This window comes from Paucibacter sp. B2R-40 (genome assembly GCF_025717555.1).
In the GTDB taxonomy this organism is placed as follows: domain Bacteria; phylum Pseudomonadota; class Gammaproteobacteria; order Burkholderiales; family Burkholderiaceae_C; genus Paucibacter_A.
On sequence record NZ_JAJIRP010000009.1, the window covers coordinates 57,672 to 115,342 of the forward strand.

43 protein-coding genes (1 of these 43 only partly in view) are annotated in these 57,671 nt (G+C 62.3%); 22 read left to right on the plus strand and 21 right to left on the minus strand.

Features of this window, described 5'->3' with window-relative positions; translation table 11 throughout:
* The 10 genes in view from LNV09_RS17900 to LNV09_RS17945 are tightly spaced (at most 23 nt apart) and all read left to right on the plus strand, a layout consistent with a single transcriptional unit that may run on beyond the window.
* On the plus strand, window positions 1-734 hold the 3' portion of the coding sequence (locus LNV09_RS17900) for a GH1 family beta-glucosidase (protein ID WP_263558433.1). Its footprint begins 637 nt before the window's first position; only the last 734 of its 1,371 coding nucleotides appear in the window; its start codon lies beyond the left edge, outside the window; it ends in the stop codon at window positions 732-734.
* Window positions 731-1,996, plus strand: a complete 1,266-nt coding sequence (locus LNV09_RS17905) for an ABC transporter substrate-binding protein (protein WP_263558434.1) — start codon at window positions 731-733, stop codon at window positions 1,994-1,996. The genes LNV09_RS17900 and LNV09_RS17905 overlap by 4 nt, the downstream gene beginning before the upstream one ends.
* Before the next feature lie 13 nt (window positions 1,997-2,009).
* Window positions 2,010-2,900 (plus strand): carbohydrate ABC transporter permease, encoded by an 891-nt coding sequence (locus tag LNV09_RS17910; RefSeq protein ID WP_263558435.1) that lies wholly within the window; start codon window positions 2,010-2,012, stop codon window positions 2,898-2,900.
* Window positions 2,897-3,778 carry a carbohydrate ABC transporter permease gene (locus LNV09_RS17915; RefSeq protein ID WP_263558436.1) on the plus strand — a complete coding sequence of 294 codons (882 nt, stop codon included), beginning with the start codon at window positions 2,897-2,899 and terminating at the stop codon, window positions 3,776-3,778. Before LNV09_RS17910 ends, LNV09_RS17915 begins: the two co-directional genes overlap by 4 nt.
* A gap of 7 nt (window positions 3,779-3,785) precedes the next feature.
* The gene (locus LNV09_RS17920) at window positions 3,786-4,874 is read left to right on the plus strand and encodes an ABC transporter ATP-binding protein (RefSeq protein WP_263558437.1); all 1,089 of its coding nucleotides are present in this window, start codon (window positions 3,786-3,788) and stop codon (window positions 4,872-4,874) included.
* 23 nt (window positions 4,875-4,897) lie between these two features.
* A complete protein-coding gene (locus tag LNV09_RS17925) occupies window positions 4,898-6,409 on the plus strand; it encodes a tryptophan halogenase family protein (RefSeq protein WP_263558438.1) in 1,512 nt (503 codons plus the stop codon).
* Entirely contained in the window at window positions 6,406-7,245 is an 840-nt protein-coding gene (locus LNV09_RS17930; RefSeq protein ID WP_263558439.1) for an endonuclease/exonuclease/phosphatase family protein, read from the plus strand. The genes LNV09_RS17925 and LNV09_RS17930 overlap by 4 nt, the downstream gene beginning before the upstream one ends.
* A gap of 22 nt (window positions 7,246-7,267) precedes the next feature.
* On the plus strand, window positions 7,268-8,722 hold the full coding sequence (locus LNV09_RS17935) for a glycoside hydrolase family 30 protein (protein ID WP_263558440.1): 1,455 nt from the start codon (window positions 7,268-7,270) through the stop codon (window positions 8,720-8,722).
* Window positions 8,719-10,701 carry a sialate O-acetylesterase gene (locus LNV09_RS17940; protein ID WP_263558441.1) on the plus strand — a complete coding sequence of 661 codons (1,983 nt, stop codon included), beginning with the start codon at window positions 8,719-8,721 and terminating at the stop codon, window positions 10,699-10,701. The genes LNV09_RS17935 and LNV09_RS17940 overlap by 4 nt, the downstream gene beginning before the upstream one ends.
* Window positions 10,691-12,325: a beta-N-acetylhexosaminidase gene (locus tag LNV09_RS17945; RefSeq protein WP_263558442.1), complete on the plus strand. Its 1,635-nt coding sequence runs from the start codon at window positions 10,691-10,693 to the stop codon at window positions 12,323-12,325. The genes LNV09_RS17940 and LNV09_RS17945 overlap by 11 nt, the downstream gene beginning before the upstream one ends.
* 48 nt (window positions 12,326-12,373) lie before the next feature.
* On the opposite strand, the gene LNV09_RS17950 is transcribed toward LNV09_RS17945, so the two are convergent.
* Window positions 12,374-13,003, minus strand: a complete 630-nt coding sequence (locus LNV09_RS17950; RefSeq protein WP_263558443.1) for a PEP-CTERM sorting domain-containing protein — start codon at window positions 13,001-13,003, stop codon at window positions 12,374-12,376.
* A 374-nt stretch (window positions 13,004-13,377) separates the two neighbouring features.
* Between LNV09_RS17950 and LNV09_RS17955 the strand changes: the two genes are divergently transcribed.
* Both LNV09_RS17955 and LNV09_RS17960 read left to right on the plus strand, forming a co-directional pair.
* Window positions 13,378-15,996, plus strand: coding sequence for a cellulase family glycosylhydrolase (locus tag LNV09_RS17955; RefSeq protein ID WP_263558444.1), 2,619 nt, complete (start codon window positions 13,378-13,380; stop codon window positions 15,994-15,996).
* A gap of 31 nt (window positions 15,997-16,027) precedes the next feature.
* On the plus strand, window positions 16,028-16,645 hold the full coding sequence (locus LNV09_RS17960) for a PEP-CTERM sorting domain-containing protein (RefSeq protein ID WP_263558445.1): 618 nt from the start codon (window positions 16,028-16,030) through the stop codon (window positions 16,643-16,645).
* 506 nt (window positions 16,646-17,151) lie between these two features.
* On the opposite strand, the gene LNV09_RS17965 is transcribed toward LNV09_RS17960, so the two are convergent.
* Window positions 17,152-18,306, minus strand: coding sequence for an SGNH/GDSL hydrolase family protein (locus LNV09_RS17965; RefSeq protein WP_263558446.1), 1,155 nt, complete (start codon window positions 18,304-18,306; stop codon window positions 17,152-17,154).
* A gap of 1,130 nt (window positions 18,307-19,436) precedes the next feature.
* On the opposite strand from LNV09_RS17965, the gene LNV09_RS17970 reads away from it, so the two are divergent.
* Window positions 19,437-20,087, plus strand: coding sequence for a PEP-CTERM sorting domain-containing protein (locus tag LNV09_RS17970; RefSeq protein ID WP_263558447.1), 651 nt, complete (start codon window positions 19,437-19,439; stop codon window positions 20,085-20,087).
* 160 nt (window positions 20,088-20,247) lie between these two features.
* Here LNV09_RS17970 and LNV09_RS17975 read toward each other — a convergent pair whose 3' ends face one another.
* Window positions 20,248-20,760 carry a TlpA disulfide reductase family protein gene (locus tag LNV09_RS17975; RefSeq protein ID WP_263558448.1) on the minus strand — a complete coding sequence of 171 codons (513 nt, stop codon included), beginning with the start codon at window positions 20,758-20,760 and terminating at the stop codon, window positions 20,248-20,250.
* 1,105 nt (window positions 20,761-21,865) lie between these two features.
* Between LNV09_RS17975 and LNV09_RS17980 the strand changes: the two genes are divergently transcribed.
* Window positions 21,866-23,158: a M28 family metallopeptidase gene (locus tag LNV09_RS17980; RefSeq protein ID WP_263558449.1), complete on the plus strand. Its 1,293-nt coding sequence runs from the start codon at window positions 21,866-21,868 to the stop codon at window positions 23,156-23,158.
* A gap of 137 nt (window positions 23,159-23,295) precedes the next feature.
* Here the strand turns inward: LNV09_RS17980 and LNV09_RS17985 are convergent, their stop codons facing one another.
* The 4 genes from LNV09_RS17985 to LNV09_RS18000 form a co-directional block, all read right to left on the minus strand.
* Window positions 23,296-23,661, minus strand: a complete 366-nt coding sequence (locus LNV09_RS17985; RefSeq protein WP_263558450.1) for a ribbon-helix-helix domain-containing protein — start codon at window positions 23,659-23,661, stop codon at window positions 23,296-23,298.
* A gap of 86 nt (window positions 23,662-23,747) precedes the next feature.
* On the minus strand, window positions 23,748-24,329 hold the full coding sequence (locus LNV09_RS17990; RefSeq protein ID WP_263558451.1) for a DJ-1/PfpI family protein: 582 nt from the start codon (window positions 24,327-24,329) through the stop codon (window positions 23,748-23,750).
* Window positions 24,330-24,453: 124 nt separating this feature from the next.
* Window positions 24,454-26,853, minus strand: coding sequence for an alpha/beta hydrolase family protein (locus tag LNV09_RS17995; RefSeq protein WP_263558452.1), 2,400 nt, complete (start codon window positions 26,851-26,853; stop codon window positions 24,454-24,456).
* Window positions 26,854-26,945: 92 nt separating this feature from the next.
* Window positions 26,946-27,980, minus strand: coding sequence for an AEC family transporter (locus tag LNV09_RS18000; RefSeq protein WP_263558453.1), 1,035 nt, complete (start codon window positions 27,978-27,980; stop codon window positions 26,946-26,948).
* A 235-nt stretch (window positions 27,981-28,215) separates the two neighbouring features.
* Between LNV09_RS18000 and LNV09_RS18005 the strand changes: the two genes are divergently transcribed.
* Window positions 28,216-29,610 (plus strand): serine/threonine-protein kinase, encoded by a 1,395-nt coding sequence (locus LNV09_RS18005; RefSeq protein ID WP_263558454.1) that lies wholly within the window; start codon window positions 28,216-28,218, stop codon window positions 29,608-29,610.
* A gap of 49 nt (window positions 29,611-29,659) precedes the next feature.
* Here LNV09_RS18005 and LNV09_RS18010 read toward each other — a convergent pair whose 3' ends face one another.
* A complete protein-coding gene (locus LNV09_RS18010; RefSeq protein ID WP_263558455.1) occupies window positions 29,660-31,225 on the minus strand; it encodes an alkaline phosphatase D family protein in 1,566 nt (521 codons plus the stop codon).
* A 59-nt stretch (window positions 31,226-31,284) separates the two neighbouring features.
* Between LNV09_RS18010 and LNV09_RS18015 the strand changes: the two genes are divergently transcribed.
* The 3 genes from LNV09_RS18015 to LNV09_RS18025 all read left to right on the plus strand — a co-directional run bounded on the left by LNV09_RS18015 (window position 31,285) and on the right by LNV09_RS18025 (window position 36,384).
* A complete protein-coding gene (locus LNV09_RS18015) occupies window positions 31,285-33,363 on the plus strand; it encodes an ATP-dependent helicase (RefSeq protein ID WP_263558456.1) in 2,079 nt (692 codons plus the stop codon).
* 202 nt (window positions 33,364-33,565) lie between these two features.
* Window positions 33,566-35,857, plus strand: a complete 2,292-nt coding sequence (locus tag LNV09_RS18020) for a SulP family inorganic anion transporter (RefSeq protein WP_263558457.1) — start codon at window positions 33,566-33,568, stop codon at window positions 35,855-35,857.
* A 44-nt stretch (window positions 35,858-35,901) separates the two neighbouring features.
* Window positions 35,902-36,384 (plus strand): FKBP-type peptidyl-prolyl cis-trans isomerase, encoded by a 483-nt coding sequence (locus LNV09_RS18025; protein ID WP_263558458.1) that lies wholly within the window; start codon window positions 35,902-35,904, stop codon window positions 36,382-36,384.
* A gap of 73 nt (window positions 36,385-36,457) precedes the next feature.
* Here the strand turns inward: LNV09_RS18025 and LNV09_RS18030 are convergent, their stop codons facing one another.
* The 5 genes from LNV09_RS18030 to LNV09_RS18050 all read right to left on the minus strand — a co-directional run bounded on the left by LNV09_RS18030 (window position 36,458) and on the right by LNV09_RS18050 (window position 43,890).
* Window positions 36,458-40,054, minus strand: a complete 3,597-nt coding sequence (locus LNV09_RS18030) for an ABC transporter permease/M1 family aminopeptidase (RefSeq protein WP_263558459.1) — start codon at window positions 40,052-40,054, stop codon at window positions 36,458-36,460.
* 11 nt (window positions 40,055-40,065) lie between these two features.
* On the minus strand, window positions 40,066-40,971 hold the full coding sequence (locus LNV09_RS18035) for an ABC transporter ATP-binding protein (protein WP_263558460.1): 906 nt from the start codon (window positions 40,969-40,971) through the stop codon (window positions 40,066-40,068).
* 164 nt (window positions 40,972-41,135) lie between these two features.
* Window positions 41,136-42,020, minus strand: a complete 885-nt coding sequence (locus LNV09_RS18040; RefSeq protein WP_263558461.1) for a LytR/AlgR family response regulator transcription factor — start codon at window positions 42,018-42,020, stop codon at window positions 41,136-41,138.
* Window positions 42,017-42,448, minus strand: coding sequence for a hypothetical protein (locus LNV09_RS18045; protein WP_263558462.1), 432 nt, complete (start codon window positions 42,446-42,448; stop codon window positions 42,017-42,019). Before LNV09_RS18045 ends, LNV09_RS18040 begins: the two co-directional genes overlap by 4 nt.
* The gene (locus tag LNV09_RS18050) at window positions 42,445-43,890 is read right to left on the minus strand and encodes a sensor histidine kinase (RefSeq protein WP_263558463.1); all 1,446 of its coding nucleotides are present in this window, start codon (window positions 43,888-43,890) and stop codon (window positions 42,445-42,447) included. The genes LNV09_RS18045 and LNV09_RS18050 overlap by 4 nt, the downstream gene beginning before the upstream one ends.
* Window positions 43,891-44,237: 347 nt before the next feature.
* Here LNV09_RS18050 and LNV09_RS18055 point away from each other — a divergent pair, with 347 nt between their 5' ends.
* On the plus strand, window positions 44,238-44,954 hold the full coding sequence (locus LNV09_RS18055; RefSeq protein WP_263558464.1) for a PEP-CTERM sorting domain-containing protein: 717 nt from the start codon (window positions 44,238-44,240) through the stop codon (window positions 44,952-44,954).
* A gap of 72 nt (window positions 44,955-45,026) precedes the next feature.
* Here the strand turns inward: LNV09_RS18055 and LNV09_RS18060 are convergent, their stop codons facing one another.
* Genes LNV09_RS18060 through LNV09_RS18070 form a run of 3 tightly spaced genes read right to left on the minus strand, consistent with a single transcriptional unit; the run spans window position 45,027 to window position 46,783 of the window.
* Entirely contained in the window at window positions 45,027-45,596 is a 570-nt protein-coding gene (locus tag LNV09_RS18060; protein WP_263558465.1) for a YceI family protein, read from the minus strand.
* 45 nt (window positions 45,597-45,641) lie between these two features.
* A complete protein-coding gene (locus tag LNV09_RS18065; RefSeq protein ID WP_263558466.1) occupies window positions 45,642-46,202 on the minus strand; it encodes a YceI family protein in 561 nt (186 codons plus the stop codon).
* On the minus strand, window positions 46,199-46,783 hold the full coding sequence (locus LNV09_RS18070; RefSeq protein WP_263558630.1) for a cytochrome b: 585 nt from the start codon (window positions 46,781-46,783) through the stop codon (window positions 46,199-46,201). The genes LNV09_RS18065 and LNV09_RS18070 overlap by 4 nt, the downstream gene beginning before the upstream one ends.
* 180 nt (window positions 46,784-46,963) lie before the next feature.
* Between LNV09_RS18070 and LNV09_RS18075 the strand changes: the two genes are divergently transcribed.
* Window positions 46,964-47,551, plus strand: a complete 588-nt coding sequence (locus LNV09_RS18075; RefSeq protein WP_263558467.1) for an HD domain-containing protein — start codon at window positions 46,964-46,966, stop codon at window positions 47,549-47,551.
* Window positions 47,552-47,822: 271 nt separating this feature from the next.
* Here LNV09_RS18075 and LNV09_RS18080 read toward each other — a convergent pair whose 3' ends face one another.
* The 5 genes from LNV09_RS18080 to LNV09_RS18100 form a co-directional block, all read right to left on the minus strand.
* Complete coding sequence (locus LNV09_RS18080; RefSeq protein WP_263558468.1) at window positions 47,823-48,806, minus strand: MBL fold metallo-hydrolase; 984 nt, start codon at window positions 48,804-48,806, stop codon at window positions 47,823-47,825.
* A 125-nt stretch (window positions 48,807-48,931) separates the two neighbouring features.
* Complete coding sequence (locus LNV09_RS18085; RefSeq protein ID WP_263558469.1) at window positions 48,932-49,966, minus strand: TAXI family TRAP transporter solute-binding subunit; 1,035 nt, start codon at window positions 49,964-49,966, stop codon at window positions 48,932-48,934.
* Window positions 49,967-50,815, minus strand: coding sequence for a double zinc ribbon domain-containing protein (locus LNV09_RS18090; RefSeq protein WP_263558470.1), 849 nt, complete (start codon window positions 50,813-50,815; stop codon window positions 49,967-49,969). It abuts the gene before it with no gap.
* Window positions 50,816-50,920: 105 nt separating this feature from the next.
* The gene (locus LNV09_RS18095; RefSeq protein ID WP_263558471.1) at window positions 50,921-53,632 is read right to left on the minus strand and encodes a M16 family metallopeptidase; all 2,712 of its coding nucleotides are present in this window, start codon (window positions 53,630-53,632) and stop codon (window positions 50,921-50,923) included.
* A gap of 45 nt (window positions 53,633-53,677) precedes the next feature.
* Window positions 53,678-54,613, minus strand: a complete 936-nt coding sequence (locus tag LNV09_RS18100) for a fused MFS/spermidine synthase (RefSeq protein ID WP_263558472.1) — start codon at window positions 54,611-54,613, stop codon at window positions 53,678-53,680.
* A 162-nt stretch (window positions 54,614-54,775) separates the two neighbouring features.
* Here LNV09_RS18100 and LNV09_RS18105 point away from each other — a divergent pair, with 162 nt between their 5' ends.
* Window positions 54,776-56,245 carry a patatin-like phospholipase family protein gene (locus tag LNV09_RS18105; protein ID WP_263558473.1) on the plus strand — a complete coding sequence of 490 codons (1,470 nt, stop codon included), beginning with the start codon at window positions 54,776-54,778 and terminating at the stop codon, window positions 56,243-56,245.
* A gap of 24 nt (window positions 56,246-56,269) precedes the next feature.
* Window positions 56,270-57,667, plus strand: coding sequence for a TolC family protein (locus LNV09_RS18110; RefSeq protein ID WP_263558474.1), 1,398 nt, complete (start codon window positions 56,270-56,272; stop codon window positions 57,665-57,667).
* Window positions 57,668-57,671 lie beyond the last annotated feature (4 nt).

Below are 57,671 nucleotides of genomic sequence, written 5' to 3' on the forward strand. Positions count from 1 at the left end.
CGGTGCCGCTGATCCACCGTCAGGTTGCCGATGCCAAGGTCGGCATCACCCTGAGCCTGCATCCGATCTCGCCCGCCAGCGATAGCGAGGAAGACGCCGCCGCCGCCCTGCGCCACGATGGTTTGCGCAACCGCTGGTTTCTCGATCCTCTGCATGGTCGCGGCTACCCGGCCGACATTCTTGCCTTGCTCGGTACCGATGCGCCGCAACTCTTGGCCAGCGACCTGCATGACATCGCGACGACTACCGATTTCTTGGGCGTCAATTACTACTTCCCCGAGCGGGTTGAAAATGCCCCCGGCCACGGCCCGATCGCCACCCGCGTGGTCGAGACGGCCGGCGTGGAGCGCACCGCCTTTGGCTGGGAAGTTGACCCCGAAGGCATGGTGACGCTGCTGACCCGCATCCAGCGCGACTATGCACCGGCCTGCGTTTATCTGACCGAGAACGGCTCGACCTTTGATGATGTGGTGGAGCCCGACGGCAGCATCAACGACGAGCAGCGCCGCAGTTATCTGGAGCGCCATCTGGCCGCCACGGCCCGCGCGATCGCTGCGGGCGTGCCGGTCAAGGGCTATTTCGCCTGGAGCCTGTTGGATAACTTTGAATGGGCCGAGGGATATGTGCGACGCTTCGGCCTCGCCTATGTCGACTTCCAGACTCAGCAACGTACCCTCAAGGCCAGCGGCCATTGGTACGCGAATTTCTTGCAGCCCGGAGATGCAGAAAAATGAACAAAAAAAGCAAAAAAGTTTTGGGCTTGACGGCCGTGGCCGTGGCGGCTTTTGGGGTCTCATGCGGCGCCCAGGCTCAGCCCAAGCCGGCCGCTGCGCCGCTGAAGGCCGAGGTTATCCATTGGTGGACCTCGGGCGGTGAGTCGGCCGCTGTCAAGGCCATGGCCGATGCCTACCGGGCCGCTGGCGGGGTCTGGGTGGACACGGCGGTGGCGCTGGGCGAGCAGGCCCGCTCGGTGGCGATCAACCGCATCGTCGGCGGCAACCCGCCGACCGCCGCTCAGTTCAATACCTCCAAGCAGTTTCTCGATGTGGTTGAGCAGGGTCTGCTGAACAATGTCGACGAAGCGGCGGCGCAGGGCGGCTGGGACAAGGTCCTGCCCGAGACCGTGCTCAATGTGATCAAGGTCAAGGGCCATTTCTACGCCGCGCCTATCAATATCCATATGCCGGCCTGGATCTGGACCTCCAAGGCAGCTTTCAAGAAGGCCGGTATAACTAGCGAGCCCAAGAGCATGGACGAGCTCTTTGCCGCACTCGACAAGCTCAAGGCCGCCGGTCTGATCGGCCTGGCCCATGGCGGTCAGCCTTGGCAAGACAACACCGTCTTCGCCGCCGTGCTCAGCAATGTCGGCGGCCGTGACTTGTACTTGAAGGTGATGCGTGACCGCGACGCCAAGGCGATCAATTCGGCCGAGTTCAAGAACGTCTTGCTGACCTTCAAGCGCCTGCAAAGCTATGTGGACAAGGGCTCGCCGGGTCGCAACTGGAACGACGCCACCGCCTTGCTGATCAGCGGCAAGGCCGGCGTGCAATTCATGGGCGACTGGGCCAAGGGCGAGTTCGCTTTGGCCAAGCAAGAGGCCGGGCGCGACTACGGTTGCATCGCCGGCTTCGGGCCCAACTCGCCCTACATCATTCAGGGCGATGTCTTGGTCTTCCCCAAGACGACGCAACCGGAAGCCGTCAAGGCGCAGAAGCTTTTGGCCAATGTTGCCACCGCGCCGGCGACGCAAATTGCCTTCAGCATCAAGAAGGGCTCGATCCCGGCGCGCAGCGATATCGACGCCAGCCAGTTGGACATCTGCGGCCAGCAAGGTGTGGCAATCATGAAGGACAAGACCCGTCAACTGGGCAACGGCGAGGTCTACCTGACGCCGGATCAGAACGGTGCGATGCAGGACATCTTGACCGCCTATTGGAACCGCGCGATGCCGGTCGAAAAGGTGCAAAAAGACCTGGCTGCGGCCTTGAACAATTGATGCTGACCGGGCTATGAAGATGCTTTCCATCTTTCGACGCGTCACACCTTGGGCCGCTTTGCTGCCCATGGCCTTGACCGTTTTGCTGGGCTATCTGGGTACGGTGCTGTGGTCGCTGCGGGTGTCGCTGAGCAGTGCACGCACCTTTCCCAAGGACGACTTCGTCGGCCTGGCGCAGTACGAGCGCTTGTTCGGCAACGAACGCTGGCTGCTGTCGCTGAACAACCTGGCTGTTTACGGCCTGCTCTTCATCGTGGCTTGCATGGTGATCGGCTTCTTGTTGGCGGTCTTCATCGACCAGAAGGTCAAGGGCGAGGGTTTGTTGCGCACGATTTTTCTCTACCCCTACGCGATGTCATTCGTCGCCACCGGCTTGGTCTGGCAATGGGTGCTCAACCCCACTGACGGCATCCAGCAGGCGGTGCGACAAATGGGTTTTGCCGACTTCAGCTTTGACTGGATCATCGATCAAGACAAGGTCATCTACACCGTGGTCATTGCCTCGGTCTGGCAGGCCTCGGGCCTGGTGATGGCCTTGCTGCTGGCGGGGCTGCGCGGCATTGACGAGGATATCTGGAAGGCCGCACGCATCGACGGCATCAAGCCCTGGCGGGTCTATCTCTTCATCGTGCTGCCGATGCTGGGAGCCTCGTTTGCCACCGTCTTCGTGCTGCTCTTCACCGCCGCCGTCAAGGTCTTCGACGCGGTGGCCGCAATGACGCAAGGCGGCCCCGGCACGGCCAGCGATGTGCCGGCCAAATTCATCATGGACCATCTGTTTGGCCGCGCCAATATCGCGCTGGCCTCGGCCGGCGCCGTCGTGCTGCTGTTGACCGTGTTGGCGCTGGTGGCGCCGTTCTTCTATGCGCGTAGCCGCAAGACGGGGCAGGGTGGCCACGCATGAGCGCCGTTGTCTTGAAACGCCGCCAACAGCGTTGGACGCCGGCGCGCTTTGGCATCTATGCCTTCTTGATCACGGCGGCGCTGTTCTTCCTGGCACCGCTCTACATCATGCTGGTGACCTCCTTCAAATCGATGGAGGAAATCCGCCTTGGGGCTTTGTTCGCCTTGCCGCTGCAGGCGACGCTGGAGCCCTGGCGCGCAGCCTGGAGCGAGGTCTGCACGGGGGTGTCTTGCGAAGGTGTCAGCGCGGGCTTCTGGAACTCGGTCGCCATCGTCGTGCCGAGCACCATCCTGCCGGTCTTGCTCGGTGCCTTGAATGGCTATGCCTTGAGCTTCTGGCGGCCGCGCGGCGCCAATTTGCTGTTTGGCATCTTGATGCTGGGCGCCTTCATCCCCGTGCAAGTGATGATTTACCCGCTGGTCAAGGTGTTGGCGGCGGTCGGCCTGTTCAGCTCGCTGGCCGGCATTGTGCTGGTCCATGTGATCTTCAGTATGCCGGTGATGACGCTCTTGTTCCGCAACTATTTCAGCGCCATTCCGCAGGAGTTGTTCAAGGCGGCACGCATCGACGGCGGCGGCTTCTGGCGCATCTTCGTGCAGCTGATGCTGCCGATGGCGACGCCCATCATCGTGGTGGCGGCCATCATGCAGGTGACCGGGGTCTGGAATGACTACATCCTCGGTCTGGTGTTTGCGGGAAGAGAGAACTTGCCGATGACGGTGCAGCTCAATAACGTCATCAACACCACCACCGGCGAGCGGCTCTACAACGTCAATATGGCGGCCACCATCCTCACTTCGCTGGTGCCTCTTTTGGTCTATTTCGTCTCCGGACGCTGGTTTGTGCGCGGCATTGCGGCCGGCGCCGTCAAGGGTTGATTGAAGAATGAATACAAGTGGCGTTAGTGTTAAAAATCTGTCCATCCGTTTTGATGGGCACGAGGTCATCAAGGACCTCAGCCTGGACATCAAAGCCGGTGAATTTCTGGTCCTCTTGGGCCCTTCGGGCTGCGGCAAGTCGACCTTGCTGCACAGCATCGCCGGCCTGACGGCGCTGGAAAGCATCCACCAGGGTGTGGTGGAGATCGGCGGCCAGGACATGACCTATGCCGACCCCAGCGAGCGCGGCATTGGCATGGTGTTCCAGTCCTACGCGCTTTATCCGACCATGACGGTGGAGGGCAATATGTCCTTCGGCCTGCGCGTCAGCGGCTGCCCCAAGGCCGAGCTGCAGCGGCGTGTGCAGCGGGTGGCGGCGATGTTGCAGCTGGAGCCGCTGCTGGCGCGCAAGCCCGCGCAACTGTCGGGCGGCCAGCGTCAGCGCGTCGCGATCGGCCGGGCTTTGGTGCGCGAGGCCGCGGTGCTCTTGTTTGACGAGCCGCTGTCCAATCTGGATGCCAAGCTGCGCGCCGAGCTGCGCCGTGAGCTGAAGCTGCTGCACAAGACGCTGGGCTCGACGATGATTTACGTCACCCATGATCAGGTCGAGGCGATGACGCTGGCCAGCCGCATCGTCGTCATGCGCAGCGGCAATATCCAGCAGATCGGCGCACCGACCGAGGTTTACGAGCGCCCGGCCAATCTCTTTGTGGCGGGCTTCCTGGGCGCGCCGGGCATGAATTTCCTGCCCGGTCAATTGCGCACCTCAGCAGACGGAGCCATCAGCCTGAACGGCGCCTTGCCCGTCGACCTGAGCAGTTACCCCTTCATGCAGCCAGCGGCGGCGGGGAAGCCGGTGCTGCTGGGTGTGCGCCCCGAGCATGTGCATATCGAGCCCCAAGGGGCGTGGCGGGCCAAGGTCCATTTAATCGAGCCCATGGGCAACCATCAAGTCGTCTGGTTGAAGGCCGCTGACCAGCTCTTGGCCGCCATCGCCGATGACAGCGTCGATCTGAGCCTCGACCAGGAAGTCTGTTTCAGCCTCGACCTCAAGCGGGTGTCGCTGTTCGATCAAGCCAGCGAGCAGCGCCTGTAAAAACCATTGCCCGGAGCGAACTCATGAGCCTCAATCATGTGCGTCAAATCGTCATCGTCGGCGGCGGCACTGCCGGTTGGATGAGCGCCGCAGCGCTCTCCAAGCTGCTGCCCTCCGACTGCCGAATTCATCTGGTCGAGTCGGATGAGATCGGCTCCATCGGGGTCGGTGAAGCGACCATTCCCAATATCAAGAACTTCAACGCGGCGCTGGAGATCGATGAAGACGAGTTCGTACGCGCCACCCAGGGCACCTTCAAGTTAGGCATTGAATTCGTCAACTGGGGCGCGCTGGGCGACCGCTATATCCACGGCTTCGGCAAGGTCGGCCAAGAGCTTGACGCCGTCGCCTTTCACCATTACTGGCTGCGTCTGCAACGCGAAGGTTTGGCCAGCGACCTGGGCGACTACTCGATCAACACCGTCGCTCCGCAGCACGCCAAGTTCATGCGGGCGCGCCCCGATATGGCGGGCTCGCCGCTGGCCGACATCGCCAGCGCCTTCCAGTTCGATGCCAGCCTCTACGCCCGCTTTTTGCGCGGCTATGCCGAAAAACGAGGCGTTCTGCGCAGCCAAGGCAAGGTGGTCGAGGTCTTGCAGCGGGAACCTGATGGCCACATTACGGCAGTGCGACTGGACAGCGGCGAGCTGATCGAAGGCGATTTTTTCGTCGATTGTTCGGGCATGCATGCGTTGCTGATTGCCAAGACCCTGCAAGTCGGCTTCGAGGATTGGTCGCATTGGCTGCCCTGCGACCGCGCGATTGCCGTGCCCTGCGAGTCAGCCGGCCCACTGCTGCCCCTGACGCGCGCCACCGCACACGGCGCCGGCTGGCAATGGCGTATCCCGCTGCAGCACCGCACCGGCAATGGCCATGTCTACGCCAGCCGCTTCATGGGCGACGCCGAGGCCAGCGATATCCTGATGCGCAATCTGGACGGCAAGCCCCTGGCCGAGCCTCGTTTGATCAAGTTCCAGCCCGGCCGGCGCGAACGCAGCTGGGAGCGAAACTGCGTGGCAGTCGGTCTGTCCAGTGGCTTTCTGGAGCCGCTGGAGTCGACCAGTATCCATTTGATCCAGACCGCGCTGGCGCGCCTGGTGAGCTTGTTTCCGCACCGCGGCTTTGATGCGGCCGATATCGATGAATACAACCGCCAGACACAGTTCGAATACGAGCGCATTCGAGACTTCATCATCCTGCACTACAAGGCCACCGAACGCGACGACTCGGCGTTCTGGAACCATTGTCGGCTGATGGATGTGCCGGCTACCCTGCAGCGCAAGATCGACTTGTACCGCAGCAACGCCCGCATTTACCGTGAGGGCGGCGAGCTGTTTGCCGAACTCAGCTGGTTGCAGGTGATGAATGGGCAAGGCATACGGCCTAGCGGCTACCACCCGTTTGCAGATCAGCTACCCAAGGAAGAGGCGGTTGCCTTCATGGCGAATGTGAAGGAGGTGATCGCGCGCTGCGTCAAGGTGATGCCGACGCAGGCCGACTTCATCGCCCAGCATTGCGCTGCGATAAAGGTATGAAGTGGCTACTTTGGCTTGCGCTGCTGGTCGCGGCCGCACCTGCGTTGGCCGCCGCGCCTGCCGGCAGCTTCAATATCGCCACCTACAACCTGCGCCTGAACCTCGCCTCCGACGGACCTAACGCCTGGCCACAGCGCAGTGCGGCGGTCAAGGCCTTGATCCGCTATCACGAGTTTGATGTGTTCGGCACCCAGGAGGGTCTGCCCGAGCAAATCGATGAACTCGGCGCTATGCCTGAATTCGACCATGTTGGCGTGGGGCGTGATGACGGCAAACGGTCCGGTGAGCATGCGGCGATCTTTTTTCGCAAAGCACGCTTTGAGGCGCTGAAGAACGGCGACTTCTGGCTCAGCCAGACACCGGATCTGCCGTCCAAGGGCTGGGACGCGCGCTGCTGCAATCGGCTTGCGAGCTGGGTGCTGTTGCGCGACCACGAAACCGGCAAGCGCTTTTATGTGTTCTCGGTTCACTTTGACCACGAGGGGGTGGTGGCGCGCAAGGAGTCGGCCAAGCTGCTGCTGAGCAAGATCGCCGAGATCGCCGGTGAGTTGCCGGTGTTCTGTGTCGGCGACTTCAACTCAACGCCCGACACCGAACAGATCCAGCGTATGCAGGCCGCACTCGGTGATGCCTTTGTTGTCAGCCGCAGCCCGCCCTATGGCCCGGTTGGCACCTTCAACGCTTTCAAGATCGATGCGCCCATGCAGGACCGGATTGACTATATGTTTGTGAGCGCCGGTATACAGATTCTCAAATACGGCGTGCTGAGCGACTCTGTCGCCGGCCGCTTTCCTTCCGACCACCATCCCGTGCTGGTGCGCGCTCGGCTGGACTGATTCCATTAAGCGAAGCCAATTCATGAACCCCAAGAATCGTAGTTTGACCCTGCTGGCTGCTCTCATGGCCCTGGCCAGCGTCGGTGCCGCCGCGCCCGCAAAGCCCCAAACAGTCTCGGCCTGGGTCACCAGCGCCGATCAAAGCCGTTTGCTGGCCCGCCAGGACGATGTGGCCTTCAAGGCCAAACAGCAAGCGCTGGACGTCCATATTGACGTCGATCCGGCGCAGCGCTTTCAGACCATGGTCGGCTTTGGCGCCTCCATCACCGATGCCTCGGCCTGGTTGATACAGCAGCGCATGAGCGAAGCTCAGCGCAAGGCCTTGTTGAGCGAGCTGTTCGGGCGTGGGCCCGGTGGCATTGGTTTCGATTTCGCCCGCTTGACCATAGGGGCGTCGGATTTTTCACGCGCGCATTACAGCTTCAACGATCTGCCGGCGGGCCAAACGGACATTGCTTTGAAGGGTTTCTCGATAGAGCCCAACCGACTTGATGTGCTGCCTGTCATCAAGGCGGCCCTGGCCATCAACCCTGGCCTGCAAGTGATGGCCTCACCGTGGAGCGCGCCCGGTTGGATGAAAAGCGGCGACAGCCTTGTCAAGGGCAGCTTGAAACCTGAGATGTATGGCGTGTTCTCCGACTACCTGCTGCGTTACGTCGACGCCTACGCGGCCGAGGGCGTGCCTATCTTTGCGCTCACGCTGCAAAACGAACCCCATTTCGAGCCGGACGACTACCCCGGCATGCGCGTGGATCCGGCGGCACGCGCGGCCGTAATCGGCCAGCATCTGGGCCCCTTGCTGGCCAAGCGGGAGAACGAGCAAAAACGCAAGACCAAGCTGTTCGACTGGGATCACAACTGGGACCAGGCCGAGTCGCCACTGGCCGTTCTGGCCGACCCGGTGGCACGCCCCTTTGTAGCCGGGGTGGCCTGGCATTGCTATGCCGGCGACGTGGCGGCCCAAACCCTGGTGCATGACGCTCACCCGGACAAAGAGGTCTGGTTCACCGAATGTTCGGGTGGCGAATGGGCGCCGGAATGGCGCAAGACCTTGCCCTGGATGATGAGCAACTTGGTCATCGGCGGCACGCGCGGCTGGGCCAAGGGCGTACTGATGTGGAACTTAGCACTTGACGAAAACTACGGCCCTCATCTGGGCGGCTGCAAGGACTGCCGCGGCGTGGTGACCATCAATTCCAAGACCGGCGCCGTGACCCGCAATATCGAGTATTACGCCTTGGCCCATGCCAGCAAGTTCGTGCGCGCAGGAGCACAGCGGATTGCCTCGACCGCGGCTGTCGCGGGACTCGAGACGGTAGCCTTTCGCAATGCCGACGACGGCTCGGTGGCGCTGATCGTCAGCAATGGCAGCGCACAGGCCAAGCGCTTTTCGGTCGCTGCGGGCGGGCAGAAGAATTTTGTCTACGTCTTGCCGCGCGAGAGCGTGGCTACCTTCACCTGGCCAGGCCGACCATGAGGCGACTGTGGCCGCTGCTGGCCTTGCTCTTGGCTTGCGCCGCGCCTCACGCCCATGCCGAACTGCGCCTGCACGGCATCTTTGGCGACCATATGGTGCTGCAGCGCAATGCGCCGATACGGGTCTGGGGCTGGGCGGCGCCGGGCGAGCGCATCACCGTGGCCATGCACAGGCAAAAGCAGCAGACGCAGGCCGACGCGCAGGGCGCTTGGACCTTGCAGTTGGCGCCCGAGGCTGCGGGCGGGCCGCACCAATTGCTGGTCAGCGGCCAAGTCGGCAGCGAGCAGCGGCTCTTGAGTGATGTGCTGATCGGTGAGGTCTGGCTCAGCTCGGGCCAGTCCAATATGGAGATGAGCCTGAGCCAGGCGCTGAACGGCCTGGCCGATGCTGCTGCCGCCAATGATCCCTTGATCCGCCATGTCAAGATTGCGCATCGCACCGCCTTGAGGCCCACGTCCGATATCGAACCGGCAGCCTGGCAGCCGGCGAACGCCGAAAACGCTGGCGAATTCAGTGCGGTGGCCTATCACTTTGCGCGCCGCTTGCGCCGGGAGCTGGGCGTGCCGGTCGGGCTGGTCAACCTGTCTTGGGGCGGCACGGTGATCGAGACCTGGATGAGCCCGGCGGCGCTGCAAACGCAGGCCGATATTCGATCGCTGCTGGCGAATTTTGCAAATACGGCAGCGCCCACGGCTGAGACCTTTGAGGCGAGCTATCGCGCTCGCATGACGGCCTTGGTACGTGGCTGGCAAGGCATGGACGCAGTGACTGAGCAAGGGCTGACCAAAGAATGGTCAGCCCTTTCTTACGACGATAGCGGTTGGGCGAGCCTGCAGGCGCCGGGTGTTTGGGAGGCGCAGGGCCTGCCGGATTTTGATGGCCGGCTTTGGTATCGAAAGACTATTTCGCTCAGCGAAGCGCAGGCGAGCCGGTCAGATGCTGTGCTGCATTTGGCCCGGATCGATGACTGTGATGAGAGCTACGTCAATGGACAAGCGGTCGGCGGCTTGTGTGGCTGGGATACGCCGCGCCGCTACGCGCTGGCGCCGGCGGTGTTGAGGGCGGGGCCTAATGTGATTGCCGTACGGGTCACCGACAACGGCGGCGGCGGCGGTCTCCACGGCCAAGACGAAAGCCTGCGTTTGCAGCTTGGCGGTGAGGCGATTGCCTTGGCCGGGCCTTGGAAAGCCAGGGTGGAGTCTTTCATGAACAAGACCGAGCCGGGCGTCAATGACCTGCCTTCGCTGCTCTTCAATGGCATGTTGAATGCTGTCGTCGGTTTCAGTATGCGCGGCATGCTTTGGTACCAGGGCGAGAGCAATGTCGAGCGCGCCGCGCAGTACGAGCAACTGTTGCCGGCCTTCACCAAAGACTTGCGCGAGCGCTGGGGGCAGGGCGAGTTTCCCTTCTACCTGGTGCAGTTGGCTGCCGACAAACCCTCGCAGAGCAATAACTTGGGGGGCAGCCGTTGGGCTGAGCTGCGCGAGGCGCAAGCGCGCAGCTTGAGCGCGGTCGCCAAAACCGGCATGGTGGTGACCACCGACATTTGCGACGGGGGCGATCTGCATCCGCGTCCCAAGCGCGAGGTCGGCGAGCGACTGGCGGCCTTGGCGCTGAGTCAGGACTATGGCCGTGCCGTGCCGACCATTGGACCGACGCTGCGCAAGATGACGGTGAGGGGCAGCAAGGCCGAGTTGCAGTTCGACAACGCTGCTCATGGGCTGCTCGCCCGTGACGGACGCTTGCGGGGCTTCGCGATCGCCGACGCCTCCAGGGTGTTCTATCCCGCTGAGGCGTACATTGTCGGCGACAAGGTCATCGTGCATAACGCGCAAGTCACCCGGCCCGTGGCGGTTCGCTTCGGCTGGGTCGACAACCCAGACCAGAACAATCTATTCAATCGCGCTGGTCTGCCTGCTGCGCCTTTCCGCACCGACGACTGGCCACGACTGACGGAGAAGGCAAGTTATGCGTTTTAAGAAAAAAAGCAAAATTTTCAAAGCGAGCTGGGCGTTTGGCTTGGCGCTGCTGCTATCGGCTGCCGCTGCCGCTGCGGCTGGGCTTGCTCCGGCAATTCCTGCTGCGGCTGTTCTGCCCCAGCCGACAGCCGTCACGATGCAGCCGGATCAAGCACCGTTTGCGCTTGATCCCAAGCCGCTTGTGACGGCGCCCGCCGCGCTCGTCGGGCCGGCGCAGGCCTTGGCAAGTCGGCTCGGGCTGAGCTTGACTGAGACCGCGCCGAAATCAGGCCGGCTGATTCGCTTTGAGCTTGATCCGTCCGTGGGACCTGTGGTCGGCGCCTATCGCCTGCAAGTGCGTGAAGCGCAGATCACCATCAGCGCTGCCGAGCCAGCCGGAGCGTTTTATGCTGTGCAAACGCTGCTCCAAATGCTGCCCAAAGCAAGCGCGGCTGGCAAGCTAAGCCAATTCAGCATTCCGGCGCTGGACATCACCGACGCGCCGCGCTTTGTTTGGCGTGGCCTCATGCTGGACGTAGCGCGTCACTTCCACGGCGTCGAACGGGTCAAGCGCATGCTCGATCAAATGGCCGTCTACAAACTCAACCGCCTGCATCTGCATCTCAGCGATGACAGTGGCTGGCGGGTAGCGATCAAGGCCTACCCCTTGCTGACGACGATAGGCGCGCGCGGTGACTATTCGAACCCCAAACGTGGCGCGCAGTTCTACAGCGCGGCCGATATTCGCGCCATCGTCGCCTATGCGGCAGAACGCTATATCGAGGTGGTGCCCGAGATCGATATGCCGGGCCACAGCGGCGCCGCTGCACGCGCCTACCCGGAGTTCTTCGACGGGCGGGTGAGCTTCAATCCGGCCCATCCCGGCACCTACAGGTTCATCGACACGGTGCTGGGTGAATTGGCGAGCCTGTTCCCCGGCCGCTACATCCACTTTGGTGGCGACGAGGTGTGGATTGACAAGACGCGTTGGGGTGAAATGCCCGATGTGTTGGCGATGGCGCGTGACCTGAGCCCAGCGGGCGGGAACTCGGTGGGGGAAGCGCCGCAGATCAAGCGCGTCGAAGCCGAGTTTGCCAGGCGCATGGTTCAAATGATCAAAAAGCATGGCCGCATCGCGATTGGTTGGGACGAAGTGATCGCCGCCGGCCTGACCGACGACATGGTCGTGCAATGGTGGCGGATGGACCATCCCGAGGCCGTACACACGGCGCTGAAGCAGGGCCAGGCTGTCGTGCTGTCGCCGGTTGACCGCCTGTATCTGGACTACCCGGCCGGTCTGGGCGAGCCCGGCGCGCCCTGGGAAGGCAACACCGGCGGGCCAATCTCGGTCGAGAAAATTGTCGCCTGGGAGCCTATGCCGGTCGGCCTGCAGGCCGAGCAGCAGGCGCGGGTCTTGGGCCTTGAGGCGCCCCTGTGGACCGAAAACGTTCGCAGCGAAAGCTATCTCGAATACATGCTCTACCCCAGGCTGGCGGCGGTGGCTGAGGTGGCTTGGCGCGAGCAGGCGAATTCAGCGCCGGAGACCTTTGTCAAACGGCTGGAGCCTCATATTGCGCGCTGGAAGGCCCAGGGCCTGAATGTGCGCGGCAGCCGTGACGACGCCAATCAGTACAGGGTGCATTGAGCCCATCACTTTCTGAGACCGGCAAGTGCTTGACTGGCCGGTCTGGCATTAGTCGCGCGGTTTTTGTTGGCGAAGGCCAACCCCAAGCAACAGCGCCGCGCCCAAAGCCAGCAAGGCCGCCGAGCTGGGTTCGGGCACCGCGCTGACCGTCAGTGAAGCATCCTCGAACCAGATGCTGCCGGTCGCGTTATTGGCCGCGAACTCAACTCGAATTTCGGTCGTACCCGCAGGCGCCGTGCCTTTCAGCGCGTAGGCCGCCCATGGGTGTGGAATGTCGTAGTTAGTGCCGTACTCGGCCGGGTCGACGGTGTTTCTTGAGGCGCTGCCCAATAGCGTCGCGTTGTTCAAGAAGTACATGGTCATGCTGCCGGTGGGTAGCCACCAGGCATCGGCACCGCTGAAGACCGACAGCGTGTAGTTCTGGCCCGCCGTCGCCAGCACCGTCTGCGAGAAGCTGCCGCCGCCGCCATTGCCGGCGGCACCGGTGACCAAGTATTGCGAGCCGTTCAGGCTGACGGCTGGCGCGTTCTCGAAGTTGGCCCAGCCTCCGGCGACGCTGGCTTGGGTCCAGTTGGCCTTGCTGTTGAAGTCGCCGTCCAGCAGCAGTGAGGAAGCGTCGGCATTCGCGGAACCGACCGCATAGCAAGCCGCCGCGATGAGCGTGAGGACCATTTTCATAGGATTTCCTTCTGGTTGGGTTGAGCAAAAGTAGCTTGCTTTTTCAAGCACGGGGATACGGCGCTGGCGCTCGAGCGGCGCACCGAGCGGCCAAAATCGTTGCCGTCATTAATCTTAGTTACGTTAACAAAAAATTAATTTAACGTTAACCCTTGTGTGGGCCGACTTGCGGGTGGCGGTGCCACTTTTCGGCAGTTGAATTGGGGGTTCTGGCCATCAAGCGCGGTGCTGAGATACGCTGTCTTGAGTCTTGATCGCGCCACAGGGTTAATACGAGTTTAATAAAACATTACTCAAATTAATATTCTGCCGATGCGAACTTGACCCCGCCTTTCATTCGCAGAGGCAAGAGAAGACAAACCGGAGACCCCAAGATGTATTCATTCCGACATTTCATGACGTCCCTGAGTCGCGGACTACCGAGCTCGTTCGCTGGACTGGCTCTGTTGGGCTTGGCCGCTTGTGGCGGATCTTCCAGCGAGGAGCAGCAGGCTGATGCAGCGCAGACCACGAAGCGCGCGCTTGCGGCTGGCTGGGGCAAGATCACCCCACCCACGCCGGCACCTGCGGTGGACCTCAGCTTCTTGCGTGCCGAGGGCGCCAAGTGGGTGAGGGCGAGTGGTGCTCCGCTTGAATTGAAGGGCACAAATCTGGGCAATTGGCTGGTCCAGGAATTCTGGATGATGGGTCAGGGCGGCAATGGCGTCATCGACCAATGCACGCTGGAGAGCAAGTTGAGCCAACGCTTTGGCTATGCCGAGAAGGAGCGCTTGATTGCGCTGTTTCGCGACAACTGGATGAAGGAGCGCGACTGGGATCAGCACAAGGCCTTCGGCTTCAATCTCGTGCGCCTGCCGATTCTGTGGAGCGTGATTGAGGACGAGAACAAGCCCTATACGCTGCGGGCGGACGCCTGGAAATATCTGGACTGGTCCATCGCCGAGGCCAAGAAGCGCGGCATTTACGTGATTCTTGATCTGCACGGCGCGGTCGGGGGCCAGACCCCTAACGACCACACCGGCTGCTCTGGCCAGAACAAATACTGGACGAGCAGCGAGTATCAGAATCGCACCAAATGGCTGTGGGAGCAGATCGCCACGCGCTACAAGGACGAGCCAGTCGTCGCGGCTTTCGACCCACTCAACGAGCCCTGGGGATCGACCGCAGCGGACATGGCCACTCGCGTGACCGAGTTGTACCAGACCATACGCAAGATCGACAGCAAGCACATCGTGATGCTGCCCTCCCATTACGGCGATATCGACGCCTACGGCGATCCGGCCGCCAAGGGGATGAGCAACGTGGCGTTTGAAATGCACCCTTACCCCGGCTTGTTCGGCGACCGCCCTAACGACAGCGCCTACGACATTCACCGCGACTGGTTGCGCTGCGGCCCGCAGGGCAATGGCGGTGTTTGTGACGTGCGCAACAAGCTGGCCGGCCTGAAGACGCCGCTGCTGATGGGTGAGTTTCAGCCCTGGCAATCGGCCGGCCTGGAGCTCGGCGGCAAGATCGGCCGCGCCACTTACGATACTTATGCGGGCTATGGGTGGGCGTCGACCAGCTGGGCCTACAAGGTGGTCAGCCCGGCGGGTGGGCAGGGCAAGGGAGTCTGGGGCATGGTGACCAATGCGGTCGACACCGGCCAGGACAGCGGCCTGGGACTGCTGGTCAAGGCCAGCACCTGGGACTGCGCCGGCTGGAACAGCAACTTTGCCGACGCCTGCGCCAAGAAGCCCAGCCCCATCAAGATTGGCGGTACAGGCCCCAAGACCTATTACCTGGTGCTCAAGACCGGCGCCACCGGCGGCGGCAGCCCGGACCTCACTTACGACAAGATCAGCCTGATCAATGACGCTAGCAAGTCCGAAATGCTTGTCAATGGTGGCTTCGGCAATGCCAACGGCTGGACTACGCTGAGCATCAGCGGCAGTGAGAACGTCAACTTCAACTACTTGGGCGGCGACAAGACCCCCGTCGGCGGCGATGGTGCGGTGCTGCGCGTCACGCGGCCGGCCGGCGTCAGCGGCCTGATCAACGGCGGCGTCTACCAAGCTGTCACGCTGCAGGGCGGGCAGAGCTATAGCTTGAGCGGCAGCTTCAGGAGCAACGGCAGCACCGAAACCTGGGCCGAGGTGTATCTGGTTCCGCAAGCGCCGGTGCCCGGTGTGGATGTGGTCGATCAGGCCGGCAAAGTTGATTTCGCCAGCGCCTCGGTGGCCGAGATTGAGCGCCTCTTCAAGAGCTACGGCAGCCAGGCCTATGAGGTCAACAAGGGCCTGGCCAAATTCCTGGTCGGGCCAGCGACGACGCTGTTCACGTTGCCTGCTCGTCCAAATGACTTGAAAGCCAACCAGACCAGCGGCGCAGTGGCCTTGACTTGGGGCGCCAATAGCGAGGCTGACTTGACGGGCTACAAGGTCTATCGCAACCGAGTCCGGGGCGACGCCAGCGGCGCCACTTTACTGGCCAGCGGCGTCAAGACCAATGCCTTCGTCGACAGCACGGCCGAGGCCGGCGCCAGGTATTACTACACGGTGAGCTCTACCGACGCCGAAGACGAGAGCTATCGCAGCGAGGAGGCCAGCAATGCCGAGAACTTCAGCTTTGCCTTGCCCGCCAAGATCGAGGCCGAGGACTATGCGGCGATGGGCGGCATTCAGCTGGAAGACTGCTCAGACAGCGGCGGGGGCAAGGATGTGGGGCATTTCGAAGCCGGGCGCTTTATCGAGTTCAAAGTTTCGGTCGCCACGGCGGGCAAGTTCGCGATCGACTACCGCCTGGCCAGCGCCGGTGGGAGCAGCGGCTTCGAGGTCTTGGTCGATGAGATCAAGGTGGATGCGATAGCCGTTCCCAATACCGGCGGCTGGCAGACCTGGAAGACCTATGGCGGCGCCAGCTTCAACCTACCCGCAGGTCAGCACAAATTGCGAATCATGGCGGTCGGCGGTGCTTGGAATATCAACTACTTCGTCGTCAAGACGGCCATTTGAAGCTTTATTCGCTCACACAAGGAAGACCAAAATGATGATGACTAACGCAAACTTCACACGCAGTCTGAGGGCCGTGGCCCTGGCGGCCGCTGCGCTGATCAGCATGGGCAGCAGTTCGGCCAACACAAGCAGCCTGCTCATTGATGTAGCCGGCGCCCAAAGCGTCGACCTGGCTGGAGCGCCGGGCAACACGGTGATGAGCTTCAATGTCGGCGCCAATGCGCTGATTCAGTCGGTGGACTGGCGCGTTACCTTGACGGCTTTTGGGGCCAGTTGGCTGAGCGATATGGAGCTCAGGTTCGGCAGCTCGGCCGGCAATGACGGTGTCTGGTTCACGCCCGGCAGCGAGAACCATAACGGCAGCATGAGCTACACCGGCGCGGCAAATCTGGCCGAGTTGGGGCTGGCCTTTCGGGTACAGGCGGACGGCATCTTGCGGCTGGAATTTTCTGAGTTGATGAAAGATCAAGCCGCGGGCATCGCTGACGGACAGTGGGACATCGGCCAGGTCACGGTTGGCTTCACTTCAGCCGTGCCGGAGCCGGCCAGCTATGGCTTGATGGCGGTCGGTTTGCTGGCTGTAGCTGGCTTGGCCTCACTCAAATCCAGGCGCGAGGGTTCAAATTCGGGGTGCAGCCAACGGCTCTGAAGTCAGCCCGCGCTGAACCTCGGTTCCAGCGCATTCATTCGGCCCGGGGCGCTTGATCAGCGCCCCGGCTTGTTTTTACATGGCATTTACTTGAAACTTCGAAAATTGATACCGGCTGTGCTGCTGTTTTGTATCTGGAGCGCGACTGCGTTTTCTTCTGAGAAGGTCTATAAATTCCTAGCAGATTGCAGGTATTTCAGCAGCCTGTTAAGCCCGCTGCTGCAATCCAACTTGGTGAGGCTTATTTCTGCCATGGGCACTGAGTTGCCGCGCAGTCAGTGCCCCTTGAAATGTCCCGGCCTGCGCCAGGCCGGCAGTTCGAACAATCGCCGCATAGCTGACGTTCGATTCGCCGACCGTTGTTTTGGTCAACGGCAGCTTACTGGCGATGATGGGGGCTCACGCTCCCGGCCATAAGCCGCCATAGTTAACAACTGATGGCCTGAACCTCATTGCCTCGAGCAGATCAGCTCTTAGGCCTCATTCGCTGCCCACATTCGAGCCTGTTAGGGCGCAAGGGCCAGTGCCTTCTTCAAACTTGGGCTGATGGCTTCGGCCATGCGCAAAAAACCCAAGTCGGTGGGGTGGGTGCCATCGACCGTGGCCTCACCGTCTTGACCCAGCAAGGACTCTCCAGGCACGAAGAAAATGCGTTCATCCTTGGCCATCAAAGCCGCGACGATGGGAGCCAAGACGGCGTTCTTTAGGGCATGGCCCGTTTGGTTCATTGGCCCCAGGCCCGCGTGCTGATAGCTGATATTGCCGAGCAAGATGATGGGCGTGCGTGGGTGCCGGGCACGCAGACGGGCCACAAAAGGCTCGATGCGCTCGGCAATTTGCTGCGGCGTCATGTTCGGCAAGGGGTCCAGGATGAACACGCTCGGGTTCAATTCTGAGATCAAGTCCGCCGCAACCATCTCGGCATTGCCATTGCCCGAGAAGCCCAGGTTGATGACGGGCAGATCGAATTTGCGCCCCAGAATAGCGGTGTAGGCCATGCCAGGGCGAGAAGCGCAACCACCCTGCGTGATCGACGTGCCGTACACCACCACCGTTTGAGTACTGAGTGGCGCCATGGGCGCTAGCTTGGCGCCCGCGGGCACGCCAATCTGCAGGTCTTCAATGCCGTTATACAGCGGCAGATACAAGCGATAGTCACGCATGCCGCCACCGGCAGGCACGCTGGCCAGTTTGACGAGATTGATCGGGCTCTCGGTCGGGCGGCCCACGCCCAACCACTGCCAGCGCCCCTCGTGGCGCACATATAGGTCCAGCCCGCTCATCCCCGTGGCGGGCATGTGATCCATCGCCAAGCCGGGGTTGAGCAGGGTCCAGCGCGCGCCGATTTCGCTGGCATCGGTGGAGAAGTTGATTTCGATACCGGCGCTGTGGCGGCTCAAGCTCCAGACTTCGGGCCGCACGATTCTCTCTGCCCGCGCCGGCAGGCGATCCCAGGGCTTGGCCAGTTCTTTGACGGGCCAACCGGCGCTGCTGCGCCTGAGTTGTAGGGCCGAGTACCAACTCAAGTCACTGCCAGGCTGGCTGATCGAAAAATTCGGGTCCAACTTCTCTGGGGCAAGCGCCGAGCTGCCGGTGCTGCTGATGGCGTAGGTCGGAACGAAGACACAGACCAAACCAGTGATCAAAGAGTGAAGCTTCATGCAAACGAGCCCATGTATTGCGAGGTGGGATGAGGGAGAGGTGAATAGAGACAAGCCCCTGATTCTGGCGCCCCGCCTTGCCAAGGCTGGGCCTGCGTGCAAACTTTTTCTCGGGCGGGGCGTCAAGGAGTGAATACGACTCAAGGCTTGGCCTGATCGAGGTGGCAAGACTTGACCCTCATTCCTCTTTCAGGCTGCGTGTGACGAGGCGGATATAAGCACGGAACTGCCTCGCCGCCCCCTCACAGCGCCATGATTGCACCTCGCAATTGCCGGTTTGCGCTGAACTCAAAACTTGAAACAGGCGTTGATCAACCACGTGGTGCCGACCGAGTCATCTGGCTTTGAACCGGTGTTTCTCTCAAATTTGAACGATCGTTTTTCGTTGCGCTCATTGGTGAATTTTCGGGCATTGGAACATGCGTCACCTCGAAACGCCGGCCGTTGTACCGACGGCCGGCGGCCGCGCAGTGGAGCCGCAGGCGCTTTCATAGACGAAAGCTGCTTCGTGCCCAAAGGCGAAGTTCATCGACTGCGGCGCGCGGGCGGCCATCTGCAAACTCCCTGATGCCCGACGCGCTGTACGTTCGGAAAAGGCACTGCCGAGCAGAGCCCCTCAATTGGCCCGAGGACGGTGATGCCGCGCAAAGCCCGAGCTAAAAGTAACTGAGCACGCAGCCTTGTTTTCATGGCCCCACATTCAAGTGCTAGTTGATATCAGCGATGAGATTGGCAGTTCGTGCCTTGATGATCGAGGTGTCGGGGCTGCCATCTTCCCAGTCGTACTTAGCGCCCCAACTCCAGACTGTGTCTGCCAGTTCGACAAAGCGCACCGCACTGGCTGCTCCGAATAGTGCTCTCTCGCGCCACCGTGACCTTGCCGTTTCTCCACCGCGCAGGCGCGATCAAGCCATCTGCCAAACTTTGGGCAATAAGTCACGATCGACCATTCGCGGCTTATGCCCTGAGCTGTGAGGTATCGCACGATCCGCTGCAAAACGGCCCTTTGCACCCTTCAATCGCGGGGAGTGCATCCGCCATGTGACGCAACACAATGGCGACACACCCGGCAAGAGCCCTTCTAGAGGCCTGGCGGCACAACGTCAAACCCAACCCGAAAGGTCTCCCTCATGAAGTCATTCCAAATCATCGCTCTTGCCACTGCCTTGCTGTCCGGCGGAGCGCAGGCCGCCACCAACTTGATCGTGAACGGTGACTTCGCAGCGGTGGACTACAACAGCTTTGCTTCCGACTACATGAAGCAGCACGACGCCTATGACGAAAGCACCGTCAACATTGGCACCGACGCGCACAATGTGCACGGTTCATGGGCCAGCTTTGCCGACCTGGGCGGTAACAACATGCTGATCGTCAACGGCAGCAACAGCGTCAGCAATGTGGTCTGGGCGCAGACCCTGACGCTGGGCGCCGGCACTTACGACTTCAGTGGCTCTGCAGCCAGTACCTATTTCGCCAACCCGTCGTTGCTGCAAGCGGTTGTGACGGTGGGAGCCTACACGTTCAACGTCGGGTCGTCGGTGCAATTGGACAGCAGCACGGGCACCTGGAAGACACTCAGCGGCAGCTTCACGTTGAATGGCCCGGTTACCGGCACCGTCAAGCTGTTGAACCTAACCACCGACTACAACGGCAATGATTTCGTGGTCGACAACCTCACGCTGACCGCAGCAGTTCCCGAGCCAGAAACCTATGCCTTGATGTTGGCCGGCCTGGGCGCTATCGGCTTCGTGGCACGTCGTCGCCGCAGCACCAACGCTTGAGCCAAGTTGGTGGCGCTCTGCGCGCCGCGCGAAGCAAAGGGGCCCCTGGCCCCTTTTTCCATGCGCGCTCACAACGGGCGCACTCTTGGACGTGCAAGGTAAACGGCCGGTAGCCAAAAGCAAGCGAAACTTGCTTGCGGCCACTCACTCGATGGAAGGTTTAGCCCCCGTCGGCGAGTACCTTCTTGAGGTCGGGTTCAAGACCGTCCAGCCACCCGCCAGTGATGACTTCGCGGCCGACGATGACCTTGCGAATGACCCCGGTTTTGTCAATGAGCATCCAAGTAGGGGTGCCCTGCAGCGAGGGGTAGTCACTCCGCCAATCGTCATTGATTGAACCGACCGGAAAGGAGATGGGCTTGACCGATTCGATCATGGCCTTGGCATTTTCAATTTTGTCCCGGAAGTTCACAGCGACGATAGTGAAGCCTTTCTCCTTGTACAACTGATAGTGCCGCTCCAGCGACCGCATCTCGTTGCGGCAACGTGGACACCAGCTTGCCCAGAAATAGACCAAGGTCGGCTTTCCTTCGATGGTCTTGGGATCGAACCGTGTGCCGTCAAACAACTCGATGCTGCTGAGCTTCGCCTTCTCACCGACAACCTGTGCCGCGACAGGAGCTGCTGCCGAGGCAAGAATGCATAGAACCAGTGCGGCGCTGCGGACAAACATGGAGTACTCCTATCGGTGGTTGAGAGGCTACCGTTTAAGCTGAGCGGATCGTTGCGGCCTGAGACTAAGAGCCCAGGATGAAATGGCGGCCATTTTGCCGCATGCCGCTATGGATCCGGTTGAGCGAATGGTTAGGCGGTATCGTTCCATCAGGCGCTATTTGATCCGTAGCTAAACATGATTTGCAATGAAATCTCTCAATATGAATATTGCCATGGATGCAACAGCGGAAACAGACCCTAGAAGAAAGAATCGACGGGCCTGTTCAACTGATTTCCCCAATGCCTCTTTCGCTTGAGGCTTGGTGGCCAACCAGGGAACAAATGCGAGAGTGATTGCGGAGATGAGGCCGAGGACCAAATGTATGACATCGCCGGAGTTCCAAGGCGTTCCGGCGCCTTTGCTGTTGAAGCCGGTGTAACCAATGAATGCAATTAGCAGGGCCAACAAACCGATTGCGCCCGAGCATATGCCCGGGACGGACCCTGTTGGATGCTCTAGTTCACTTACTGAAGGCATTTTCGCGATGTTCTTTCAAAAATTGGTTGGTCTTAAAGTGCTCCGAATAGAACGCCTTGGTGCGTGTGATTCCTAACGTCGAAGCTGAGGAGGCGTAGCCAGCTGGCCGCGCGGAGCTGAAAATATACAGGCAGCGAAGCGCGGCCTGCTGGCGGAGGTCCACTCGAACGATGGCTTGCCTCGCACGATGACGCGGCCTTTGGCGAAACTCCCTGTTCTCGCACCTGTTCTCGCCTCTGTCACAGGATGCCCTTGCCTGCCTTGGTAACGGCGGGTGCGATGAACTTGGGGTGTGAGTCGCGCTCGGACCGCAGTGTTCTATTCAGGTCGACATGATTTCCCTGCTCGGCACGCCGTCGGCAATGCGGCTGACCTTTGGGTGCGCCTGGGGCTACTTTTGCAGCTCCGAGGGCCGATTTTGCAAGCAGTCCTTGCGGCCGAGCCTGCCAGGCAGCGCAAGGAGTACCCACGCTGAGAGACCTCTGCCGGGGCTCGGCGCAACAGTTTCAGCGCAACAGCCCAGAAATAGCCGGTATAAACCTAACCAAGTGGCCAAATGTCTTGGCCTCAACCAGCCCGAGCTCCTATGAACATCCAAGCCATTGCTGCTGTCGCCACGCCTCGCTATCGGGGCGCTGGCCTCGCCGGGCTGGTCTTTTTTGTACTCGCTGGCGCCGGCTCACTGGCCCTCGCACAAAATCAGCCGGCGGCTCAGCCTGCCCCGCAGTCAGCCCAGGTGGACCCGGTTGCCGCGCTGGTCAGCCAACTCGATCTGGAGAAGTACAAGGCCACCATCAAGGGACTCACGCAGTTTGGCGACCGCCGCCAGGGCACCGAGCGCAACCGCAAGGCCTTGGACTGGATCGAGGCCCAGCTCAAGTCTTATGGCTGCAGCAATACGGAGCGGCTGCAATATCAGTACACCGAGCCCGCTAGGCGCACGCCCGCCGCACCCCAACCCGCGCGTGCCGGCGGCCCCGCAGGGCAGGGCGGCAGCACCTTGTTCGGGCAGCGCGCCCCTACCGGCGTGAATACCGATCCCATGGCACAGCCCGATGAGCGCCTGCGCGCACTCAATGCGGAACCCACGCCGGTGGGCACCTCGCTGCGCGAGAACGTCTATTGCACCAAGGTCGGCGCCACCCGCCCCGACGAGATGTACATCGTTGGCGCGCATATGGACGGCATTGGCTGGGGCGAAGCGGCCAATGATGATGGTTCGGGCACCGCCTTGGTGATGGAGTTGGCGCGCATCTTCAGCCAACCCGGCGTAGCGACCGAGCGCTCGATCCGCTTTGTGCTGTGGAACAACGAAGAGACCGGCCTGCAAGGTGCATCGGCCTATGTGGCTCAGCGAAAGGAGCTGCAAGGCATCGAGTCGCCCAAGGGCTCGGGCCGGTATCCGGAACCGAAATGGCTGGGCATGATCCAGCACGACATGATGTTGTTCGACCATGGCATGCCGGTGGCCCAAGTGGATGCCAAGGGCAAGACGGTGTTTGCGCCGCCCAAGGATCAGCGCGCCGAAGCGGATGTCAATATCGAGTACCAATCGGCCTCAAAGTATGCGGACGGTGCCGCCGCGCTGGCCTGGGCCTTCCGCGCGGCCAACGACAAGTACGCCAGCCATTACCCGGCCGCTGTCGGCTTTCACATGACCAATACCGATTCAACCCCGTTCATGGACTGGGTGCCGGCGATCTCGCTGCGCGAGAACGAGCGCGGCATGCAGATCGGCGCGGGCTGGAACCCGCATTGGCACCAGCCGACCGACCTCTACTCGGCCTTTTCGGACAAGGATTTTTTGCTGGGGCTCAATGCAGCCCAAACCACCTTGGCGGCGGTCGCGCAGTTGAGTGGCGCCAAGCTGCAGCAATGAAAGTTCCTGCCGGCTGAGGCAGCGGGGAGCTCGGCTCGAAGCCATGCGGCCTAGGCCAAGCCCCGGTCGATGGCCGGCAGCTGGCCAGCCGGCGCTTCGGCCCTAGGTATTAAGCACTAGGCATTAGGCACTAGGCATCAGGCAGCGTTGACCCATGGACGGCTCTGGCTGCCCGCCGCCAGCACTTGTTGAGTGTTCAGGCTGGCGATTGAAATTGCCGCGTCGCGGGGAATAGCGCCGCAGAGCTGCAGCGCCAGATAGCGCCCGCAACAGACGCGCAAGAAGGAGGCAAAGTTGTCGACCGTGCCGCGCTCGGCCACCAACTCGTCATACAGCTTGGCGCACAGCTGCGGCACGCCCATACCGTCGCGCTGCGCGATCTCGCCCAGCACCTGCCAGAACAGGTTTTCCAACTTGATGCTGGTCGTGACGCCATGCAAGCGCACCGAGCGGGCGCGGCTGGCATAGAGCGCCGGGTCGGCACTGATAAAAACCTGGCACATCTTGACTCCCAATAAAGCGGCCCTGCATCATCGGGGCCGCTCGGGGCAGCGTCAACTGGCTTCAGCTGGCGACCACAGGCCGCAGCTCAGAGGCTGATTTGGGTGCCCAGCAGCGTCAAGAACTGCGCCATCCAAGCGGGATGGGCGGGCCAGGCCGGCGCCGTGACCAAGTTGCCGTCGGTAATGGCGGCGTCGATGGCGATCTCGGCAAAATGGCCGCCCGCGATCTCGACTTCCATCCGGCAGGCGGGGTAGGCCGAACAAGTGCGACCCTTGAGTACGCCGGCGCCGGCCAGCAGTTGCGCGCCGTGGCAGACGGCGGCGACCGGCTTGTTGGCCTCAAAGAAATGTTTCACCATCGAGATCACGGCGGGAAAGGTGCGCAGGTACTCGGGGCCGCGGCCGCCGGGGATCAGCAAGGCGTCATAGCTGCTGATATCGATGTCGGCAAAGCTGGCGTTGAGCGTGAAATTGTGGCCGGGCTTTTCGCTATAGGTTTGCGCGCCTTCGAAATCATGGATCGCTGTCTTGATCTGCTCGCCGGCTTTTTTGTCCGGGCAGACGGCGTGCACGCTGTGGCCGACGGCCAGCAGGGTCTGGAACGGCACCATGGTTTCGTAGTCTTCGCAATAGTCGCCGCAAATCATCAAGATCTTCTTCGCCGCCATGGTTCACTCCTCGGGTTGCATGAGGAGTGGATTGTTGGCAAGGAAACTCAGCCCGGGGTGTTAGCCGGCTACTACATGCGGATGCCAGCGCTTGGGAAGCAGCGCGAGCCGAGCCGAGCAAACTTCAGCGCATGTCCTTGGGGTCGCCCAGATGGGCGCGCAGCCATTGGCGCATTTCCCACTGCACATGGCCGACCGACTCGCGGGCGGTGTAGCCATGCGCCTCCAAGGGCAGCAGTACGTAACGTGCGGTGCCGCCGGTGCCGGAGAGCGCTTGGTAGAGCCGCTCGGACTGCATCGGCATGGTGCCGGCGCGGTCATCGACATCGCCGTGAATCAACAGCAGAGGCTCCTTGATCTGGTTGACATACAAGAAGGGTGATAGCTTCAGGTAGATGTCACGAGCCTCCCAGAGCGAGCGCCGCTCGCTTTGAAAGCCGAACGGTGTCAGCGTGCGGTTGTAGGCGCCGCTGCGCGCGATGCCGGCCTTGAAGAGGTCGGTATGGGCGAGCAGATTGACGGCCATGAAGGCGCCATAGCTGTGGCCACCGATGGCCACTCGCTTGGGGTCGGTGACGCCCAGATCCTCGGCCTTGTCGATGATGGCCTTTGCGCTCAAGGTGATTTGTTCGATGAAATCGTCATTGACGGATTTGGCATCGCCGACGATGGGCATGGTGGCGTCCATCAGCACCACATAGCCGTCCAGCACCAGCATCAAGGGGCTGAGTCCGCTGAAATTCGGGTAGCGATTGGTGGAGCCGCTGAGTTGGCCGGCCAGCGCCGCATCATTGAACTCAAGCGGGTAGGCCCAGACCAAGGTGGCCCGGGCTTCGCCCTCCTTGTAGTCGGGCGGCAGATACATCCAGAAGGACATATCGACACCATCGGCACGTTTGAAGCTGATCAGTTCGCGGCGGATCTTGCGCATCAGCGGGTGCGGTGGGCGGGCCTTGGTCAAGGCCAGCGAAGTTGCCCCCGGTTGATTCAGTACTTGCACATGCAAGCTGGGCGGCTGGTTGGTGCTTTCTTGCAGGCTCAGCAGGCGACCGTCACCCAGTATCTCAAGCGGTTGGGCGTAGACGGCTTCGCCGGACTGGAACAGGCGCTGCACGCTGCCGTCCTGCAGCGAGAGGCGGTCCAAGAACGGGCGGTCGCCCTTGGGGCTGGCGCCGGCGCCTTGCAGCAGCAAGCCGCCGCCATAGGTTTGCGCCAGCAGGTGGCCGCCTGCGGACATGCGCATCATCGGGCTGCCGGGGTGGCGGTAGCGCTCGCGCTGGGAATGGTCAAACACGGTGCGTATGCTGCCGCCGCGCAGCGCCAGCAGGTAGCTGCGGGTCCAGGCGCGCAAGCCATCGTCCTCGCTGACCAAGGCATGTTGGCCGTCGTCTACAAAGCGCAGGCTGTTGAAACGTTGCGGCAGGCGTAGCAACTCTTGCGCCTCGCCCGTGTAGGGCGCGTCCAGGCGCATCAAGCGGTCGCGGTGGGCGGCCCGGTTGTTGGGGTTGCCGCCGTCCAGCGCCTCGACCCAGTAGACGGCCGCATCCTTGTTCGGCGAGGCGTAAAACAGCCGCGGCCCCGGCAGCACCCCGTTGATTGCCACGCCGCGTTTGAGCGGCAGGCGGGCCACCTCGCGCAGCACCACGCCATCAGGTCGGCGCACTTCCACGACCTGGGGGAAGTCCTCCCAGGTCAGGCTGTAGCTGAAAGGGCGGGTGATGCGCTCGGTCAACAAGGCCTCATCTTCGCCCAGGCTTGAAACGCTGAAGAACATGGCGGGCGCGCCGAGCCGCTTGATTTGCAAGCTGCGCAGATCGACGCGGGTCAGTTGCGACAAGGCGTGATGTTCAAGCAGGCGCTCGTCATGTGGAGTCTGCAGCAGGTCGGCATGGGTGCGCTCTGGCGAAGCTCGGCCTGCGGTCTCGCGAATCAAGGGTGCATTCGGCACGCTGGGCTGCTTTGGAGCGGCTGCGCGCCGCTCGACCTGGGCCAGCAGCACCAACTCAGACGCATTCAACCAGGCGATTTCACCTTGCGCCAGGGCGTTGTTCAATCGCAGCCCATTGACTTGGCGCAGCTCGCCGCTGACAGCATTGCCGACCCACAACTCGTTGGCTTTGTCGGTGCGGCGCTCAAGCAAAAACCGCTGGCCATCTGGCGCCCAACTGAAGCTGTGGAAGAAGCTTTTTCCTCCTGCGCTGAGAGCGCTCAAATCAATGTTTTGCTCCGGGGCTTGCGGATTGAGCAGTGGGCGCAGGCGCAGGCGAGCGATGGCGCCAGTCGCGGCGGTCTGGCTGGGCAGGCCACTGGCTTCGTCAAAGCGCAGGCCGGCCAGCTTGAGGGTCGGGCGGGCCAGCTCGGCCAGGCTGCTGAAACGGCGCAACTCCAACAGCGCCAAATGCTGCTTGTTTGGAGAGACCAGATGTTTGGGCAATGCCGGTGCGTCCAGCAACTCGCGCACCGTCGGCGAAGGCTGCTGGTAGATGGTCTGCTGCGCTGCGGCGACCGCAACGAGGGTGCTCATGCCGAGGCCAAGGCCGAGCAGGGCAAGGTGGGCGAGGCGGTTGAATCGAGGCAGCAAGACGAGGAGTTCCGACAACATGGCGGCAAAGCGTATCAGATTGGGACGTTCTGGCTGCCGGCGCTCAGCAGCCAGGCCAGCGCCGAGAAGCTCAGAAAGGCCAGCATCGTTGATGCCATGATGATGCGGGCCACGCGGCCGTTGTCGGCGCCGTAACGCTCCGCCAGCAGGGACACATTGCTGGCGCTGGGCAGGGCGGCAGCCAAGGTCAGCACCGTCAGCTGATAGTCAGTCAAGGCCGCACCCCAGGTCTGCGCCAGCCAACCCAGACCAAACACCAGGCTCGGGTGCAGCAGCAGCTTGAGCAGCGCCACCGGCAGATATTGCGCGGCCGGCGTGCGGCTGTGCGCATGCCGGCCGGCCCGCCACAAGACCGCGCCGATGGTGAACAAAGCCACCGGCGAGGCGGCGTCGGCCAGCATGCTGATCACCGTCATCAGCGGCCCCGGCAAATTCAAGCCCAAGCCGGCGACGCTCAGGCCCAAGGCAATGGCCCAGGGCAAGGGGTTGGAGAGGGCGCCTCTCAAAGCCTGCAGCAATGCGGCCTGGGGCTTGCCCGGCTCGCCCTTATGCTGGTTCGTATTGCCGTTTGCCTTAGCGCTTGCCCTAGCGCTTGGCTTCCCGCTTGCCAGCGCAATGCACAGGGAACTGGTCAGCAACAGATCGACCAAGATCGTGCAGATGACAGGCCCGGCTGCGGCCGCACCCATCAACGCCACCAGCAGCGGCACGCCCATGAAGCCGGTGTTGGGGAAGGCGGCCACCAGCGCACCAAACGCCGCGTCCCTAAGAGGCAGCTGCTCGGACAGGGTCAAGCGAATCGTCAGCGCCACCATGATCAGCGCCGAGGGTATGTAGACCGCCAGTACGGCGGGGCTGAGCAGCACCGCCAGCGGCGTGTTCAGGCCAAAGCGAAACAGCAGGCAAGGCAGGGCGAAGAACAGCACAAAGCCGTTCAAACCAGGGATCGCTGCTTGCGCCAGCAGGCCGCGCTGTGCGGCCAGATAGCCGCACAGGATCAGCACAAAAAAGGGCAGGGTGATGGCGAATATGGCGAGTAGGGCGGGCATGGGAATGGGCAGTATCGCAAGCCTGCCTTGCTGGCGGCTGAACGCCGACGGCTCGCCGCAAGGAGCGGCTTGGCGGCTCGGGTGGTGCGCCGACACATCGCAACCCCTGTCCCAAAACGCCTACAAATGCGCATGGACTGTGAGCGATTGCGCGCTGACCCCCGGTTTGCGGGGGCGCGGGCGGGGCGCAAAGACCGGGGCGTCAACTACGATCCCGGCACAAACCCTTATGCGAATGCCTGAACTCACTCTCCCCCCCCCATCGCCCCAAGCTTTGATGCGCGAAGGCGCGGTGCTGGGCGTCTGGCGCTTGGGCGCCGCCTTGCATGGCCGCAATCCAATAGCCGGCAGTCAGTCGGGCCAGTGGTATCGCGCTCGGCACGCGTTGGCCGCCGACCGATTCTGCAATGTGCTGGTCTTGCCGCGCTGTGAACGCTCGGCCGGCATCATGCTGCGCTTTGGCGATCAGGTCAGTGATTTGGGCGCTCTGGCGCACCCGGTCATCAATGTCCCGACCGACAGCGGCATCACGCCTGAGGGCCAGCCCTATCTGATTTTTGACGCCACCGAGGGGCAACCCATCGTGCGCGCCTGCTCCAGCCTGCCGCTGCGCGCTCGGCTGCAACTGGTGGTGGAACTCTGCGAGGCCCTGCGTTATGCGCATCAGCAGGGCTGGTTGCTGGGCGAGATTGACCCGTCTTTGTTGTGGGTGGGCGGCAGTGAGGCCCAACTCAAGCTGATGGGCATGGGTTTGTTACGCATGCCCGATCCCGCTGACCCCTTCGAGCGGGGGCTGAGCCTGGCCTCGGCGCCAGGATTTGCCAGCCCTGAATCCATCGCCGGCGAGCCGCCAAGCTTCGCCAGCGAAGTCTTCGGCCTGGGTGTATTGCTATGCCTGTTGGTGGACGGCCGCGTGCCCAGTGAGAAGGACACCGACACCCTCTCTGCGGCGGCCTCTTGGCCGGGTCTGAGTGCCTTGGAGCGCTTCAGCCTGGATGCTTTGTTGCGCAAGGCGGTGGCGCCAAATGCTGCGCGGCGCTATGCCGGCGTTGAAGCCTTGGCCGAGGACTTGCGCGCTTGGTTGGCGGGGGAGGATCATTCGGCCTTGGCCCTGACGCCGATGCCCATCACCGCCTCGAGTGGTGCAATCGCCTATGAATCCGCCGTGCCCGCCTGGCCGGGCCCGGCCGGCGCGAATCGACGCTCAGTTTGGGTCGGTTTGGCCTTGGCGGCTGTGGCGGTGCTGTCGGCTGCTGCCTGGCAAGGGCGACAGTTTTGGCCTCAGTTTGTGGCCGTGGTCGCATCGCCTCCAACTGCCGCCGAACGAACGTCCGGGGGCCGCGTGGCGGCTGCCGTGGCGCGACCCAAGGCAAACGACGCGGCCGCAGCAAACCAATCTCCAGCTGTTTTGCCGACCCAAGCCGTCAGCATCGAACTCGCCGAGGCCGTGGAAGCCGCCCCGACGCAAGTCAATGGAAGAGTGCTGGCCTCGAACTTGCCTGCAAAGGCCGAGCCAGCGCGTGCTCCCCTGCGAATGCGCGCTCAGACCGCTGCACCCATGACGATGCCGATGCCGGACGCGCCTGCCTCTGCGGCAGCCTTGTCGGCTCAGAGCGACGCCGGCGAATAGGCGGCCCGCGCAGCTGAACTGCTCGGGCGTCGGCCCGGGCGGATCAGTTCTAAGCCGGGCGAGCGCCCGCCCGGCCGGCCTCCACCACAAAGCGGGCCGACACATCGACCGCACTGTGGGCGTCCCAGAGTTCGCTGACAGTGCGCAACTCGGCCACCAACTGCCCGGCCCGCAAGTCAAAGCTCATATAGCCATGCTGATCGCTGCGGCCGTAGCGGATATGCCGGTTGTGCGGCAGGGCGCGGTCAATCCGCTGCTGATCCAGGCCCTGGCTGGTGATCGAGGTGCCGCAGAACTCGGTTGCCACGATGGGGCTCTTGGCCTCATTGAAGTCCAGCTTCAGGTCGGCCACATAGTTGGCATGCACATCGCCGCCCAGCACCACCGCGTTGGCTAATTTTTTATCGGCCAAAGCTTGCAATAGGCGTGTGCGCGCGGCGGGGTAGCCGTCCCAGCCGTCGGTCCAGTGCACCCTCGGCTCGGCGGGGTTTTCTTGCCAGTTCATCTGCGCCATCAAGGTCGATTGCGCCAGCAGGTTCCAGGGCCGCGCCGCGTCCCAACTTTGTGCCAGCCAACGCTCTTGTGGCAGGCCCAGCAGCGTGCGCTGGGGGTCTAAAAAGGCCGGGCAATCCTTGATCGACAAGGTGTTGGAGCCGCCGCGCCCGGGCTTCGGGCAGACCTGGGGGTCACGGTATTGGCGGCAGTCCAAGGTCATGATGCGAGCCAATGTGCCCCAGTCATAGCGCTCGTGAATGCGAATCTCGTGCCCGTTGGGCCGCATAGCTTTCGGAAACGGCATATGTTCCCAATAGGCCTTGGCCGAGGCTACACGGCGCGCCGGGAAATCGGGCTCCAGGCCTTGGGAGCTGTCGCCGGCCCAGTCGTTGTCCACCTCATGGTCATCCCAGGTGATGATCCAGGGTGCGCGCGCATGCATCGCCTGCAGGGCCGGGTCGCTCTTGTACTGGGCATAACGCTGACGGTACTCGGGCAATGTGCGGCACAGGCCGCCCAGGTGTACGCGCGGCGCGGTGCCGCTGGCCGAGGCGTTAGCGACGGCGCCGTATTCGTAGATGTAGTCGCCCAGGAAGAGTACGACGTCGAGTTCCTGCTTGGCCATGTCGGCCCAAGCCGCATATCGGCCATGGTCCCAGCGCTGGCAAGAGGCGATAGCGAAGCGCAGTTGACTGACATCGGCCTCAGCCGCAGGCGCTGTGCGTGTTCGGCCGACCATGCTGCGAGCGCCCAGGGCCTCGAAGCGGTACCAGTACCAGCGATCTGGTTTGAGGCCGGCCGCCTCCGCATGGACGCTGTGCGCATCTTCAGCGACGGCCTGTTCAACGCCGCGTGCCGCAATCCGGCTGAAGGCCTCGTCCTCGGCCAATTCCCAGCGCACCTCGGCTTTTACTGGCAAATCAGCACCGCTCAGGCGGGTCCACAAGACCAGACCGTTCGGGCGCGGGCAGCCCGAGGCCAGGCCCAGTGCGAAGCGATCGACCGCGTCGGCGCTGTCGGCAGCAAAGGCGTGGCGGATGAAGAGCGGCGCGCTGGCGGCGGCAATGGAGGCTTGCAACAAGCTGCGGCGACGGGAGTCTGGCGTGGTGATGAGGCTCATGGCCGACAGCATAGCGTCCCCGCATGGCTATCATGCTGGGCTGCCCCCCGCTCAAAGCCATGTCCGCCAAACCCGCCACCACCCTCAATCCCGCCCAGCTCGAAGCCGTCCACCATCTGGACGGCCCCTGCCTGGTGATTGCCGGTGCGGGCTCGGGCAAGACCAGCGTGATCACGCAAAAAATCGCGCGCCTGCTGCAGGCCGGTTACGCGGCCAAGCACATCGGCGCCATCACCTTCACCAACAAGGCCGCGCAGGAAATGCGCGAGCGGGCCAAGAGCCTGATCGGCGCGCGCGCCGCCAAGGACCTGGGTATCTCGACCTTTCACTCCTTGGGCGTGCGCATCCTGCGCCGCGAGGGGCCGCTGGTCGGGCTGAAGGAGCAGTTCTCGATTCTCGACAGCGATGATGTGCAGGGCGTGCTGCGCGACGCCGGCGGCACCCTGGATGCCAACCAGGCCAAGGCCTATCAGTGGACGATTTCGGGCTGGAAGAACCAGGGCTTGACGGCCAAGCAGGCGCTGGCCATGGCCAAAGACGAGCATGAGCGGGCCGCAGCCATCGTGATGGAACGCTATCAAGAACGGCTGGCGGCTTATCAGGCGGTTGACTTCGACGACCTGATCAGCCTGCCGTTGCGCTTGCTGAGCGAGCATGCCGAGGCGCGCGGCCGCTGGCAGGATCAGCTGCGCTACATCCTGGTCGACGAATATCAGGACACCAATGCGGTGCAGTACGACCTGCTCAGGGCCTTGGTCGGCCCGCGCGCGATGTTCACGGCGGTGGGTGACGATGACCAGAGCATTTATGGCTGGCGCGGCGCGACGATTGAAAACCTCAAGCGTCTGCCGGTCGATTACCCGCGCCTGAAGGTGATTCCGCTGGAGCAGAACTACCGCTCGACCGGCGCCATCCTGCGCGCCGCCAACAACGTCATCGCGGTCAACCCGAAGATCTTCGAGAAAAAGCTGTGGAGCGAGTTCGGCGATGGCGATCCGGTCTCGCTGGTCGAGTCAGACGGCGAGGAACATGAGGCCGAGCGTGCGGTGCAGCGCATCCAAGCCTTGCGCGCGGAGGGCAAGGCCCAGCATTTTGCCGACTTCGCCATTCTTTACCGCGCCAACCATCAGGCCCGCAGTTTCGAGAAAGCGCTGCGCAAGGCCGAGATCCCCTACAAGGTCTCGGGTGGTCAGAGCTTCTTCGATAAAAGCGAGATCAAGGACCTCTGTGCTTGGCTGCGCCTGCTGGTCAACCAGGATGATGACCCGGCTTTTTTGCGCGCCATCACCACGCCCAAGCGCGGCATCGGCCACCAGACCCTGGGCTCGCTGAGCCAGTTCGCGGGGCGCTGGAAGAGCAGCATGTTCGAGGCGCTGTTTGCCGAGTCGCTTGGCGAGGTGATGAGTGCCAAGGCACTGGGCTCGCTGCATGAGTTCGGCCGCTACATCACCGATCTGGAATTCCGCGCCAAGCACACCGAGGGCAGCGAGCCGGCCAAGGCCTTGCTGCTGGAATGGGTCAAGGACATCGGTTACGAAGAACATTTGCTGGGCAGCGAGGACAACGAGAACGTCGCGATCGCGCGCTGGAACAATGTCTTGGACTTCATCGACTGGGTCGCCAAGCGCTGTGGCGGCCAGGTCACGCAGGACGGCGGCACCAGCGTCGAGAGCGAAAAGCAGACCGTGCTGCAGGTCGCGCAGACCATCAGCGTCATCATCTCCTTGGCCGAGCGCAATGAGGAGCAAGACCAGGTCACGCTGACCACGCTGCATGCGTCCAAGGGTTTGGAGTGGCCGCATGTCTTTCTGGCCAGCGTCAACGAGGGGCTCTTGCCCTTCAAGGCCGACGATGAAGAAATGACCGCACAGCGCCTGGAGGAGGAGCGCCGGCTGATGTATGTCGGCATCACGCGCGCGCGCAGCACGCTGGCCGTGGGCACGCTGCGCCGGCGCAAGAAGTCGCGCGAGACGGTGATGGGCATACCGAGTCGCTTCATCACCGAGATGCGACTGAATGAAGGCAGCACCAAGGAAGACCCACGCGAGAAGCTCAAGCGCTTGCGCGAATCCTTTGCGGCCAAGGGAGCGGCCTCAAACGCGGCGCAGGCGGCCGATGGCAAGCCAGGGTCGAATTGAGCAAGGGCTTGAAGCGCAACGCCTGCATGGCTTGACGGCATAGCGGAAACAGGGTCAAGTCTTGCCCTCAGACTCCGTCCGTGCTTGGTGATATTTTCAGATCCTCAAGCTTGTCCGTCATGCCTACCGTTTGCACTCGACCGCAGCCGTTTTGACTTCGCCCCTCGCCTCCGCGAGCCGCCAGCTCGCTTCATTTTCAGCCTTGTTGCCCGCTTTGCTGCGCTCTTTTGTAGGTGGCGCGGTCGGCGCGGTCGTTTGCCTGGCCATTGTGCTGACGCTGGGCGTGCTGGCGCTGGCACCCCTGGGCAGCCGTGCGGCCTTGATGGGCGTACCCGCTGCCTTTGCCTGCGTGATCGTCAGCGCTACTATTTTTTCCATCCTCAGCCGCAGCCGCATGGCGGCCGGTGGCCCAAGTTCACCAACGGCCCTGATCATTTCCTACTTGCTCGGCCAGGTGCTGCGGCAAGAGCAAGCGGGCGCCAGTGCCATGTCCTTGACGCTCGTGTTGGCCGTCTTGAGTGCGGCCGTCATCGGTATGGGCTTTTTGCAAATGCTGATGGGGGTTTTGAAGCTTGGGCGCCTGGCACGCTTTGTCCCGCAGCCGGTGCTGGCCGGTTTCATGAATGGGGTTGCCGTGCTGGTGCTGCTGGCCCAAGTGCCGGCCTTGCTGGCTGTGGCCCCCGAGCTGTGGCCTGGGCACGCCTGGCAGGCGCTGCACCAGTCACATATGGGCGCCTTGCTGCTGGGCTTGGCCACGGCAGGCCTGGTCGGTGTGCTGAGCTGGGTCGCGCCGCGTTGGCCGGCGGCTTTGCTGGGCATGATGTTGGGCTTGCTGGGTTTTCATCTGGCCAGCGCCACATGGCCCGAGCTCAATCTCGGAGCCACGCTAGACGCCTTGGAGGCCGGGCAATATTTGCCGGGCTTGCTGGCCTTGTGGGCCGAGCCCGTGGCGACCCTTTCCTTATTGGCCCAGCACGCCCGGCCCATTGCCCTGACGGCTCTTTTGCTGGCCATGGTGGGTAGCCTGGAGTCTTTGTTGAATTTGCGCGCCGCCGATCAACGCAGCGGTGAACAAAGTGATGAAAGCCGAGAGCTTTGGGCCTTGGGCCTGGCAAATATCGGCGGAGGCCTGGTCGGTGCTCTGCCGATGACGCGTTCCAGAAGCCGTGCTGTGGCCATCGAGATGGCTGGCGGGCGCGGCGGCGTAGGCGCCATGGGAGCTGTACTTTGCTCGGCCTTGCTGGTCGGCTTTGCCGGCGAGTGGCTGGCCTATTTGCCGCGCGCCGTCTTGGCCGGTGTGATGTTGACTGTCGCCTTCAATCTCTTGGATCGCCGCTCGATCCAGCAACTGCTGCGGCAACTTGGCCGGCCGCGCAGCCCAAGCGAGTCGGGTGGCACGGCCAGGCGGGACGGCGTTCTCACCATGAGTTTGGTTTGTCTGTTGACACTGTGGCAAGGGCCGGGTGCAGGCGTGATTCTGGGCTTGTTGCTGTCGATACTGTTGTTCTTGCGCGGCCTGAATCGCAGCTTGGTGCGCAGCCGTTTTTCTGCGCAGCAGCGCCCCAGCCGGCGTGTCTATCCGCCACAGGTGGAGCAGCAATTGCGTGCGGTACGGCCCCATATCCTGGCGGTGGAGTTGGAGGGCGCGCTCTTTTTTGGCAATGCCGACCGCGTGAAAGATGAAGCCCAGCATGTGCCCGTCGGCGCATCTTGCTTGATTGTTGATTTGCAGCGGGTCTTGTCCATCGACGAGTCCGCTGCGATGGCCTTGCTGCAACTCGACGTAGGACTGGCGCGCAAGGGTTGCCGGCTGCTCTTGGCAGGGCTGGGGCCTCACAACAGCCCGCTGCGCCGCCAGTTGATGGACTATTGGCCCGAAGCGAGTGCTGCCGCCACTGCCGCCGCTACTGCCGCCGCTACTGCTGCCCCTAATGCAGGTCCAAATGCAGGCCCGATCTCAGGCCGGTGCTATCTGGATCTGGATCACGCGCTCGAAGCGGCCGAGCGGCAAGCCTTGCAGACAAGCCTTGGCCCCGGCCAAGAGCAGGCCTTAGGCGGGGCCGTGCCGCTGGCGCAATGCAGCTTGTTGCGGGACTTGTCTGCCGCGCAGCAAGCCGTCGCCACGGCCTACCTGCAGCCGCTGAGTTTGAAGGCCGGCGAGCGCTTGTTCAAGGAGGGTGACCCTGGCCAAGGTGTTTATATGCTAACGCGCGGTTCAATCAGCATTGTGAGTGGCAGCGGGCAACGCTTTATGAGCTTTTCTGCCGGCACGATGCTGGGTGAGCTGGCGATGCTGGATGGGCAAGGCCGCAGCGCCGATGCCGTGGCCGACCAGGATGCGGAAGTTTTCTTGCTCACGCCGCAGGCGCTGAGCGCCATGGCCGCCGCTGACCCTTTGCTGTGCAGCCGGCTCTACCGCAATATGGCGCTTCATCTGGCCACGCGCTTGCGGGTTGCGACCGGCGCTTGGCGCAGTGCCGCTGGGGTGCAGTGACTTGCAAGCCTGCGATGATGTTCGCTTTGCCGGAAACCCAATCTATGTCCAAGTCAATACTGGCCGTGCTGGCCCTGCTCGTTTCTTTCGGCGCTGCGGCCGCTACCGCGAAGAAGCCGGCCAAGCCGGCTTCGGCTCCCGCTGCGGCGGCGTCAGCACCTGCTGCGGCCGCCAGTGCTGCTCAATCGGTAACGACCGCTTCCGGCCTGCGCTACGAGCCCCTCACCGTGGGCAAAGGCCCGCACCCGACGGCCACCGACAAGGTGCGCGTGCACTACGTCGGTCGTTTCTTGGACGGACGTGAATTCGACAGCTCGATCAAGCGCGGCGAGCCGGCCGAGTTTCCGCTCAATCGCGTCATCAAATGCTGGACCGAGGGCGTGCAACTGATGCAGGTCGGCGGCAAGGCGCGTCTGCATTGCCCTTCCGCCATCGCCTACGGCGAGCGCGGGGCCGGTGGCGGCGAAATCCCTCCCAACACGCCATTGGTGTTCGAGGTTGAATTGCTCGGCATCATCGCGCCCTGATTTCCCTTTGGACCAAAAGGAAGGCCCCGAACGTTTCCGTCCGGGGCCTTTTTTCTTGCAAGCCTGAGCCGCGTTAGTTCATCTCCACCTTGCTCAAGTTGTCATCCGAGTTGCGGTCAATCCGCATGTTGTAGGGGTCGACGCCGACCCAGGTCGGGGCCTTGTCAAGCAGCAAGCTGATCTGCTGCTTGCCCGACTTCAGCGGCCTGCGTTCCATCAACAGCACCGAGTCCCGTGTGAAGCCTTTTTTGCCCGGCTCGGCGCTGAAGGCACCGATGTCCATGGCCTCGTTCAAGGGGCTCTCGGTTTCCTTGCCTTTGCCGTCGGCATACATCTTCTTGGCGTCCACAGTAAAGGTGACTTCGAACTTGCCGTCGGCGCGCTTGCTGGCCTTGGCGTCGCTGGCTTTCAGGTCGAACAATGTGATTTTCTCGAACAGGTCGACGATCAAGGCTTCATGTTCGGGCCCAGCCTCGGCGCGCAGCAGACGCAGAAAATCTCGCGTGTCGGCATAGGGTGCGGCCTTGAAGGCGAACTCGGCCAGAAGCTTTTGCAGCGCGCGGTTGACCTTTTCTTCGCCGATCAGCTCTTTGAGCGAATACATCACCACCGCGCCTTTGCGGTAATGGATATAGGCCTGGTCCTCGACGCGGGCCAGCGGCAGCTCTTCCACCGCCTCACCAGCACGTCCGCTCAGGTAACGGTCCAGCTCGAACTTCAGGAACTTGCGGATCTGCGCCTTGCCATAGAGCTTTTCCATCACCAGCAGCGCCGAGTATTGGGCGAAGGACTCGCTCAGCAGCGTCATGCCTTGCTTTTCGGCGCCATTGATTTGGTGGCCCCACCATTGGTGCGCCATCTCGTGGGCGGTGACGAAGGTGACCAGGTCGACCTTCTCCTCGCTGTCCGCGTCCTTGAAGTCCTGGATGAAGCCGATCGCTTCAGAGTAGGGCACGGTGGCCGCAAAGGCCTGGGCAAAGCGTTGGTACGCCGGGAACTCCATGATGCGGGCCTGGCCGAACTGGTAAGGCGAAAACTGCTCGCTGTACAGGTCCAAGGACGCTTTCATGGCATTGAACATGCGCTGCACATTGGTGTTATGGGCCGGATGGTGGTAGATCTGCAGCGCCACGGCCTTGCCGTCCTTGCCGACCCAGCTGTCACTGGCTTTTTGGTAGCGAGCCGATTGCATCGAGAAGAAGTTGGCCGTCGGCGCGTCGCTGCGTGTGACGATGGTGCGGCGGCCCTGGGCTGTGATGTCGCTGATGGTGATGCCGGGGGCTATCGGCGTTTGGTCGGCGTCGGTGCTCAGGGTGATTTCTGCGTTGACCAGATCGCTGTCATGGCGCAGATAGTTATGCGCGTTGGCGCTGTTGTCCTCGAGCTTGGCGACGCGCATTTCGGGCGGCAGGCCATGCTTGCGGCGTTTGGCCCGATCTTGCAGCAGCAGGCCGCGCGGCACGCCCAGCATAGGCGCGAACTGCTGGTTGCTGATGAAGCTGCCATTGGGCACGATTTGCGTTTGCGGCTTGCTGTTGACGAAGCCCTCTTGCTCCATGCGCACGGCAAAGCTGAGGCCCAGCTTGTCGCCCGCTTGCAGCGGAGTCTTGAGCCGGTAGATGCGGTGGGCCAAGTCTTTGTACTCCTTCTCCAGCACGGCGCCGTCCAGCGTCATCGCCTGCACCTTCAGGCCCGGCGCCCATTGCACATGCACCTGGCTGATGGGCTTGCCGCTGCGGTTCTCCATTTGGTAGCGGCCCTCGATGTCGGCGCGGGCTTGGCTGGGGTAGAGATCGACCTTGAACTTGACATCGGTGATGGTCGGCTGAGGCAGCTCGGCAAAGCCCCACAAGGTTTTCTCGTAGTCGGCCAGCAGCCGCTCTTCTTCGGGGCCGGTGACATAGTCATTCAACACATTGCTGTTGTAGTAGATATAGGCGCCGCTGAGACCCCAAGCCAAAGTGGCCAGGCCCAAAAGCAGACCCGGCGTGCCGGCCAGGCGTGAGCGCAGAAGGGCCAGGCGTGGCTGCATGCGGGTTTCCACGCCGCGCCGCCACATCAGATGGGTGGCCACCAAGAGCATCGCGCCAAAAGCCAACCAATAAGCTTGATGCCAGGCTCGGCCGATCCAGAAGCGGCCCATCTCGTTCATATCGGACAGCGGCACCTCCGGCGTGCCGGCAAAGCTGTAGAGCTTGTGCTCAAACCCCAGGCTGCCCATCACCATACCCAGCACCATCAAGACCATCATCACGGCCCAGCCGACGAATTTATGCGGCACCATCGCCTGCACAAAGATCGAAAGAATGGCCAGCAAGGCGGCCGAAATCAAGCCCGGCAGCACCAGCCACAGCAAGTATGCGGCCGGCTGAATCTGGGTGAAGCCATGGCTCAGCTGGAACAAGATGCCGGTCAGCATGGCGGTGAGGTAGCAAGCCAGCAGGACGCCGGTGATGGCCAGCACCTTGGGCAGTAAAAAGGCCCAGTTCGGCGCCGCGCTGGCGTCCACGATCTCATGCATGCGGCGCTCGCGGTCACGCCAGACCAACTCGCCCGCGTAGTAAATCGCAATCAGCAGCGGGATGATGCCAAAGCTGCCCTCCAGCGCATCCACCACCGCCCTTGTTACCGGCAAATAGGCGACGCCGCGCTCCGAGGTGGTCAAGAGCAGACCGACCAAGGCGTTCAGCACGCCGATCGCCAGCAGCACAAAAAAGGCAGGGCTCTTGAACACAAAGCGCATGTCGAAGCGGGTCAGCGCGCGCAGTTGCTGCCAGGCGGTGCTGCCGCCGTGGCTAGGCTGGGCCAAGCGCTTAGGGCTCGGCAACGCGTCGCTCTTGTCGATTTTTTCGGCCTTGGCAGCCGCTTTGGCAGGCGTCTCGAACCGGAATAAACGGTAGGCCAGGCCAAACAGGGCGGCGGCCACGCCCAACCAGATCAGCCGGTTGTAGAGCAGCATGCCGCTCAAGCTCGGCAGCAGGGTGTTGCGGTCGGCGGCGGTCCAGTACTTGGTCACGCGGTTCAGGGCGCCAATGGCGAAGGGGTCGGCCAGGCCCGAGGCGAGGTCCAGCGAGGGGTCCTTCAGCAAGACCCGCGAGGCGCCGAACAAGACTATGAAGGCGACCGCGCCGACATAGGTCCACATCATCGAGCGCGTGATGGTGGCCAGCGCGAAGAAGCCCGCGCCCAGCACCAACAACGTGGGCACGCTCATCACCAGTTGGCCGAAGATGTAGTGGCTCAGCACCAAGGGACCTAACTGCTCTGCGTCCAGCCAAGGCATCATGGAGCCGATCAGAATGGCCAAGGGCACGGCGGTGGTGACCAAAAATGCCACAAACATCGCGCCCAAGAAGCGACCGATCAGATAGTCGAATTTGCTCACCCGCGTGGAGCGCAGGATGGACGCGAAGCCGAACTCCTCGTCACGGATCACCACATTGGCCACAAAGGCGGTGACGATGAAGATCGCCATCAGGTTCATGGTGGCGATCATCTCCAGGATGGCGTAGGGCGAGTTCAGGTTGCTGCTGCCTTTGGGCCCGCCGATCTGGATATCGGTCGAGACGATGGCGCCAAAGCTCAACAGGAAGAAGATCACAAAGCTGATCAGGAACAGCGGCGAGCGCAGCTGATAGCGCGCCTCGAAGGCGAAGATGTTGCTGAGCATTTCTTGAATCCTCAGGCCGACGCAGTCGCTGTGGGCAGTGCACTTGCCTTGCGCGCTTGCACCAGCGTGGCGAAGTAGAGGTCCTCCAGGTCGCCCTCGACCGCCTCGAAGCCGGCCTCAGGTGTCGAGTCGGCGAGCACATGGATGACGGTCTGGCCGCCGCGCAGGCGGTTCGAGATGACGTTCAGTTCGACCTGGTAGCGCGGCAGCGAAGCACTGTCGACGGTGCGCCGCCAGACCCGGCCCTGCAGCTCGCGGCTCAGTTCCAGCGGTGCGCCGGTCTGCACAATTTTGCCGTTGTTGATGATGGCCATGCGCGGGCACAGATCGGCCACGTCTTCGACGATATGGGTGGACAAAATCACCACCACGTTCTCGCCGATCTCGGCCAGCAGATTGTTGAAGCGATTGCGTTCCTCGGGATCGAGGCCGGCGGTTGGCTCATCGACGATGACCAGCGTGGGGTTGCCGATCAAGGCTTGCGCGACACCGAAGCGTTGGCGCATGCCGCCCGAGTAGCCGGCCACCGCCTTCTTGCGCACGCCCCACAAATTGACTTGCGCCAGCAAGGTCTCGACGGTGTCTTTGCGCTCGCCCTTGTGGGCAATGCCTTTCAGGACGGCCAGATGGTCGAGCAGGTCATAGGCCGACACGCGTGGGTAGACGCCGAAGTCCTGCGGCAGGTAGCCCAGCGTGGCGCGCAGCTTTTCGGGCTGCTTGATCACGTCGATGGCACCGAACTGGATACTGCCCGAGCTGGGCGTTTGCAGCGTCGCGATGCAGCGCATCAAGGAGGACTTGCCTGCCCCGTTCGGCCCCAAGAGCCCAAACATGCCTTTGGGGATTTCAAGATTGACGTCGTCCAGCGCCTTGGTGCCGTTGGGGTAGGTGTGGGTGAGATTGGAGAGTTTCAGCATGGGTGAGCGTCCGTGGGGATTGCCTGATAGGCAAAGAGTGATGGCAGTTTGCAAGCTAGGGCTTCACGACGCCAGGGCCATGCGACACACTGCAAAAAATTTGGCCCGAGCTGCATTTGCTGCAACACGGGCCAAAGGAGCTGGGCACTGAGCGAATGGGCTTGCTACATGCCCTTGAACAAATGCGTATAGCTGCGGCTGACCTCGAGCTTTTCGCTCAGGCCTTTGACACCGACCATCTGGCGGCCACGGAAGTCACGCGTGATGCCGTCGATGGCACGGGCATTGACCAGGGTCGAGCGGTGCACCTGCCAGAACAGCGTCGGGTCCAGTTCGTCCACCAACTCCTTGATCGGCTTGCGGATCAAGGCTTCGACGCGCGCCGTCTGCACCCTCGTGTATTTTTCGTCGCTGATGAAGAACAACACATCTTCGACCGGGATCATCTGGATCGCTTGGCCGACGGTGGCTTGAATCCACTGCAGATACTTGGGCGCAGAGGCGGGGTTGATTTGGGCGGAGAGCTTGTGCAGCAACTGTTGCAAGGGTGCGGCTGCCTTGGCGTCGCCGGCCTCATCTTCGTGGCCGGCGGCAGCAGCGCTATCGGCTCCATCACGCATCGCCAAACGCTTCTTGATGCGTTGCACCGTCAGGGCCAAACGCTCACGTTCGGCGGGCTTGAGCACATAGTCGGCCACGCCTTGCTCGAAGGCTTCGACCGCATATTGGTCATAGGCGGTGATGAAAACGATCTCGGGCACCTGCCAGTCTTCGCCCTCAGGTACATCATCGCCGCCGCCCATCTGGGCAATCTGGCGTGCTGCGTCGACGCCGGTCAGCCCCGGCATGCGGATGTCCAGAAAGACCAGGTCGGGCCGGTGCTGACGCACCAATTCGACCGCCTCCAGACCATTTTTAGCCTCGGCGACGATCTCCAGATCGGGCCAGACTTCGCTCAGGCGCGCACGCAGTTGCTCGCGCATCAGGCGCTCGTCATCGGCCAGCACGGCGCGCACGCGCGGGGTATCGGAATGTTGGGGTGAATTCATCGGGCAATGCTAGCTTGTTGCTGCGGTGGATTTGCACGGCTTCGCGTTTTTTGGTGCTTGTTGCGCAGCATCAGCCAGAGCAGCAAACCCAAGATGATGAGTGGTGAGAAGAACATGGCGCCAAGGCTGAGCATCAGCAGCGCCACAAAGCCGAGGATCAGCACCGTCAACAGCAGCGGAAAGCCCACGCTGAAGAGCAAGACCAGCGGAATCACCAGGCACACGACGACGCCGCCGGCCAAGATGCCGAAGACGCCGGTGAACCAGGGCAGGGCCTGCAGGCCGCTGATGTCCAGGTCTTCGCCATTGATGCTGATGCTGACATCCGGTTGGGCAATGAACTCCTGCCACAAGACCCCGCCTGCCAGCAGCCCCAGCAGGGCAATGCCCAGACTCAACACCAGCAGCCATTTGAAAGTCGTTTTCATATCGAAGCTCCTTGCTTGTCATCAGAATCATGGCCGCGGCTGCGGTAGGGCACGGTGATCGTCACCTTGGTGCCGCTGGGCTGGTTTTCGCTGACGGTGACGCTGGCCTTGGCGCCGTACAGCAGCATCAAGCGTTCGCGGATATTGGCCAGGCCCACGCCGGTGCCGCTGGTGGCAGCGCGGCCAAAGCCCAGGCCGGTGTCGGCCACGGTCACCGCCAGCTTGCCGTGGTTGATCTCGGCCTTGACCGTCAACATGCCGCCCTCGGCCTTGGGCTCCAGGCCATGCTTGATCGCGTTTTCGACCAAACTCTGAATCATCATCGGCGGGAACTCGGCCGACAGCAGGCCCTCGGGCACATTGATGTCGGTCTGCAGTCGCTCTTCCATGCGCACCTTGAGAATCTCCAAGTAGGGCTTGATGACGGCCAACTCGCGGCCGAGATCGCGCACGCCGCTGGCATTGGCTTCACGCATGGTCGGCATCGAGGCGCGCAGCAAGGCAATCAGATTCTTCTGCATCTGCGAGGCGCGTGGCGGGTCGGTTTCGATCAGATGGTCGATCGAGGCCAAGGTGTTGAAGAGGAAATGTGGCTCGACCTGCGCCTGCATCGCGGCCATGCGGGCCTCGATCACCTGGCGCTTGAGTGACTCGGCCTCGGCCGTTTCGGTCGCCTGCGCGGCTTTCACTTCGGCCTGCAGGCGGCCCTTGTAAGTCACTTTGATCAGCGCTGATCCCAGCACAAAGAAGAAGGCCAGTTTGACCAGAAAGTCGCCCAGATGCACGACCGTGGTGTGGCGGCGCGGCTGGCGCTGCGCTTCGCGGGCGGCGCGGCGGGCTTCTGTGGCAGCCTCATGGGCGGTGGTCTTGGCCGCTTCAGCGGCCGCTTCCAAAGCTTGCTCGATGCCCGACTGCGCCTCCTCGATCGCCCGCTTGACCTCGGCCGACTTGGCCTCTTTGGGCAGCTTGATGGAGATGGAGGGTAGGTCAGGGTCGACCTCCGTGCTGTCAGCTTCAGCCGGCTCGGCAGACGAAGCGGCGGCGTCTGGTGCCGAGGCAGCTGACTTGGCCTTGCGCGGCTGCACCTTCACGCCGTTTTCGTCGATGGTGATTTCGTAATGAATCGGCTTGTCGGACTTGATCAACGGTTTGACGGCGCGCCGCGCAGCGGCCGAGGGCTCGGGCGGTGCCGGCGTCTCGGGTTCGGCGGGCTCGGTCACTTCATCCGGCGTGATGGTGGAACTGATGCGCCAGGTGAAGGGCGGCAGGTCCTGCAGGATGTTGACGCCAATCATCAGCGCCACGGCCAAGACCACGAAGCGCTTCCAACTGATGCTGACCAGCCAGCCTGCGTAAGTGTGAAAGCCCCGCAGCACCGCGGCGGACAGAATTAGCCAGCGTTGGTAGAGCGTCGGCGGCTGGCTCAGCTTGACGTTGTTCATTGATGAAGGACCTTGTTCCATGCCCCGCACTGTACTGAAGCCTTGAAGCCCAAGCGACGGGCCGGCGATACAGCGCAGCAGCAAGCCGCCGAACTGCATCAAAACGCGACAGTCGGCAGCCGGCACGCGCCGATCTAGGTTTGCTCTCGGATCGGGCGCCTTCTATCTGCCCATGTGACGCCAGCTCTGGCACTATTCACTTTGTCAGTGCAGATCCCCCCTGATTGCGGGGGAGTGATGCGTGTAAAACAGGGGTTAGTGAATATGATTCTGGTCGAGGCAGAGCGGCTTGTGAGGGGCCTCAAAGTTCTGCTTCGGATGCTATTTACTCAACTACAGAACTATTCATGAATCGCACACTCTTTTTGGTTTTAGCCGCGGCATGCAACTTTGCCAACGCAGGCGCTATTTTTACTAACGGACCTGTTGTCAATAGCAATGGCAAATCGGTCCTTGTCGCACCAGATTCGTCATTCGGTCTCGCTACTTCCGGTTCAGTATCTGTTGCGGACGACTTTGAGATCGCGGCCGGCCAGAGCTGGACGGTTACCAGCATCGACTTCTTCGCATATCAGACCGGCGCAACTGGTTTTACCTTTGGCAATGCCTTCTGGAGCATTGTCAAGGATGATGTGAATACTGGCACGGTGGTGGCCTCAGGCAATTCGACGGTGACGGATGGCGGCAGGGTCGGCTATCGCGTGGCCAACAACGCCCAAGGGAATGTCACCCGCCCAATTTATGATTTGAACGCCGATATCACTGACCAGTTGTTGACCGAGGGTCACTATTGGCTTCGTTGGAAATTGACTGGCAACGGTTCGCTTACAGGCCCTTGGGTTCCCTACACCTCGGATAGTCGCGCGGGCAATGCTGCCCAATCGACGGGTGGGGCTTTTGCTACACACGTGGACGCCGGTTCACGTAGGACACATGAATTGCCTTTTGCTTTGAATGGCGATGTGAATGTGAATGCGGTGCCGGAGCCACAAACACTGGCCTTGGCCCTGGTTGGCTTGACCGGCCTGCTGCTGGCACGCCAGCGCGGCGGCAAGCAAGCGTGATGGGCGCGCTGAGTTAGCCAGAAGCAAAAAGCGACCCTCGGGTCGCTTTTTTGGTGTGGGGCCGGTCTTTATTTATTGTTTGACCGCCTCGACCTGAATGATCAGCTTGACGTTCTTGGGGAAGCCCCAGGCGAGACCGTAGTCGACACCCCATTGGGTGCGGTCAATGGTGGCTTCAAAGTCGCCGCCGCAGACTTCGCGCTTGACCATGGGGCTGTCATAGCAGTTGAAGTGAGTGGCTTTGAGCGTGACCGGGTTGGTCTTGCCCATCAGGGTCAGCTGGCCCTGGACTTCGCTGACCTTGTCGCCGTCGAAGACGAATTTGTCGCCGACGAACTTGGCGGTCGGGAACTTCTCGGCGTTCAGCAGTTCGGCGCTGAGCAAATGGGTGTTCATCGGCGCGAAGCCGGTGTTGGCCGAGGCGATCTCGAAGCTCACTTCGACGCGGCCAGTCTTGGCGGCACGGTCAAACTGCACCGAGCCTTCCTTCTTGTCAAACCGACCACGGTTGGTCGAGGTGCCGAAATGGGTGATCTCGTAGGTCACAAAGGTGTGGCTGGGGTCGATGGCATAGCTGGCCGGGGCGGCTTGGCAAAGGCTGGCGGCGGCGGCCAGAGTCAGGGTCAAGAGAATCTGTTTCATGGTTGGGGTCTCGCAGGGTGTGGAAAATTGAGAAAAGGAAAAAACCTAGAGAGGCGCTACGCCATTGAATGCGAGCTTGAACTTCACTTGCACCTCGTTGGCGACCAAGGAGGTGTCGGCCCATTCGCCGTCGCCGATCTTGAATTCGAGTCGCTTGAGTACAAAGCCACCGCTGGCCGCCGTGATGTTGCCGGCCTGGGCCAACTGGATGGGCACCACAATGTCGCGGCTTTGACCTTTGATGGTCAGCTTGCCGGCAACCTCGAACTGATTGCCGCCTTTGGCTTTGATGGAGCTGCTTTGAAAGTTGGCCAAGGGCAACTTCTTGCTGTCAAACCAGGGGGCTTTGGCTAACTCAGACTCCAGCTCCGCAGCGCCCAGGCTCACACTGGCCAACTCGATATTGAAACTGACTTGTCCAGCTTCGGGCTTTTTGGGGTCAAAGTTCAGCTTGGCATCAAAACGCTTGAAACGGCCGTCCACAGGCACGCCCATTTGGCGACTGGTGAAGTTGAGCTCACTCAAAGCCGGCAACAAGTCGGCCGCTCTGGCGGTGCCGGCCAGACTGGCCAGGGTGAGTAAACCAAGAGTTAGGAGTTTTTTCATGACGTTGACTTGGATTTCGGTTTGAAGGGCGACATGCGGTCAAGCAGGCCGTCACGGTCGATGAAGTGGTGTTTCAATGCGGCTCCCAGATGCGCCAAGATCAGCGCCGCCAAGCCATAGGCAAGCACTTTGTGAGCAAGCTTGAGGCTGGCCGCCAGCGCCTTGTCGACCGGCACAAAATCCGGCAAGGGCAGTACGCCGAACCACACGATGGGGAAACCCGCCGCTGAGCTATAGGCCCAACCGACCAAAGGCACAGCGAAGAAGAGGATGTAGAGCAGGCCGTGAGTCACATGGGCTGCCCGCGCTTGCAGCGCGGGCATAGGCAAGTCCGCAGGCGGTCGATGTGTGAGACGCCACAGCAGTCGCAGCGCCGACAGCAGCAAGATGCTCACCCCGGCCCATTTGTGCCAGTTGTACAACTTCAATCGGCTCGGCGAAAAAGGCAGGTCGCTCATGTACAGGCCCAGGCCCAGGGCGCCGATGATGGCGATGGCGAGCAGCCAGTGCAGCGCGATTGCGACTGCGCTGTAACGCGGGGGCTTGGCGTTAGCTGCGATGGGCGTGAGCTTGTTGTGCATGAACTGGAGTTTGCGCGATGCACCTGCGGCCATGGTTCAGCAGCCTTGTGTTTACTGTTCATGGTTTTTGAATGGTCACCGCAGGCACCATTCACCTTCACTGCGAATTAACGGTTTTGTCATGGTGCGGTCATCGCCCCCGGCGCAAGATGCCGATATTGTTTTTCGTGGGTGAGCGCAATGGACGTGGTACGCAAGATCGAGGCGCTGTTCGAGCGCAGGGGCGCATCGATTTACACCGGGCAGCGCTTGGAGCGGCGGGAAAGCGTGTCCGCGCTGGAGCATGCTTTGCAATGCGCGCAACTGGCCGAATGGGCTTATGCCGACAACGCCTTGGTGGCCGCGGCCCTGCTGCATGACCTGGGGCAGTTGATCGATGCGCCGGCCGAAGCGAGCTTGAACAGCGATGAGCATGAGCTGCGCGCACTCAGCATGCTGGCCTGCGGCGGCTTCGGGGCCGATGTGCTGGAGCCGATCCGCTTGCACGTACAGGCTAAGCGTTACTTGATTTCGACCGATGAGCGCTATGCAGAGGGCCTGTCGGCGGCTTCGCTGCATTCGTTGGGCATGCAGGGTGGGCGGATGAATGCCGAGGAGCGCCTGCTCTTCATGGCGCAAGCGCAGTCCTCGCGCGCCTTGCAGCTGCGCCGCTGGGATGATTTGGCCAAACAGCCGGGCAAGCGCACGCCGCCGCTGGCCTACTACCTGAATCTGCTCGATGACGTGTTGCGCGCAGCGCGCCAACCGGCGCGGGTCATACTGGCCTGAACGTAGCAGGCGCGCGCATCCTACTTGAGGGGGATAGCGATTTGTCACTGCAAGCCAGATACTAGCCACTGATCGATACGCCGCCTGGACCTCGGCGTGTTGGTTGAAGGGGGAGGACGACGACGCCGACAAGCAAAGCCCGCAAGGGCCTCGCTTGTCGGCTTAGTTTTTTGTGCGCCCCAGTCCTTCTCCAGTTTTTTGCTGGCGCCTTGCTTGTGCCGATCAGTAGCTCAGCTGGCGCCTGGAGATTGCCTGCCCTGTCAATTCCACGTCACCACTTCATTTCACCCTTGTTGACCTTGGCGCCGATGTCCAGCGCAATGCCCAGGCCAGCTTGCGGATAGGCCGCTTTCATGACGGTGATCAAACTCGCCGCGTTTTGTGCCTTGGGCAATTCGGCCTCGAAGCGCTGCAGATAATTGATGGTGTAGTTGACGGCGCTTGCGTCCAAGGCGCTGCCCGGCAGCATATGGCCGGGTACCACGGTCAGCGGCTGCAAGGCGGCGATGCTGTCCAACTTGCTGATCCAGGCGGCGCGCTCGGCCGCGCTTTGCGTGTCGGCTGTCCAGGCATGCAGGCCGGCGAAGACATTGACGCCGCCGACCACTGCCTTGATGGACGGGATCCACACATAGCTGCGGTGCGCGAGGCTGTCGTCCAGGCCGTGCACTTCAAGCGTTTGGCCTTCCAGCGTCAATTGACCGCCGACCAGCGCCTCGGGCAAGACCGGCGTGCGTGGCGCGTTGGCGCCCAAGCGCGGGCCCCAAACCTTGAGTTTGCTCGGCAACGAGGCTTCTATCTTCTTGAGCGTCGGCGCGGCGGCAACGATGCGGGCCAGGGGGAACTCTTGGCGCAAGACCTCAAGGCCGAAGTAGAAGTCCGGGTCGGCCGCCGACACATAGATGGTGCTGAGCGTCTTGCCGCTGTCCAGCACGGCGGCGGCAACGCGCAATGCGTCGGCGCGGGTGAAGCCGGCGTCCAACAAAATCGCTTCTTTGGCCCCCATCACCAAAACCGAGTTGACGTGGAAGCTTTGCGGGCCGTGGTTGATAACTTTCAACTCCAGCGCAGCCGGCACCTGGCTCGCTGGCGCGGCCGTCTGCGCATGAGCGCCGATCAGGCTGCTGGCTAAAAAGCCCACCAAGCCCACCAAGCCCAATTGCTTGAGCCGGCGCGGCATTTGGAACACTTGGTGGACTCGGAAGGTTTGGAAGATTTGTAAGAGGGCGGTATTGAGGTGGCGTTTGTGCTTCATGTCTGGTCCATTCGTTTGCGATGGACCAGACTTTATTTGACCGGAATCTATTGATAAACAGCGATTGCGGTATCAGTTTGTTGTTGAATTCGTGCGGATTGGCCAAGGCTGCCCTTGAGGGTCTTTTATCCGCACAAGCCCAGGATGCGCTCCTCGGCCGAGCATTTCTTGACCTTTTTGACCACGCAATTGCGCAGCTCACGCGTGGTCGGCGGGTAGTAAGTCCAGCCCGGGGCGAGCTTGGGCATGCTGAGATCCACCTCACGCCACTTCGGGTGGCCCTCGGCCTGCAAGCGCGAGAAGTTCTGGCACAAGGACTTGCCCAAGCGTCCGAAGCTGTCGACGGTGTCCTTCAGGTTGTAGTCATATGTGACCAAGAAGGCGCCGACCGAGATGGTGGTGAAGTCTTCGCTGAGCAAATTCGGGTAATTGCTGGCCAACACCTTGGCCGGCGCATAAACATTCAGCGCGGCCTGGGCCGAAGGGTGGGTCGGGTCAAATTTGAGCAGCTTGATGAACTTCTGCGCCTCGGGCTTCATGTTCGCAATCAGCGGTGCGGGTTGGCCGGCGGCCACCACCACCACATCGACCGACTTGTCACCGATCAGTTTCACCAAAGCCTCTTCGTTGGACAAAAAGCTGGCCTTGTCATCCGCCATCGGGCCGCCGAACATCATGCGGTACAGCGTGTGGGTGATCAGCGCCGCACCACTGCCGACCAAGCCGCCGTTGATCTTGGCGTCTTTGATGTCGTGCAGATAGTTCAGCTCCGAGTCAGCGCGAACGATGTAGTGAATCTCGGTGTTGTAAAGCGGCAGAATCACCCGCAGCGGCTTGATGATGGCGGCTGCCTCGGGGTTGCCGCCGGCGGCCTTGTCCAAGAAGGCTTGATACACATCGGCCTGCACCACGGCCATCTTCACGCCGGGCTCATAACGCATCAGTTTGACGTTGGCGGCCGAGCCCGAGGTGGGCAGCACTTCAAGTGAAAAGCCGGCGTCGGGCGCCACAAACTTGGCCAGGTCGCGGCCAATGGCGTAGTAAGTGCCTTTCTCCGAGGCCGTCACGATCTTGTACTCGGGGCCAGCCATCACCAGCCCACAAGGAGCCATCACAGCGGCAGCAAGCAAAGCTGTCGCGCGCATCAACAATGATTTCATTCAAGGCCTCCGAGGATTGGATTCTTGTGCGCACAGGCCCAGCGCCGCGACGGCATCGGTGCAAGTGCCAATATTGGGCTGCTTCAGATCAAGGCCTTCGCTCGCATTGGCGCGTGTGCGCGAGCTGCCGATATAGCGCTCGGCGCCTGGGCTGGCGGCTGCTGCGGCGGGGGCCGCGGGTACAAAGGCGGCCTCGCGACGAGCAGTTGTTGGCCGACCGGCGCCGGGCGGGCTGAGCTTGGCCAAAGAAGCGGCGAAGGCCGGCGTGGGCAAAGCCTCTTGGGGACGGCTTGGCGCGGGCGTGACTTGCTCTGCGGCCACCAGGCCTTCGGTGGGTGCAGCAGCTTTTTCAAGCGCAGCCGTCCGAGGCACGAGGGCTGCGGGTGCAAGCGTCGCGGCGTTGCTCGCTTGCGCCGCTACCGGCTTGGCTTCGGGTGCCGTGCGCAGGCCGAAATAACTGGCCGCTGCGACGGCAATGACGGCAATGCCCAGCAGTGGCGCAAATGAGCGCGCCGGCTTGGGCTGAGCATCAAAATAAGGTGCCGCAGGGGCTGATGACACAGCCTGCGGGGATGTGCTTTCTATGACCTCGCTCAGCAGCGGCATCTCGACAGGCGCTGGCGCAACGGCGTCGATTACCTCGATATCGGCCGGCTCGGTGGCTTCATTGAAGCCAAGGTCCCCGTTGCAGCGCGAGCAGTGGGTACTCTGAGTAATGTCATTGACCGAACCGCAATGCGGGCAGGGGCGCAGATGCAGCGCCGCCCCGCAGTCGTTGCAGAACTTGGAGCCGGCCGGACTTACATGGTCACAGTACGGGCATTGAGAGTTCGATCGGGCTGTGGGCATGAATGGATTGAATTCAAAGCTCAAACGTCAAGCGGTCGATTGCAGTGTATTGCGCTTCTGCCCGTTTTCCAGCCCTGCAAAAATGGCAATATTGCGACACCCCCCTCATTTGAAGTCACCGGCGAAAACGATCGAAAAATCGGCCAGCTTGAAGTGGCGGCGCAGTGCCGAGTTGACCTGCTCTGCGGTCAGATTCTCCAGCGCAATATTGAGTTCTTGCGTCTTGGCCAGGGTGCGGCCGAGCTCGGCGTTACTGGCCAAAGTGGCGCTCAGTTGCTCGTCTTGGGCCAAGGCAAGGCGGCGCTCACTCAACAACGCTTGCTGGCCCTGCTTGACCTCACGCGGGCTGAAACCCTCTTTGAGTGCGCGCGCAAATTCCTCGCGCAGCGCCGCTTCCAGCTTGACCCGGTTCTCGGGCGCGTAGATGCCATACACCCACAACTCCGTCACTGCGTCGCGGGCATCAAAACGCAGGCCGGAGCCGACGCCATACGACAGGCCCTCTTGCTCCCGAATGCGGACCCACAGACGCGAGTTGCTGGCGCCGCCGAGCAGATGATTGGCCATCATCAAGGCCGGCCGATCGGCATGTGCGTCCGTCATCGGCAGTTGCAGCATGCCCAGCAGCGTCGCATTGGCCTTGTCCGGCGTGGCCAATAGCTGCACCGAGCCGGGCGCGGTGGACACGCTTTGCGTGAGGTATTGATAGGCGCCTGTGCTGCGCCAGTCACCCAGCAATTGAGCGGCGCTGACTTGCAGCTCGGAGGCTTCAAAGTCGCCGACCAGGGCGAGCTGCGCTTGTTGGCCGCCATAGAGCGTGGCGTGAAAGGCCTGCACCTCGGCCAGCGTCACCGCCTTCAAATCTGCCAGCTCTTCCTCGAAGCTGCGAGCATGGCGCGCGTCGCCGCGCGGGTAATGATCCATGGCGATGGCAAGCGCCCGGTTTGCCACGCCTTGCGGGTCATCCGCTTGCGCTTGCAGTGCAGCCAGTGCCTGGGTGCGGACTTCCTCCAGCATCGCAGGCTCCAAGCGTGGCCGGCGCAATATATCGCTGACCAAGGCCAGCGAGGCAGCGGCGTGCTCGCGCTTGCTGCTCCAGACAACACTGACCTGGTCGGCCCTGGGCGCGCTGATGGCGATTTCCACGCGGGCGGCGTCCAGCGCGTCGCGCAATTCTTCGCGATTCAAGGCCTGCGTGCCCTTGCTCAACATCGCTGCGGTCAACTGCGCCACGCTTTGCTTGCGGAACAAAGCTTGCTCGCTGCCCAAGCGCAGCGTGATCACGCCTTGCACGGTCTGACCACGACTGGGCTTTGGCAGCAAGGCCAAGCGCATGCCGTTGGCCAATTCGCTGCGCTGGGTTTGCGCATCAATATGCGCCGGCGAGGCATTGAAAGCGGCCACCGCCGGTGCGGCGGGCTGGGGCTTGAAGCCTTGCATCTGCGCAGCCAAATCGAGCGCGGCCGGGGCCGGCGCGCGCAGCGGCTTGTCGGTCGGGATGTATTGGGCCAAGGTGCGGTTGGCCGGCACAAAGCGTTCGGTCGCCACCCTTTGCACATCGTCAAGCTTGAGGGCTTTGACGCGGTCGCGCAGCAAAAAGTACAAACGCCAGTCGCCCTGCGCGATGGTCTCCGACAGCGTCACGCCCACTTCCTCAGGGCTGCTGAAGCTTTGCTCCCATCGGTTCAGCCAACGCGTTTGCGCCCGGCGCAGCTCCTGCGCGGTGACGGGTTGGCTCGCAAAGCCCTCCACCACGGTCGCCAGTTCCCGGTTGAGCTCGTTTTGCGATGCACCGGGCGCGGCCTCGGCGATCAGCATCGTGAAGCCAGGCTCGGCCAGTGCAAGCCCGAAGTTATGCACCGAGGCCGCCAGCTTGCTGTCTTCGACCAAGCGCTTGTGCAGCCGCCCGCTCGGCGCTTCGCTGAGAATCAGATTGAGCAACTCGATGGCGGCGTAATCCGGGTGGCCGCCGGGCGGCACATGGTAGGCCGCAATGGACAGCGGCTTACCGCCGACCCGGCGCACCGTCAGCAAGCGCTCGCCGTCCTGGGTCGCGTCCAGGGTGTAAAGCTTGGGACGCGGCTGCTTGGACTTGGGCAGCTTGCCGAAGCTTTGTTCCACCCAATTCAAGACCTGCTCGGGCTTGAACTTGCCGCTGACCGTCAGCGTCGCGTTGTCGGCTTGGTAGTGCAGGCGGTAGAAGTCCTGCAGGCGCTTGATGTCGACGTTCTCGATATCGGCGCGCGCGCCTATCGTGTCTTTGCCGTAGTTATGCCACTGGTACATGGCCGCCAGCACGCGTTGGGTGCTCACACTCTCGGCGTCGTTTTCGCCTTTTTCCATCTCATTGCGCACCACCGTCATCTCGGTGTCGAGGTGGCGGCGGGCGATGAAGCTGTTCACCATCGCGTCGGCCTGCCATTGCAAATACCATTTCAGGTTCGCGTCATTGGCGGCAAAGGAGGCAAAGTAATTGGTGCGGTCGAACCAGGTCGAACCATTGGCTTGCAGGCCGCGCCGGCTGAACTCGGCCCATGGGTCCGGCGTCTTGGGGCTGCCTTTGAAGATCAGATGCTCCAGCAAATGCGCCATGCCGGTCTCGCCGTAGTTCTCATGCTTGGAGCCGACTCGGTAAGTCATATTCACCGTGGTGCTGGGCTTGGCATCGTCGGGTGCGAGCAGCAGCTGCAGCCCATTGGGCAGGCGGTATTCGGTGATGCCTTCGACCGAGGTGACCGGCTTGAGGCTGTGGGCCTGGGCCGTTAGGGGGCCGCAGCTCAAGATCATGCATAGGGTCAGGACTAGCCTTGAATTCATGGAAGCTCCCGGGGAAGTGCGCTGTTGAGGTTGACAGAATAAGGTCTAAGTATGCGCAGCGCTCCACTGCGCATCAGTGCGCGGCAGGCTGGGGTCATGCTGCATCATGTCGGCCACCATCTCGGTCAGGGCAGCCAGTTCCCGCGAGCTGCCGGCCTTGCCTCTGGCTATCCCTAGACAATGCAGATTGCCGCGCAGGCGCTGCAAGGCGTTCGTCATGGCCGGGTCCATCGCGGGTAGCTCGGCTGTGCCGTCCGGCGTGAAGCCGGCGCAGTCGCCCCGGAACGCAAACGCGATCAGGTTGTAGCTGTCGAGTGACCGGCAGCACCAGATTGGCGCCTCAAAGCAGCGACCCAGGCGCTGCAGCGAGGCCGCCAGCAGGCGCCGTTTTCCCCACATATTGACGACGAGCACACCCTCGGGGCTGAGTGCACGGTGGCAGGCGGCAAAAAACTCGCTCGTCGCCAAGTTCTCCACCATGCCAACGGCGTCAAAGCCGTCCAGCAGCAGGGCGTCCACCTGCACAGGCTCGCCGGCCAGATAGTCGATGGCGTCGCAGTGGATGATGCGCAAGCGGGCGTCGTCGGCGGGGATCATGAATTGCTCGCGCAGCGCGATCACGTCGGCATCGATCTCCAGCACCGTGATGTGGGCTTCGGGCAGCAGCTTGCGGCAGAACTTCAGCAAGGAGCCGCCACCCAAGCCCACCATCAAGATCCGCTGCGGCGCAGGCTTGGCCCATAAGAAGGACATCATCGCCACCGTGTAGCCGCACAGCAACTCGGTCGGCGCGTCCAGCTTCATGGCGCTTTGGATCGCCCGCTCATTGAAGTACATAAAGCGCAGATTGCCCTCGTCAAATACAAAGGGCCGGCCTTGGTGCTGCTGCAGCAAGGCCTGAAGTTGAGCGCTGCCGATCCGGTCCGTGGTCGGCAAAGGCTTGGTCCCGCGCTGTTGCAGCCAGCGCTTCATCTTTGTCATCAATTGGCTCATGCTGCCAGCGTAGCAGGGCGGGCCCGGGTCACTGGTGCCGCATTGGCGCGGACCGTCGGCTATGCTGCGCGGCGGCGCAGGATTCGGCCTGTGCGAGATGTGCCTTGGTCTTGAGCACAAGGCGTTTTTGCCAACAGGGAGGCATTCAAAATGCAGCAAGCACGACCGCCTTGGCCCAAGCTCGGCAGCCGCCGTGTGGCCGGCGGCAAGCTCTTCATCCGCCCTTGCTGTGCCGCAGGTGTGTGCTGTTTGACGATAGCTTTGCTGGCCGGCTGCGCCTCGCGGCCCACCAATCCGCCGTTGCTCAAACAAGATCATGAACATGGCTACCGCTTGTCGAGCTGGCAGGCCGAGCGCGGCGACCCCGAGTTTGGCTTGGTGGTGGCGATGTCGGGCGGCGGCACGCGCGCGGCGGCCTTTTCCTATGGCATCCTGGAGGAGCTGCGCCGCACCACGCTGCCGACGCCGACCGGCCCGGGGCGCATGCTCGACGACGTCAATATCGTCACCGGCATTTCAGGCGGCAGCTTCACCGCACTGTCCTATGCGCTTTTTGGCGAGCGCTTGTTTGACGAGTTTGAGCCCCGCTTCCTCAAGCGCGATGTGCAGGGCGATTTGATGCGCTTGGTGCTCAATCCGCTGTCCTGGCCGCAGATGACGGGCGGCAGCTTTACCCGCACCGATCTGGCCGCTGACTATTACGACCGCATCTTGTTCGAAGGCGCGACCTTTGGCGATCTGCGCCAGCGCGGCGGCCCGTTCACCAATGTCGCGGCGACCGAGGTCAGCACCGGCTCGCGCATCACCTTCAACCAAAACACCTTCGATCTCTTGTGCTCTGATTTGAGTCAAGTGAGGCTGGCCCGCGCGGCGGCCGCATCCTCGGCGGTGCCGGGGCTGTTCGCGCCGATTGGGTTCGACAACTACGCGGGCAGTTGCGGCTTTGATCTGGGTGCCAATGTGGCGCGAGTTTTCGGCAGCAAGGTCGACAAAGACGCCAGCGGCCGCGTCAGCCTGCGTGACCGCGAGTTTGTCGCCTTGCAAGACGGCACGCAGCATCGCTATCTGCACCTGATCGACGGCGGCCTGTCCGACAACGTGGGCCTGCGCTCATTGCTGGAAGGCCTGGAGGCCTCGGTTGCCAGCGAGCGCTTCCGCGATGTGTCGGGCTTCAACAAGCTCAAACGCATCGCCGTGATTGCGGTCAACTCGCTCGCCGATGGTGAGAACGATTGGGGCAGGCACGAAGCGCCGCCCAATATGGTGTCGATGTTGGTGCGCGCCGCCGGTGTGCCGATTGACCGCTACAGCTATGAGCAGATCGAGTTGTTGCGCAACTTTGTGCGCACGCTACAGCATCTGAAGGGCCCGGATGGTCAGCCGATTGCAGTCGAGTTCTACGCCATCGATATCAATTTTGACCAGATCAGCGACCCCGAGGAAAAGCGCTATTTCCGCAATCTGCCCACCAGCTTTGTGTTGAGCGCCGAGCAAGTGGATCGGCTGCGCGAGATGGCCGGCCGCTTGTTGCGCCAGTCGCCGGACTTCCAGCGCTTGTTGCGCGACTTGGGTGCTTCCGCGCTGCCAAGCGAATCCGATGCCGTCAAAACACCGCAGTGATTCGGTTATGCTGCCCGCCAGACCATGCCCAGCTATCGAATGAACACCGTTTCTATGTTGTCGCTATGCCTGCCCCTGCTGTGGGCGAGCAGCGTTAGCGCCGAAGCGCTCAGCTGGACCGAGGCCACGCATTTGTTGCAGCAAAACTCGGACCAGGTGGCCGGCGCCCGTTCAGCGGTGGCCAGTGCGCAAGCCCGGTCCGAGGGCATCGCCCGGGCGGGCGGGCCCATCGTCAGCCTTTACGGCGCTGCCTATAGTTACAAGGCCAGTGTCGATCTGAATCTGGACCCCCTCAATCACGGCCTGGGCAATGTAATCAGCCTGCTGCCGCCCGGCCTGGCCGGCCAGTTGCCGCCGCTGCCGCCGCTACCCTCCAACGCCACGCTCTCGCACAGCAATACCAGTCAGGCGGCCTTGGTGAACGCGGTTTGGCCTATCTATCTGGGCGGAGCCACCGACGCGTTGCGCGGCGTGGCGGCGGGGCAAACTGCCGAGGCGCAGGCCGAGCTGAGCCATACCGAAGAAGAGGCGCTGGCGCTGTTGGCGCAACGTTACTTCCAAACTCAGATGGCGCGCCGCGCAGCCAGTTTGCGTGAAGCAGCGGCCGCCGGTGTGGCCGAGCATGATTCAGCGGCGGAGAAAATGCTGCAGGCCGGTGTCGCCTCCAAGCTGGAGCGCCTGCAAGCGCGCGCCGCGTTGCAAGACGCCCAACACCAAGCTCGCAAGGCGCGCAGCGATGCCGATCTGGTTGCTGTCGCGCTGGCCCGAACCGTCAAATTGGACGGGATCCCGACCCCCAGCACCCCGCTGTCGGTCAGCTCCCAGCCGCTGCCGCCGCTGCAAGATTTCCTCAATACTGCGCTGACCCTGCATCCCGGCCTGGCCAAGGTGGCGGCCAAGCGGACGCAGGCCGAGCAGTTGAAGGCGGGCTCCAAGGCGCTGGAGCGGCCGCAGGTGTTTGCCTTTGGCCAGCGTTCCTTGACCCATAACGGCGACTGGCTGGCCGGTGTCGGTATCCGGGTCAACCTCTGGGACTCGCTTGATCACGACGCGCTGGACCGCTCGCATCTGAAGCAGATTGCCCAAGTCGACGCGGCCGATGCGCAGGCGCGCAGCGACATCGCCTTGCTGGTCGAACGCCAGTGGCGCAGCGCCGAGCAAGCGCGCTCGCAATACCTGAGCCTGGCTGCACAAGACGAACTCGGGCTGGAGATCTTGCATCTGCGCCGGGTGGGCCTCAAGCAAGGCACCAGCACCACGCTGGATCTGATCGACGCCGAGCTGAACCTGGCCAAACTGCGCACCGAGCGGGCGCAGGTCGCCTATGAGCATGTGATGGCCTTGGTCGGTCTGCTGCAAGCCAGTGGTCAGCTGGAGAGTCTGGCCGACTACCTGGCCCGCGCCGATCTGCGGGTGGAATAGAACC

Coding starts and splice junctions, on each gene's coding strand:
- LNV09_RS18050 (WP_263558463.1), bottom strand. CDS start 43,890: ATGAACAACGTCAAGCTGAGCCAGCCGCCGACGCTCTACCAACGCTGG.
- LNV09_RS17910 (WP_263558435.1), top strand. CDS start 2,010: ATGAAGATGCTTTCCATCTTTCGACGCGTCACACCTTGGGCCGCTTTG.
- LNV09_RS17950 (WP_263558443.1), bottom strand. CDS start 13,003: ATGAAAATGGTCCTCACGCTCATCGCGGCGGCTTGCTATGCGGTCGGT.
- LNV09_RS18090 (WP_263558470.1), bottom strand. CDS start 50,815: ATGCCCACAGCCCGATCGAACTCTCAATGCCCGTACTGTGACCATGTA.
- LNV09_RS18100 (WP_263558472.1), bottom strand. CDS start 54,613: ATGACAAAGATGAAGCGCTGGCTGCAACAGCGCGGGACCAAGCCTTTG.
- LNV09_RS17970 (WP_263558447.1), top strand. CDS start 19,437: ATGAAGTCATTCCAAATCATCGCTCTTGCCACTGCCTTGCTGTCCGGC.
- LNV09_RS18070 (WP_263558630.1), bottom strand. CDS start 46,783: ATGCACAACAAGCTCACGCCCATCGCAGCTAACGCCAAGCCCCCGCGT.
- LNV09_RS17985 (WP_263558450.1), bottom strand. CDS start 23,661: ATGTGCCAGGTTTTTATCAGTGCCGACCCGGCGCTCTATGCCAGCCGC.
- LNV09_RS18060 (WP_263558465.1), bottom strand. CDS start 45,596: ATGAAACAGATTCTCTTGACCCTGACTCTGGCCGCCGCCGCCAGCCTT.
- LNV09_RS18075 (WP_263558467.1), top strand. CDS start 46,964: ATGGACGTGGTACGCAAGATCGAGGCGCTGTTCGAGCGCAGGGGCGCA.
- LNV09_RS17980 (WP_263558449.1), top strand. CDS start 21,866: ATGAACATCCAAGCCATTGCTGCTGTCGCCACGCCTCGCTATCGGGGC.
- LNV09_RS17965 (WP_263558446.1), bottom strand. CDS start 18,306: ATGAAGCTTCACTCTTTGATCACTGGTTTGGTCTGTGTCTTCGTTCCG.
- LNV09_RS17935 (WP_263558440.1), top strand. CDS start 7,268: ATGAACCCCAAGAATCGTAGTTTGACCCTGCTGGCTGCTCTCATGGCC.
- LNV09_RS18040 (WP_263558461.1), bottom strand. CDS start 42,020: ATGAATTCACCCCAACATTCCGATACCCCGCGCGTGCGCGCCGTGCTG.
- LNV09_RS18085 (WP_263558469.1), bottom strand. CDS start 49,966: ATGAAATCATTGTTGATGCGCGCGACAGCTTTGCTTGCTGCCGCTGTG.
- LNV09_RS18045 (WP_263558462.1), bottom strand. CDS start 42,448: ATGAAAACGACTTTCAAATGGCTGCTGGTGTTGAGTCTGGGCATTGCC.
- LNV09_RS18080 (WP_263558468.1), bottom strand. CDS start 48,806: ATGAAGCACAAACGCCACCTCAATACCGCCCTCTTACAAATCTTCCAA.
- LNV09_RS17995 (WP_263558452.1), bottom strand. CDS start 26,853: ATGAGCACCCTCGTTGCGGTCGCCGCAGCGCAGCAGACCATCTACCAG.
- LNV09_RS17905 (WP_263558434.1), top strand. CDS start 731: ATGAACAAAAAAAGCAAAAAAGTTTTGGGCTTGACGGCCGTGGCCGTG.
- LNV09_RS18025 (WP_263558458.1), top strand. CDS start 35,902: ATGTCCAAGTCAATACTGGCCGTGCTGGCCCTGCTCGTTTCTTTCGGC.
- LNV09_RS18065 (WP_263558466.1), bottom strand. CDS start 46,202: ATGAAAAAACTCCTAACTCTTGGTTTACTCACCCTGGCCAGTCTGGCC.
- LNV09_RS17955 (WP_263558444.1), top strand. CDS start 13,378: ATGTATTCATTCCGACATTTCATGACGTCCCTGAGTCGCGGACTACCG.
- LNV09_RS17930 (WP_263558439.1), top strand. CDS start 6,406: ATGAAGTGGCTACTTTGGCTTGCGCTGCTGGTCGCGGCCGCACCTGCG.
- LNV09_RS17990 (WP_263558451.1), bottom strand. CDS start 24,329: ATGGCGGCGAAGAAGATCTTGATGATTTGCGGCGACTATTGCGAAGAC.
- LNV09_RS18010 (WP_263558455.1), bottom strand. CDS start 31,225: ATGAGCCTCATCACCACGCCAGACTCCCGTCGCCGCAGCTTGTTGCAA.
- LNV09_RS18000 (WP_263558453.1), bottom strand. CDS start 27,980: ATGCCCGCCCTACTCGCCATATTCGCCATCACCCTGCCCTTTTTTGTG.
- LNV09_RS18110 (WP_263558474.1), top strand. CDS start 56,270: ATGCCCAGCTATCGAATGAACACCGTTTCTATGTTGTCGCTATGCCTG.
- LNV09_RS18030 (WP_263558459.1), bottom strand. CDS start 40,054: ATGCTCAGCAACATCTTCGCCTTCGAGGCGCGCTATCAGCTGCGCTCG.
- LNV09_RS17940 (WP_263558441.1), top strand. CDS start 8,719: ATGAGGCGACTGTGGCCGCTGCTGGCCTTGCTCTTGGCTTGCGCCGCG.
- LNV09_RS17975 (WP_263558448.1), bottom strand. CDS start 20,760: ATGTTTGTCCGCAGCGCCGCACTGGTTCTATGCATTCTTGCCTCGGCA.
- LNV09_RS17915 (WP_263558436.1), top strand. CDS start 2,897: ATGAGCGCCGTTGTCTTGAAACGCCGCCAACAGCGTTGGACGCCGGCG.
- LNV09_RS18105 (WP_263558473.1), top strand. CDS start 54,776: ATGCAGCAAGCACGACCGCCTTGGCCCAAGCTCGGCAGCCGCCGTGTG.
- LNV09_RS17960 (WP_263558445.1), top strand. CDS start 16,028: ATGATGATGACTAACGCAAACTTCACACGCAGTCTGAGGGCCGTGGCC.
- LNV09_RS18015 (WP_263558456.1), top strand. CDS start 31,285: ATGTCCGCCAAACCCGCCACCACCCTCAATCCCGCCCAGCTCGAAGCC.
- LNV09_RS18005 (WP_263558454.1), top strand. CDS start 28,216: ATGCCTGAACTCACTCTCCCCCCCCCATCGCCCCAAGCTTTGATGCGC.
- LNV09_RS17925 (WP_263558438.1), top strand. CDS start 4,898: ATGAGCCTCAATCATGTGCGTCAAATCGTCATCGTCGGCGGCGGCACT.
- LNV09_RS17945 (WP_263558442.1), top strand. CDS start 10,691: ATGCGTTTTAAGAAAAAAAGCAAAATTTTCAAAGCGAGCTGGGCGTTT.
- LNV09_RS18035 (WP_263558460.1), bottom strand. CDS start 40,971: ATGCTGAAACTCTCCAATCTCACCCACACCTACCCCAACGGCACCAAG.
- LNV09_RS17920 (WP_263558437.1), top strand. CDS start 3,786: ATGAATACAAGTGGCGTTAGTGTTAAAAATCTGTCCATCCGTTTTGAT.
- LNV09_RS18095 (WP_263558471.1), bottom strand. CDS start 53,632: ATGAATTCAAGGCTAGTCCTGACCCTATGCATGATCTTGAGCTGCGGC.
- LNV09_RS18055 (WP_263558464.1), top strand. CDS start 44,238: ATGAATCGCACACTCTTTTTGGTTTTAGCCGCGGCATGCAACTTTGCC.